General features: G+C 72.4%; 48 protein-coding genes, 1 pseudogene and 1 riboswitch. Of the genes and pseudogenes, 32 read left to right on the top strand and 17 right to left on the bottom strand.

Annotation, left to right across the window (positions count from 1 at the left end; all coding sequences use genetic code 11):
* Positions 1-184 precede the first annotated feature (184 nt).
* The gene (locus ABZ272_RS26865) at positions 185-391 is read right to left on the bottom strand and encodes a hypothetical protein (protein WP_355052696.1); all 207 of its coding nucleotides are present in this window, start codon (positions 389-391) and stop codon (positions 185-187) included.
* Between the two features lie 230 nt (positions 392-621).
* Between ABZ272_RS26865 and ABZ272_RS26860 the strand changes: the two genes are divergently transcribed.
* Positions 622-1,449, top strand: a complete 828-nt coding sequence (locus ABZ272_RS26860; RefSeq protein WP_355052695.1) for a hypothetical protein — start codon at positions 622-624, stop codon at positions 1,447-1,449.
* A gap of 12 nt (positions 1,450-1,461) precedes the next feature.
* Here ABZ272_RS26860 and ABZ272_RS26855 read toward each other — a convergent pair whose 3' ends face one another.
* The 5 genes from ABZ272_RS26855 to ABZ272_RS26835 form a co-directional block, all read right to left on the bottom strand.
* A complete protein-coding gene (locus ABZ272_RS26855) occupies positions 1,462-2,667 on the bottom strand; it encodes a low temperature requirement protein A (protein WP_355052694.1) in 1,206 nt (401 codons plus the stop codon).
* A gap of 207 nt (positions 2,668-2,874) precedes the next feature.
* Complete coding sequence (locus ABZ272_RS26850; protein WP_355052693.1) at positions 2,875-3,930, bottom strand: hypothetical protein; 1,056 nt, start codon at positions 3,928-3,930, stop codon at positions 2,875-2,877.
* 238 nt (positions 3,931-4,168) lie between these two features.
* On the bottom strand, positions 4,169-5,518 hold the full coding sequence (locus ABZ272_RS26845) for an NAD(P)/FAD-dependent oxidoreductase (RefSeq protein ID WP_355052692.1): 1,350 nt from the start codon (positions 5,516-5,518) through the stop codon (positions 4,169-4,171).
* A 1-nt stretch (position 5,519) separates the two neighbouring features.
* Positions 5,520-5,867 carry a TcmI family type II polyketide cyclase gene (locus ABZ272_RS26840; protein WP_355052691.1) on the bottom strand — a complete coding sequence of 116 codons (348 nt, stop codon included), beginning with the start codon at positions 5,865-5,867 and terminating at the stop codon, positions 5,520-5,522.
* A 93-nt stretch (positions 5,868-5,960) separates the two neighbouring features.
* A complete protein-coding gene (locus tag ABZ272_RS26835; protein ID WP_355052690.1) occupies positions 5,961-6,770 on the bottom strand; it encodes a BTAD domain-containing putative transcriptional regulator in 810 nt (269 codons plus the stop codon).
* Between the two features lie 424 nt (positions 6,771-7,194).
* Here ABZ272_RS26835 and ABZ272_RS26830 point away from each other — a divergent pair, with 424 nt between their 5' ends.
* The 10 genes from ABZ272_RS26830 (at position 7,195) to ABZ272_RS26785 (ending at position 16,309) form a co-directional block, all read left to right on the top strand.
* Positions 7,195-7,533 (top strand): TcmI family type II polyketide cyclase, encoded by a 339-nt coding sequence (locus tag ABZ272_RS26830; protein WP_355052689.1) that lies wholly within the window; start codon positions 7,195-7,197, stop codon positions 7,531-7,533.
* Positions 7,530-9,287 (top strand): acetyl-CoA carboxylase carboxyltransferase subunit alpha, encoded by a 1,758-nt coding sequence (locus tag ABZ272_RS26825; RefSeq protein ID WP_355052688.1) that lies wholly within the window; start codon positions 7,530-7,532, stop codon positions 9,285-9,287. Before ABZ272_RS26830 ends, ABZ272_RS26825 begins: the two co-directional genes overlap by 4 nt.
* Positions 9,284-9,859 (top strand): acetyl-CoA carboxylase biotin carboxyl carrier protein, encoded by a 576-nt coding sequence (gene accB / locus ABZ272_RS26820; RefSeq protein ID WP_355052687.1) that lies wholly within the window; start codon positions 9,284-9,286, stop codon positions 9,857-9,859. The genes ABZ272_RS26825 and accB overlap by 4 nt, the downstream gene beginning before the upstream one ends.
* 14 nt (positions 9,860-9,873) lie before the next feature.
* Positions 9,874-11,304 (top strand): acetyl-CoA carboxylase biotin carboxylase subunit, encoded by a 1,431-nt coding sequence (locus tag ABZ272_RS26815; RefSeq protein ID WP_355052686.1) that lies wholly within the window; start codon positions 9,874-9,876, stop codon positions 11,302-11,304.
* Positions 11,301-12,110, top strand: coding sequence for an SRPBCC family protein (locus ABZ272_RS26810; protein ID WP_355052685.1), 810 nt, complete (start codon positions 11,301-11,303; stop codon positions 12,108-12,110). Before ABZ272_RS26815 ends, ABZ272_RS26810 begins: the two co-directional genes overlap by 4 nt.
* On the top strand, positions 12,103-12,507 hold the full coding sequence (locus tag ABZ272_RS26805; RefSeq protein ID WP_355052684.1) for a cupin domain-containing protein: 405 nt from the start codon (positions 12,103-12,105) through the stop codon (positions 12,505-12,507). The genes ABZ272_RS26810 and ABZ272_RS26805 overlap by 8 nt, the downstream gene beginning before the upstream one ends.
* Positions 12,504-13,772 carry a beta-ketoacyl-[acyl-carrier-protein] synthase family protein gene (locus tag ABZ272_RS26800; RefSeq protein ID WP_355052683.1) on the top strand — a complete coding sequence of 423 codons (1,269 nt, stop codon included), beginning with the start codon at positions 12,504-12,506 and terminating at the stop codon, positions 13,770-13,772. The genes ABZ272_RS26805 and ABZ272_RS26800 overlap by 4 nt, the downstream gene beginning before the upstream one ends.
* Positions 13,769-15,019, top strand: a complete 1,251-nt coding sequence (locus ABZ272_RS26795) for a beta-ketoacyl synthase N-terminal-like domain-containing protein (RefSeq protein WP_355052682.1) — start codon at positions 13,769-13,771, stop codon at positions 15,017-15,019. Before ABZ272_RS26800 ends, ABZ272_RS26795 begins: the two co-directional genes overlap by 4 nt.
* The gene (locus ABZ272_RS26790) at positions 15,016-15,360 is read left to right on the top strand and encodes an antibiotic biosynthesis monooxygenase family protein (RefSeq protein ID WP_355052681.1); all 345 of its coding nucleotides are present in this window, start codon (positions 15,016-15,018) and stop codon (positions 15,358-15,360) included. The genes ABZ272_RS26795 and ABZ272_RS26790 overlap by 4 nt, the downstream gene beginning before the upstream one ends.
* A gap of 121 nt (positions 15,361-15,481) precedes the next feature.
* Entirely contained in the window at positions 15,482-16,309 is an 828-nt protein-coding gene (locus ABZ272_RS26785; protein WP_355052680.1) for a M55 family metallopeptidase, read from the top strand.
* Between the two features lie 111 nt (positions 16,310-16,420).
* Here the strand turns inward: ABZ272_RS26785 and ABZ272_RS26780 are convergent.
* Positions 16,421-16,531: pseudogene (locus tag ABZ272_RS26780) on the bottom strand (IS5/IS1182 family transposase); the annotation flags it as partial.
* Between the two features lie 394 nt (positions 16,532-16,925).
* Here ABZ272_RS26780 and ABZ272_RS26775 point away from each other — a divergent pair.
* From ABZ272_RS26775 to ABZ272_RS26705, 15 genes are all read left to right on the top strand, one after another.
* Positions 16,926-23,141: an RHS repeat-associated core domain-containing protein gene (locus ABZ272_RS26775; protein ID WP_355052679.1), complete on the top strand. Its 6,216-nt coding sequence runs from the start codon at positions 16,926-16,928 to the stop codon at positions 23,139-23,141.
* Positions 23,142-23,149: 8 nt separating this feature from the next.
* Positions 23,150-23,548: a hypothetical protein gene (locus ABZ272_RS26770; protein WP_355052678.1), complete on the top strand. Its 399-nt coding sequence runs from the start codon at positions 23,150-23,152 to the stop codon at positions 23,546-23,548.
* Between the two features lie 715 nt (positions 23,549-24,263).
* Positions 24,264-25,658, top strand: coding sequence for a class I adenylate-forming enzyme family protein (locus ABZ272_RS26765; RefSeq protein WP_355052677.1), 1,395 nt, complete (start codon positions 24,264-24,266; stop codon positions 25,656-25,658).
* Between the two features lie 182 nt (positions 25,659-25,840).
* Entirely contained in the window at positions 25,841-26,107 is a 267-nt protein-coding gene (locus ABZ272_RS26760) for an acyl carrier protein (protein ID WP_355052676.1), read from the top strand.
* Positions 26,107-26,352 (top strand): acyl carrier protein, encoded by a 246-nt coding sequence (locus tag ABZ272_RS26755; RefSeq protein WP_355052675.1) that lies wholly within the window; start codon positions 26,107-26,109, stop codon positions 26,350-26,352. The genes ABZ272_RS26760 and ABZ272_RS26755 overlap by 1 nt, the downstream gene beginning before the upstream one ends.
* Positions 26,345-27,442: a beta-ketoacyl synthase N-terminal-like domain-containing protein gene (locus ABZ272_RS26750; protein ID WP_355052674.1), complete on the top strand. Its 1,098-nt coding sequence runs from the start codon at positions 26,345-26,347 to the stop codon at positions 27,440-27,442. Before ABZ272_RS26755 ends, ABZ272_RS26750 begins: the two co-directional genes overlap by 8 nt.
* Before the next feature lie 113 nt (positions 27,443-27,555).
* Positions 27,556-28,050, top strand: coding sequence for a beta-ketoacyl synthase chain length factor (locus ABZ272_RS26745; RefSeq protein ID WP_355052673.1), 495 nt, complete (start codon positions 27,556-27,558; stop codon positions 28,048-28,050).
* Complete coding sequence (locus ABZ272_RS26740) at positions 28,047-29,663, top strand: class I adenylate-forming enzyme family protein (RefSeq protein ID WP_355052672.1); 1,617 nt, start codon at positions 28,047-28,049, stop codon at positions 29,661-29,663. The genes ABZ272_RS26745 and ABZ272_RS26740 overlap by 4 nt, the downstream gene beginning before the upstream one ends.
* A 102-nt stretch (positions 29,664-29,765) precedes the next feature.
* Entirely contained in the window at positions 29,766-31,004 is a 1,239-nt protein-coding gene (locus ABZ272_RS26735) for a beta-ketoacyl-[acyl-carrier-protein] synthase family protein (protein ID WP_355052671.1), read from the top strand.
* A gap of 72 nt (positions 31,005-31,076) precedes the next feature.
* Entirely contained in the window at positions 31,077-32,150 is a 1,074-nt protein-coding gene (gene hppD / locus ABZ272_RS26730) for a 4-hydroxyphenylpyruvate dioxygenase (RefSeq protein WP_355052670.1), read from the top strand.
* Positions 32,147-33,058 carry a phytanoyl-CoA dioxygenase family protein gene (locus ABZ272_RS26725; RefSeq protein ID WP_355052669.1) on the top strand — a complete coding sequence of 304 codons (912 nt, stop codon included), beginning with the start codon at positions 32,147-32,149 and terminating at the stop codon, positions 33,056-33,058. The genes hppD and ABZ272_RS26725 overlap by 4 nt, the downstream gene beginning before the upstream one ends.
* Position 33,059: 1 nt before the next feature.
* The gene (locus tag ABZ272_RS26720; protein ID WP_355052668.1) at positions 33,060-33,851 is read left to right on the top strand and encodes a DUF3050 domain-containing protein; all 792 of its coding nucleotides are present in this window, start codon (positions 33,060-33,062) and stop codon (positions 33,849-33,851) included.
* Complete coding sequence (locus tag ABZ272_RS26715) at positions 33,848-34,819, top strand: thiamine pyrophosphate-dependent dehydrogenase E1 component subunit alpha (protein ID WP_355052667.1); 972 nt, start codon at positions 33,848-33,850, stop codon at positions 34,817-34,819. The genes ABZ272_RS26720 and ABZ272_RS26715 overlap by 4 nt, the downstream gene beginning before the upstream one ends.
* A gap of 1 nt (position 34,820) precedes the next feature.
* Positions 34,821-35,789, top strand: a complete 969-nt coding sequence (locus ABZ272_RS26710) for a transketolase C-terminal domain-containing protein (protein WP_355052666.1) — start codon at positions 34,821-34,823, stop codon at positions 35,787-35,789.
* Positions 35,786-37,144 (top strand): hypothetical protein, encoded by a 1,359-nt coding sequence (locus ABZ272_RS26705; protein WP_355052665.1) that lies wholly within the window; start codon positions 35,786-35,788, stop codon positions 37,142-37,144. Before ABZ272_RS26710 ends, ABZ272_RS26705 begins: the two co-directional genes overlap by 4 nt.
* Before the next feature lie 20 nt (positions 37,145-37,164).
* Here the strand turns inward: ABZ272_RS26705 and ABZ272_RS26700 are convergent, their stop codons facing one another.
* The 5 genes from ABZ272_RS26700 to ABZ272_RS26680 form a co-directional block, all read right to left on the bottom strand.
* Complete coding sequence (locus ABZ272_RS26700) at positions 37,165-37,845, bottom strand: SGNH/GDSL hydrolase family protein (RefSeq protein WP_355052664.1); 681 nt, start codon at positions 37,843-37,845, stop codon at positions 37,165-37,167.
* 9 nt (positions 37,846-37,854) lie between these two features.
* Positions 37,855-38,793 (bottom strand): exo-alpha-sialidase, encoded by a 939-nt coding sequence (locus tag ABZ272_RS26695; RefSeq protein ID WP_355052663.1) that lies wholly within the window; start codon positions 38,791-38,793, stop codon positions 37,855-37,857.
* A gap of 205 nt (positions 38,794-38,998) precedes the next feature.
* Entirely contained in the window at positions 38,999-39,904 is a 906-nt protein-coding gene (locus tag ABZ272_RS26690; protein WP_355052662.1) for an aminoglycoside phosphotransferase family protein, read from the bottom strand.
* Positions 39,905-40,138: 234 nt separating this feature from the next.
* Entirely contained in the window at positions 40,139-41,362 is a 1,224-nt protein-coding gene (locus tag ABZ272_RS26685) for an MFS transporter (protein ID WP_355052661.1), read from the bottom strand.
* The gene (locus tag ABZ272_RS26680; protein WP_355052660.1) at positions 41,359-42,918 is read right to left on the bottom strand and encodes an AMP-binding protein; all 1,560 of its coding nucleotides are present in this window, start codon (positions 42,916-42,918) and stop codon (positions 41,359-41,361) included. The genes ABZ272_RS26685 and ABZ272_RS26680 overlap by 4 nt, the downstream gene beginning before the upstream one ends.
* A gap of 287 nt (positions 42,919-43,205) precedes the next feature.
* Between ABZ272_RS26680 and ABZ272_RS26675 the strand changes: the two genes are divergently transcribed.
* The 6 genes from ABZ272_RS26675 to ABZ272_RS26650 all read left to right on the top strand — a co-directional run bounded on the left by ABZ272_RS26675 (position 43,206) and on the right by ABZ272_RS26650 (position 49,458).
* Positions 43,206-44,510 (top strand): SGNH/GDSL hydrolase family protein, encoded by a 1,305-nt coding sequence (locus ABZ272_RS26675; RefSeq protein WP_355052659.1) that lies wholly within the window; start codon positions 43,206-43,208, stop codon positions 44,508-44,510.
* A 66-nt stretch (positions 44,511-44,576) separates the two neighbouring features.
* Positions 44,577-45,788, top strand: coding sequence for a cytochrome P450 (locus ABZ272_RS26670; protein WP_355052658.1), 1,212 nt, complete (start codon positions 44,577-44,579; stop codon positions 45,786-45,788).
* A 9-nt stretch (positions 45,789-45,797) separates the two neighbouring features.
* Complete coding sequence (locus ABZ272_RS26665; protein WP_355052657.1) at positions 45,798-46,784, top strand: alpha/beta hydrolase; 987 nt, start codon at positions 45,798-45,800, stop codon at positions 46,782-46,784.
* Positions 46,777-47,877 carry an alpha-hydroxy acid oxidase gene (locus ABZ272_RS26660; protein ID WP_355052656.1) on the top strand — a complete coding sequence of 367 codons (1,101 nt, stop codon included), beginning with the start codon at positions 46,777-46,779 and terminating at the stop codon, positions 47,875-47,877. The genes ABZ272_RS26665 and ABZ272_RS26660 overlap by 8 nt, the downstream gene beginning before the upstream one ends.
* Before the next feature lie 4 nt (positions 47,878-47,881).
* On the top strand, positions 47,882-49,198 hold the full coding sequence (locus ABZ272_RS26655) for a PLP-dependent aminotransferase family protein (protein WP_355052655.1): 1,317 nt from the start codon (positions 47,882-47,884) through the stop codon (positions 49,196-49,198).
* Positions 49,198-49,458 carry a hypothetical protein gene (locus ABZ272_RS26650; protein WP_007460594.1) on the top strand — a complete coding sequence of 87 codons (261 nt, stop codon included), beginning with the start codon at positions 49,198-49,200 and terminating at the stop codon, positions 49,456-49,458. Before ABZ272_RS26655 ends, ABZ272_RS26650 begins: the two co-directional genes overlap by 1 nt.
* Before the next feature lie 182 nt (positions 49,459-49,640).
* Here ABZ272_RS26650 and ABZ272_RS26645 read toward each other — a convergent pair whose 3' ends face one another.
* The 5 genes from ABZ272_RS26645 to ABZ272_RS26625 all read right to left on the bottom strand — a co-directional run bounded on the left by ABZ272_RS26645 (position 49,641) and on the right by ABZ272_RS26625 (position 55,284).
* Entirely contained in the window at positions 49,641-51,077 is a 1,437-nt protein-coding gene (locus tag ABZ272_RS26645) for a glycine hydroxymethyltransferase (RefSeq protein WP_355052654.1), read from the bottom strand.
* 18 nt (positions 51,078-51,095) lie between these two features.
* Positions 51,096-51,185, bottom strand: a riboswitch (ZMP/ZTP riboswitch).
* 298 nt (positions 51,186-51,483) lie between these two features.
* Positions 51,484-51,984, bottom strand: a complete 501-nt coding sequence (locus tag ABZ272_RS26640; RefSeq protein ID WP_355052653.1) for a hemerythrin domain-containing protein — start codon at positions 51,982-51,984, stop codon at positions 51,484-51,486.
* Positions 51,985-52,077: 93 nt separating this feature from the next.
* Entirely contained in the window at positions 52,078-52,947 is an 870-nt protein-coding gene (locus ABZ272_RS26635; RefSeq protein WP_355052652.1) for an NAD(P)H-hydrate dehydratase, read from the bottom strand.
* On the bottom strand, positions 52,931-53,662 hold the full coding sequence (locus tag ABZ272_RS26630; RefSeq protein ID WP_355052701.1) for a histidine phosphatase family protein: 732 nt from the start codon (positions 53,660-53,662) through the stop codon (positions 52,931-52,933). Before ABZ272_RS26630 ends, ABZ272_RS26635 begins: the two co-directional genes overlap by 17 nt.
* A 62-nt stretch (positions 53,663-53,724) precedes the next feature.
* Positions 53,725-55,284, bottom strand: coding sequence for a glycosyltransferase family 39 protein (locus ABZ272_RS26625; protein WP_355052651.1), 1,560 nt, complete (start codon positions 55,282-55,284; stop codon positions 53,725-53,727).
* Positions 55,285-55,321 lie beyond the last annotated feature (37 nt).

Raw genomic sequence — 55,321 nt, 5'->3', positions numbered from 1 at the left:
ATTATCCACCCATGGGCCCCCGCCCGGGGGGCTCCCCCCACCCACACCCCACCGCCCAGGGGGCGCACCGCCCGGCCGACCGGCCGACCGCGGGGGCGGCCGACCGGTCGGCCGCCCGGTCGATCCCGGGACCGAAAACGGCCCGCGCCCTATACGGGCGCGGGCCGGGTGAACCTGCTTCGTCCTACTTGGACGGCTCGGGCAGCTTACAGTCGATCTTGGGGTTGGCCCCGATGTAGTTCAACGGTCCGGCCACGATCGTGACCAGGATCGTGCCCGCCTCGGCGCAGTTGGTGTCGTCGCCGCTGTAGTAGCCCCGCTGGCCGGCGGCGACCGCGCCGATCACCAGCCAGATAACGACGATGACTCCGAGTATCGAGGTGCCGCGCATCGCTGCCTCCTGAAGGAATGTGGTGGAGCTGAGGTGCACGCGTTGTACCCAATCGGGTCGCGCCGCTAACGGTGGACGCGTCGCACCCCCGCCGCATCGTCCGTCCGGCCGATGCCGGCATCGGCCGCCCGCACGAGGTCTCCCCGCGCGGCTATCGGATCGCCGACCGACCCGGCCGCCGCGCGGGGCATCGGACGTAGAACTGCTTCACGGCCCGCCGAGGAGGACCCATGGACGTCCCGACACCATCGCTCTACGTCGACCGCCCCGACGACGTCGCGGTCGCCGCCCGCGCGCTCGCCCGAGGCGCGGTCGTCGCGGTGGCGTTCGCCAACGTCTACGCCCTCGTCGCCCGCCCGGACCCGGCCACCGTCCGCCGGGTGAACCTGGCCAAGGGCCGGGCCGTCGACCAGGTCGGCAGCATCACCACCGCGATCGGACGTATCCCGGGGATGTTCGACTGGTCCCGCATCTCGCCCCGGTTGCCGGTCGGCCGGGTACGGGCCCTGATGGACGCCCTCTACGGTGCCGGACCGTTCGGCTTCCGGGGTCCGGCCGCCGAGCGGCTGCCCGACCACCTCACCCAGGTCGACTGCGGACTGCGGACCGCCCAGGTCATCGCTCCCGGCCTCACCTGCCCGTCCAACATGTTCTTCGAGCGGGCGCTCGCCGAGGCCGGCACCGACCACCTCTACATCACGTCGGCGAACCGGTCCCGGCACCACACCGGCGCCGCCGACGAGCCGGCCCACTGGAAGGCCGGCGCGCTCGCCGCCGACTTCGCCCACCTGCGCGACCTGGTGGTGCTCGCCCACCCGGACGAGGCGGTGGCCCGCGCCGCCTACCCGGGCTACCTCACCACCTCGGTGACCCTGCTCTCCTTCCACGCGCCGGTCGGTGAGCTGGAGGAGCCGCCGGTGCTGACCGTGGACCGGCACGGCTCGCTGCACGTCGACGACGTACGCCGGGCCGCCGTGCCGCTGGGCCTCCAGGTGCGCCTCGGCAACACCGCCGGGCAGCGGCTACAGGCCCGGGGGTACGCGGGCGCGCTGGTGTGACCGCCCGCCGCGTCAGTGCGGCGGTCGTGGGGACTCCGGCGGTTTGCCGTGGCTCCGGAGATGGTCCGCGTAGGCGACCCCGGCCAGCACCAGCATCGCGCCGAACGAGGCGGCCAGCGGTGGCAGGTACATCACCGCGGGCGCGATCGTCAGCAACGCGAGGAGCCCGCCGGCCCGTGACGGCGACACCCGGCTGAACACCTCGTACTCGAACGAGGACCGGCCGACCAGGAACAGCGCAGGGCCGCCGAGGATCACCGCCACCCAGGCCGGCGGCGTACGTCCCGGGTGGTCGTGCAGCACCAGGTCGAACCCGGAGGCCGTGGTCACCACCCCGGCGATCATCAGCAGGTGGGTGTAGGGGGCGGTGAACAGGAACTTGCCCGGCGCGCCGGACATCTTGATGGCCGCCGGCAACAGTTGGCCGGACTTGTGGACGTAGATCCGCCAGAGCAGCAGGGTGGTCCCGAACGCCACCGCGAACGAGGCGATGTTCTGGGCCTCGGTGTGCGCCAGGTCGAACATGGTGCCGATGGTCAGGACGGCGTCGCCGAGCGCGATGATGAAGAACTGCTGGTACCGCTCGGACAGGTGCTCGGCCGTGACGTTGCGCTGAGGCTCCGGCACCACCCCGAGCCCCGGCACCGGGTACGCGAGCCGGAAGCCGGTGTAGTCGATGGCCAGCGCGATGGCCCAGCACGCCAGCCGGGCGTCACCGGCGACGAACGCGCCGATGATCCAGGGGATCGCCGACACGACGAACCAGGTGAAGATGCGCAACGCCCGGCGCTGGGTCTGTGGTTGGCGACGCACGGCCGGCATCAGGAACAGCCCGCGCCCCAGGTGGATGGCCACGTACGTGCCGGCGAAGACGATGCCGCGCGCGTTGAAAGCCTCCGGGATCGCGGTGGTCATCAGCAGCGCGCCGAACATGACCGAGGCGATCAGCAGCTTGATCTCGGTCCGTTCCGGGTCGTACAGATCGGTGACGAGGGTGGTGATCGCCCACGTCCACCAGACGGCGGCCAGCAGGATCAACGCCTGTCCGGCGCGGTGCCAGTCGAGCTGGTCGACCATGCCGCGCGAGATGAGCGCGAGCGCGACCACGAACACCAGGTCGAAGAAGAGTTCGAGCAGCGTCACCCGGCGGGGGGAATCCGGGTCGCGTACCGGTGGTCGCGTCTTGCCCGGCCCGGGCTCCGGCGCGGAGAACTGCACGCTCGCTCCTGCGGTGCCGGTCGACTCGGCGGGCCGTCCGGCCCACCTCGACCGACGCTAGCCAGCGACCCACCCCGCCACCTCGGGATTCGTGCCACCGTCCCCCGACCGGGCGGTCGGTCGACCCGCGTCCCGGCCTCCGTCGGCGCTCGGAACGAGCGAACCCCCGGACGTCCGCGCGGACGTCCGGGGGTTCACGGTGGTGCGTCAGCCCTGGTCGCCGCCGGGCAGGACGGCGCTCGCCGCGTCGCCGGCGCCGGCCAGCACCCGAGCCTGCTGGGGCCAGGTGGCCAGCGCGGGCGCGGCGCGCAGGCCGGCGGTCCGGATCAGGTCGCGCAGCGCCGGCTCGTCCAGCTCGCCGAGCTGGCGGTAGGTGCGCACTCCGGCCGCCTGCAACGCGGCCGCCATCTTCGGCCCCACGCCCTGGATCCGGCGGAAGTCGTCCGCCGGGCCCGTCGGGTCGGTGTCCGCCGTGGCCGCCGGGATCGGCGGGGCGTCGGCCGCGCGGACCGGCGGCGTGGCCCGCGCCGGCTCGGCCTCGTCGACGTCCGCCGCCGGCAGGCCGGCCGCGACCGCCGGGGTCGTGTCGGCCGGCGTCGTTCCGGTGTACGCGCTCTCGGCGGCATCGGCGTCGGCCTGCTCGTCCGGCGCGGCCGGGACGGTCTCGGCCGGGGTGGCGTCAGTGGCGGTCGGCGTGGCGTCGATCGGCTCGACCGGCGTGGTGTCGACCGGCTCGATCGGGGTGGTGTCGACCGGCGTGGTGTCGATCGGCTCGACCGGCGTGGTGTCGATCGGCTCTGCGGCGGTGGGCTCGTCCGACGGAGTGTCGGTGCGGTCGTCCAGCGGCTGGCGCGGGGCGACCACCGTCGCCGGGGCGGGCTGCTCGTCGACCGCGTCGGTCCGGTCGTCGGCCGGAACGGCCGGCGGGGCTTCGGTGAGGGCCATGTCGCCGGGGTCGACGGCGTCCGGCGCGGAATCGTCCGACGTGGTCACGGTGGCCGGCGCGCTGACCGTGTCGACCGGGGTCGGCTCGTCGGCGACCGCCACGGGAGCGGGGTCGATGGTCGCCGCCGTCCGTGCCTCGTCGGTCGTGGCCGGCGGCTCCGGGCTGGTGACCACGGCCAGACCGGCGACGGGATCACCGTCCACGATGGGCTGTGCGGCGGCCCCCGCGCCCTGCCGGCCGCGCAGCAACCATCCGGCGGCCAGGCCCAGCAACACCGCCACGACCACTATCAGCGAGTGTCCGATAGACCACTCCACGGCGAACCTCCTTCTCACCTCGTCGAGAAAGTCACGAGAAAAACTCGCCGCAGCTTCGCACACGCGATCGGACGACGACAGACAGGACCGGTCGTACGGCCCGCGTCGACGTCCACCACCTCGCGGGGTGCCTGACGGGTGACGCAGCGTCGCGCCCACCAGCGCCGACGTCGCGGCCGGCACGAGGCGACCCGGGTACGACGCTCGCACGTCGTACCCGGGTCGGTGGGTGCCGCGGTCAGTCCTCGTCGCCCTCGTAGGTGTGGAAGTCGTCGACGAAACGGCGTCGCAGAGGCGGCACCCGACTGGTCACTCCGAAGTAGCCGCGCGCGCCGAGCAGGGCGAGACGGCCCACCACCGGGCGGTACATCCGGTCCTCGCCGTTGGTGCCGCTGCGGTTCAGCGATTCGGCGACCCGGGCGAAGCCGTACGGCACCATGGTGGCTTCGTAGTCCGCCACGGCCTGCACGAGCGTCTTGTCCCCGGCGGCGGCGCCGGTGAGCTGCTGGCAGAGCAGGCGGGCGTCGCGTAGCGCGGTGTTCGCCCCCACCCCGCGCCCCGGGGTCATCGTGTGGATGGCGTCCCCGAGCAGGGTGACGGTGCTGCTCTTCCAGGGTGGCGTCGGCTCGGACGTGCTCACCCTGATCGGCAGGACACTGCCCGGATCGCTGATCCGCAACAGTTCCCGCAGGTCCGGGTGCCAGTTCGGGGTCAGGTCCAGCGCGACCCGCTTCAGGTCCTCGCCCCGGCGTTCCAGGACGTCGGACGGGAACCGACGGGCGGTGCTCCAGATGATGAGGTTGATGTAGTCGGCGCTGGTGTGCTCGGACAGGCCGGACCAGGCCCGCAGCAGGGCCGCGTCGTCGTCGCCGACGCCGGGCTTGATCGTCCGGTTCGCGTCCCACTTGAACTCCATCACGTGCAGCACGCCCATCGTGCCGCCGGCGCCGAAGATCAGCGAGATGCCCTTGGCGACGCGCTCGGGCACGAGACCGTGGGTCTGCGCGGTCAGCGGGATGCGGGTGGCGATGTTGATCGTTCCGGCGTCCCGGATGACCGCGTGTGGCAGGTACTGGCGGCGTACCGCCGAGTGCGTGCCGTCCGCCGCCACCAGCACGTCGCCGGTGGCGGTGGTCCCGTCGGCGAAGTGGGCGGTGACCGTGCCGTCGTCGTGCTGCTCGTACCGGACGAAGGTCTTGTCGAAGTGCACCACGTCGGCCAGGCCGGTCAACAGCACCTGGCGCAGCACCATCCGGGCCACCGAGTGTTCCGTCCGCACGGGATCGACGGCCGGTCGCAGCTCGAACGACGCGGTCTCGCGCAGCCGCTGCGTGACGACGTTGAAGTAGCTCGGCGGCCGCGCGCAGGTCGCCAGGAACGTGGCGAACAGTTGGGGTGGCAGGCAGTCGCGCAGTGCCCGGCTGCCGGTGGGACCGATGCCTACCCGGTATCCGAGCAGCCCTTCTCCGCTGTGCCGGTGCCGCTCGTAGACGGCGACGCTGATGCCGGCGCGGCGCAGCCCGTGCGCCAGGCACAGGCCGCCGGTGCCGGCGCCGATGACCAGGACGTGCGGTCCGGTGGTGGACATGTCAGCCGGCCGGGTGGGGCGCCGCCACGTCGGCCGCGTCCCAGCGGTAGAAGCACTCGGCGATGGCGTCCTTCGGGGAGCGCCAGGTCGACAGGTACGGCGAGGTGTGCGCCGCGAGCCTTTCGTTGACCTGCTGGAACAGCGGATGGTTCCGGGCGGCGGCGAGGGCGCCCGGATTGACGTCCGAGGTCTCGATGAGGTGCACGAACACGTCGTGCAGGCCGTACAGGGACCGGTGCGTGACGCCGGTGAGGCCGGGCAGTTCGGTGGCGTCGGACTCGGCGAAGATCTGGGCGACCCGCCCCTCCGCGCCCGGGATGATCCGGCTGACGATCAGTAGACGACTCATGGGACCCCTTCCGCCGGTGGCCGATCCCGACCCGCAGGCCGGTGGTCACGTGCTCGATGCGGTCACCGTGCCGCAGGCCGTGTCACGTCACCGTCACGTGCGCCGACCGGCCGGTGACGGCCGTACGGTGGTGTCCCGGCCGACGGCGGGGCGGGTGGCCGCCCGGATCGGGGCGAGCGTGTCGTCGAGCAGGGCGCTCATCGCCGGGCTGGGTTCGAGGCGCAGCTCGCGGCGCAGCAGGTCCCGGTAGACGTAGAAGGCGTGCACGGCCTCGAAGGCGTTGCCCTCGGCGAGGTGGATGCGGACCACCAGCCGGTGCGGTGTCTCGCGCAGCGGTTCGGCGGCCATCGCCTCCAACGCGGCCTCCAACGCCTCGCCGTGCCGCCCCGCGGCGAGGTGCTGGGCGGACACCTGCTCCAGCATGTGCAGACGCAGTTGCCGTAGCCGTTCCCGGTCCAGCAACACCCAGTCGTCGTACCAGCCGGGCAGCAGGTCGTGCCGGCCGGCGACGAGCGCCCCGGCGGTGGTCCGCGGGTCGTCGCCGTTGCGGACGCGCTCGGCCGTCCCGACGAGGTCGTCCACGTCGAGACGGACGGCCGGGGACAGCCGGACGGTGTCGCCGGCCACCACCATCGGGCAGCACGGGTCCTGCCGCAGCCGCCACAGCGCGGTCCGCAGCGACGACAGCGCCCGCTCCTCCGACACGTCGGGCCAGAGCAGTCCGGCGAGCTGGCTGCGGGTGGCGCCGGGGCGCAGCCCGATCAGGGCGATCACCCGTTGCAGTCCGCGCGGCACCACGATGTGCGCGGTGGCGTGCAGGAGGCGGAAGCCACCGAGCAGGTGCAGCGAGAGGTCGCCCTCGCCGGGACCCTCGACGGTCGGCACGGACGGATCAGCGGCCACGGCGGCACCCCCTGTGGAACGCTCGTCCCGACTGTCTGCTGTGTCCCGGATCGGCTGCCCGCGTCGCCACCGTCGGCTCCGTCGATGGAATCCGACCACGGCTGTCCAGGCGCGGCGCCACCCGCCGGGCTGACCACCGTGAAGATTATCAATTACGGTCACGGTGAGTCAACGCCCGCGTTGGCCCTATCTCGCCCATGAAATCGCTTCTGAACTGCAAAAACGTCGATCCTTCGAGCCGTGTCGCACAAGGGACGCATAGCTCATACACAGGTTGCGTCAACGCAGCGTCACCGTTGGGCGTCGCCGGTCGATCCGTCGCGGTGACGCCGCCGTGACGACGACTGCCGCATCGTGGCGGCAGTCGTCCAGCGCGTCCGAGCCTCATTCGGCCGACCCGGACGCCGTGGGGGGAGGCCCAGTCATGGACCGATCGCTGATCATCGCGAAGGTCGTACCGACCGCGCAGGCGCAGGTCGCCGAAATCTTCGCCGAGTCGGACGCGACCGAGCTGCCGCGCCTGGTCGGCGTCCGGCACCGCGCGCTGTACCGGCTGCACGACCTCTACGTGCACCTGCTCGAGACCGAGCAGCCGGCGCAGCCCGCGGTGGAGGCCGCCCGGGGCCACCCCGAGTTCATCCGGGTCAGCGACCGGCTCCGGCCGTACGTCTCGCCGTACCTGCCGACCTGGCGCTCCCCGCGCGACGCGATGGCGCGCTGCTTCTACCGGTTCGACGCCCCGGACGCCGGAGGGCGCTCGTGACCGCCGCCGCGGGGCAGGAGGAGCAACTCTGGTCCCGGTGCGCCGGCTGCGCGAGCCTGCTCTACCGCAAGCGGCTCCGTCGCAACCTGGACGTCTGCCCGGAGTGCGGTGAGCACTCCCGACTCGGCGCGCCGGAGCGGCTGCGGCAACTCGTCGACCCGGGCTCCCTGCGCCTGCTGCCCGACCGGATACCCGAGGCGGACCCGCTGAACTTCGTCGACGTGCTCCCGTACCCGCACCGGCTCACCGCCGCGCGGGCCGCCACCGGCCTGCCCGAGGCTGTCCTCTGCGGCACCGCCACCATCGGCGGGCACCCGGCCGCCCTGGCGGTGATGGACTTCCGCTTCCTCGGCGGCAGCCTCGGCGCCGCGGTGGGCGAGCTGATCACCCGCACCGCCGAGCGGGCGCTCGACGACCGGGTGCCGCTCATCCTGGTCACCGCGTCCGGCGGCGCACGGATGCAGGAGGGCGCCCTGTCGCTGATGCAGATGGCCACGGTCAGCCAGGCGATCGCCGCCCTGCGCGAGGCGGGCCTGCTCACCGTCAGCGTGCTCACCGACCCGACCTACGGCGGTGTGGCGGCGTCCTTCGCCACCAACACCGACCTGGTGCTCGCCGAGAGCGGCGCCCGGATGGGCTTCGCCGGTCCACGGGTGATCCGTCAGATCACCGGTCGGGCCCTGCCGGAGGGGTTCCAGACCGCCGACTTCCTGCTGCGCCACGGGCAGGTCGACATGGTGGTGCAGCGCCGGTCGCTACGCGGTCGACTGGCGGCGCTGCTGGCCGCGGCCCGCACCCGCCGTCCGGCGCGGGCGTCCGTACCCCGGCAGGAGCCGGCGCGACACCACGAGCGTCTGGCGGACGCGGTCCCGCCGGCGGTGGCCGACGGGCAGCGACCGCCCGCGGCGGCGGCCGACGACGGCACGCAGCCGGCGGTACGCGACGCGTGGGACACCGTGCGCACGGCCCGCCATCCCGGCCGACCCACCACCCTGGACTACCTGGACTCGGTCTTTGACGGGTTCGTCGAGTTGCACGGCGACCGGCTCGGCGGGGACTGCCCGGCCATCGTGGGCGGGATCGCCCGGCTGGCCGGGCGGCACGTGATGGTGATCGGCCACCAGAAGGGGCACACCACCGCCGAACTGGTCGCCCGCAACTTCGGCATGGCCAGCCCGGCCGGGCACCGCAAGGCGTTGCGGCTGATGCGTCTCGCCGCACGACTCGGCCTGCCGGTGGTCACCCTCGTCGACACGCCCGGCGCGGACCCGGGGATCAGCGCCGAGGAGCAGGGGCAGGCGGCGGCGATCGCGGAGAACATCCTCACTCTCACCGTGCTGCCGACCCCCGTCGTCACGGTGATCACCGGCGAGGGCGGCAGCGGCGGCGCGCTGGCCCTCGGCGTCGCCGACCGGGTGCTGATGCTCCAACACGCCGTCTACTCGGTGATCAGCCCGGAGGGCTGCGCCGCCATCCTCTGGCCGGACCGCTCCGCCGCCCCGCAGGCGGCCCGCGCGCTGCGGCTGACCGCGCCCGACCTGTGTCGCCTCGGCGTCGTCGACGAGATCGTCCCCGAGCCGGCGACGGCAGCCCACGACGACCCGGCCGAGACCGCCCGGCGGCTGCGCGCCGCCCTGCTGGCCAATCTGGTGCCGCTGCTGGACGTGCCGCCCGCGATGCTGGTCCGCCTGCGACGGCAGCGCTTCCGTCGGTTCGGCGGCACCCGCGCCGGCACCCAGGCGGGTGCCCGATGACGGCCGGCGCGACGGTGTCCACCGCCGACGGCCCGAACGGCCGGGCGGACGTCGACGGGCGCCTCCCGGCGGACGGGCTCGACGCGGACGGCGAGGAGGTGCTGGCCGGGCTACGCCGACAGGCCCGGCACCTGCTCGCCGAGCTGGCCGGGCCGGTACGTCGGATCCGGCTGCGCAGCGGGGCGACCGTGCTCGAGATCGAGTGGCATCCGGACGAGCCGGCCGGCGGCTCGGTCGTACCTCCGGCTCTGCCGGCGACGGCCGCCACGCCGCCGCCGAGCGCGGCCGCGCCCGGTCCGCCGGCCGCGCTGATCCGCCCCCCGGTTCCTGGCCGCGCCGCGATCCGGGCGCCGATCGTCGGCACGTTCTACCGCGCGCCGGAGCCGGGCGCGCGGCCGTTCGTCGCGGTCGGCGACCTGGTTCGCCCCGGTCAGCCGGTGGCGATCGTCGAGGCCATGAAGTTGATGAACGAGGTGAGCGCCGACCGGGCCGGCCGGGTGGTCGCGATCCTCGTCGAGGACGGTCAGCCGGTGGAGTACGACCAGCCACTGGTCGAACTGGATCCGGCCTGACGGCGGGGATGGCCATGTTCGAGACCGTCCTGATCGCCAACCGGGGCGAGATCGCCCTGCGGGTGTTGCGGGCCTGCCGGGAACTCGGCGTCCGTACCGCGGTGGTCTACTCCGCCGCCGACGCGGACTCCGCGGCCGTCCGCCTCGCCGACCAGGCCGTCCGGATCGGACCGGCGTCCAGTCGGCGCAGCTACCTCAACGCCGCCGCGATCGTGGAGGCCGCCCGCCAGGTGGGCGCGCAGGCCGTCCACCCCGGGTACGGGTTCCTCTCCGAGGACGCCGACTTCGCCGAGATCTGCGCGGACAACGGCCTGACGTTCATCGGCCCACCGCCGGCGGTGATGGCGGCACTGGCCGACAAGTCCTCGGCCCGGGCCCTGATGAGCCGGGCCGGACTGCCGCTGCCGGCGGGCAGCGTCGCGCCGGTGGCCACCGCCGCGGCGGCGGCCGAGGTCGCCGACTCCGTCGGCTACCCGGTGATCGTCAAGGCCGCCGCCGGGGGCGGCGGCCGGGGGATGACCGTGGTACGCCGTCCGGCCGAGCTGGCCCGGGCGTACGCGCGGACGCGGGCCGCCGCCCAGGCCGCCTTCGGCGACGACCGGGTGTACGTCGAGCGCTACCTCACCGAGGCCCGGCACGTCGAGGTGCAGGTGCTCTGCGACGCCCACGGCAACGGCGTGCACCTGGGCACCCGGGACTGCTCGGTGCAGCGCCGGCACCAGAAACTCGTCGAGGAGGCCCCCGCCCCCGCGTTGTCCGCCGGGACGCTCGACTCCATCGCCGAGACCGCGCTGCGGGGCGCGCTGGAAGTGGGCTTCGTCGGCGCCGGCACCCTGGAGTTCCTGGTCGACGCCGAGGAACGCTTCCACTTCCTGGAGATCAACTGTCGGATCCAGGTGGAGCACCCGGTCACCGAGATGGTCACCGGGATCGACCTGGTGCACGAGCAACTGCACATCGCGGCCGGCGTGCCGCTTCGGTGGCGGCAGGAGGAGATACAACTGCGCGGCGTCTCCGTGGAGTGCCGCGTGAACACCGAGGACCCGTCACGCGGCTTCGCCCCCACCCCCGGACGGCTCGAGCGGTTCACCCCGCCGGGCGGCCCGTTCACCCGGGTGGACACCCACGCCCGCGCCGGCTACCTGGTCGGCCCCTGGTACGACTCCCTGCTGGCCAAGGTCGTGGTCTGGGCGCCGGACCGGGAGTCGGCGCTCAACCGGCTGGAACGCGCCCTGTACGAGTTCGACATCGCCGGTCCGGGTGTGCACACCACCATCCCGTTCGTCCGGCGGGTGCTCGACGACGCCGGGTTCCGCAAGGGCCGCTACACCACCGGACTCGTGGACCGCCTGCTCGCCGCGCCCGCGTCGCGGCCGGCGGCCACCCCCACACCCCGCGCCGCGCCCGCCGCGGAGCCCGACGTAACCCACAGGAGGACCCGATGACCGTCACCCATGGTCGCCCGATGACCGCCGAGATCACCGACATCCTGGTGGCGCACTGCGGCCTGGACGCCGAGGCCGCGGCCCGCACGCCCGCCGCGTCGCTGGAGGAACTCGGCATGGACTCGCTCGCCCTGCTGGAACTCTCGGCGGTCGTCGCCGACCGGTGGCAGGTGAGCATCCCCGAGCAGGCCGGGCAACTGAGCATCGCGGCGGTGGCCGACCTGGTCGCCCGCCGTACCGACCCGCCCGGACACACCGAGAACACCGTGGTCATCGACGCGCCGCTCCCGCTGGTCTGGGACGTCACCAACGACGTGGCGAACTGGACCGAGCTGTTCACCGAGTACGCCGTGGTGGAGATCCTGCACCGCGACGGGCTCACCGTACGGTTCCGGCTCACCATGTACCCGGACGAGAACGGGGTGGCGTGGAGCTGGGTCAGCGAGCGTACGGCCGACCCGGTGAGCCGTCAGGTACGGGCGCACCGGGTGGAGACCGGGCCGTTCGAGTACATGCGGATCCACTGGCGCTACGCCGAGGAGACCGGCGGCACCCGGATGACCTGGACGCAGGACTTCGCCATGAAGCCGACCGCGCCCGTCGACAACGCCGCCATGACCGAGCGGATCAACACCAACAGCGTCATCCAACTCGCGGTCATCAAGGACCGGGTGGAGCGGATCGCCCGGGACCGCGCCGGCCAGAGCGGCCCGCTCGGCGGCTCGGTTCCGGCGCAGGCCGGACCCGTCGACGGCGACGCCTCGACGCAGGCCGGTTCCGCCGCGGGGGAGGCCGGCGATGAGTGACCTGGGCACCCGGCTGATAGCGGCGTCGGACGTACCGGCGGACCGGCGACGCGGCGGTGAGTTGCGGGTGCTGTTGGGCCCCCGCACCGTCGGCAGCACCTCCGGCTTCCTCGGGGTGGCGACCCTCGCGCCCGGCGAGCGGATCGCCGAGCACTACCACCCCTACAGCGAGGAGTTCCTGTACGTGGCTCGCGGCGCGATCACGGTGGACCTGGACGACCAGCCCACGCAGGTGGCCACCGGCGAGGCGCTGTTCGTACCGGTCAACGTGCGGCACCGGCTTCGCAACACCGGCACGGAGCCGGCCGAGGTGGTCTTCCACCTGGGCCCGCTGGCCCCGCGCCCCGAGCTGGGGCACGTCGACACCGAACTCGTCGAACAGCGGGGCGGATCATGACCGGGCGTCGCACCGTGGTGACCGGCGTGGGCGTCGTCGCTCCCGGCGGCGCCAGCCGGGACCGGTTCTGGAAGACCATCACCGAGGGGCGTACGGCCACCCGGCGGATCAGCTTCTTCGACCCGTCGCCGTTCCGCTCGCAGATCGCCGCCGAGTGTGACTTCGACCCGGTCGCCGCCGGGCTCACCGACGCCGAGCGGCGGCGCGCCGACCGCTACGTGCAGTTCGCGCTGGCCTGCTCCACCGAGGCCATCGCGGACGCCGGCCTGGTGCTCGACGACGCCGAGCGGGACCGCGCCGGGGTGGTGCTCGGCACCGCCGTGGGCGGCACGATGGCCCTGGAAGAGGAGTACGTGCGGGTGAGCGAGCACGGTCGACGGTGGCTGGTGGACGCGGCGCTCGGCGGCCCGTACCTGTACCAGGCACTGGTGCCCAGCAGCCTGGCCGCCGACGTGGCCTGCCGGCACGGCCTGCACGGCCCCGCGCAGGTCGTCTCCACCGGCTGCACGTCCGGTATCGACGCCATCGGCTACGCCCACCAGATGATCGTGGACGGCGAGGCGGACATCGTGCTGGCCGGCGCGGCCGACTCGCCGATCTCACCGGTCACCGTCGCCTCGTTCGACGCGATCAAGGCGACCAGTCCCGACAATGACGACCCGGCGCACGCCTCCCGCCCGTTCGACGCCGACCGGCACGGATTCGTGCTGGCCGAGGGCGCGGCCGTGCTGGTGCTCGAGGAGGCCGAGCACGCCCGACGGCGGGCCGCCCACGTCTACTGCGAGGTCGCCGGCTACGCCAGCCGCAGCAACGGATTCCACATGACCGGACTGCGCCCCGACGGGCTGGAGATGGGCCTCGCCGTCAGCGACGCGCTGCGGCAGGGCCGGATCATCCCCGAGCAGGTCTCCTACATCAGCGCGCACGGCTCGGGCACCCGGCAGAACGACCGGCACGAGACGGCCGCGTTCAAGCGGGCGCTGGGCGAGGCCGCGTACCGGGTGCCGATCAGCTCCATCAAGTCGATGGTCGGGCACTCACTCGGGGCGATCGGGTCGATCGAGATGGCCGCCTGCGCTCTCGCGATCGAGTTCGGGGTGGTGCCGCCGACGGCCAACTGGAGCACCCGTGACCCCGAGTGCGACCTGGACTACGTACCCAACGAGGCGCGGGAGGTGCCGGTGAACGTGGCGCTGTCGGTGGGCAGCGGGTTCGGTGGCTTCCAGTCGGCGATGGTGTTCCGCCGACTTCCGGCGGCGGCGTGAGCACCGCCCGGGCGGTCGTCACCGGCATCGGTGTGGTCGCGCCCAGCGGCGTCGGCGCGGACGCGCACTGGCGTACCGTCCTGGCCGGCACCCGGCGCACCGGGCCGATCACGCTCTTCGACCCGGCCGGCTACCCCACCCGCCTGGGCGGCGAGGTGCCTGACTTCGCGGCCGAGTCCTACGCCGAGAGCCGGCAACTGGTCCAGACCGACCGATGGACACACCTCGGCTTCGCCGCCACCCGCCTCGCGCTGGCCGACGCCGGGCTGCCCGAGCGGGCGCCCGACCCGTACGGCTACGCGGTGGCCCTGGCCAGCTCGTCCGGGGGCAACCTGTTCGGGCAGCGGGAACTGCAACGGCTCTGGGGTGGGCCGTCGCGCACCGTCGGCGCGTACCAGTCGATCGCCTGGTTCTACGCGGCGAGCGTCGGACAGCTCTCCATCCACCACCAGTTCAAGGGGCCGAGCGGCGTGCTGGTCGCGGAGGCGGCCGGCGGGCTGGACAGCCTCGCGCACGCCGCCCGCGCGGTGCGCCGGGGGACGCCGGTGGTCATCGCCGGGGCGACCGAGTGTCCACTGAGCCCGTACGCCCTGGCCTGCCAGTTGCGCTCCGGGCTGCTCAGCGACGTCGCCGACCCGGAGCGGGCGTACCGGCCGTTCGACGCGACGGCCAGCGGCTACCTGCCGGCCGAGGGCGGCGCGGTGTTCGTGGTGGAGGAGTTGGGACACGCGGTGGCCCGGGGGGCCCGGATCTACGGCGAGGTCAGCGGTTGGGGGGCCACCCACGACGCCGCGCACACCACGGTCGACAGCGCCGGCGACCCGATCCAGTACGCGCGGGCGATGCGGTTGGCCCTCGACCGGGCGGGCGTCGCGTCGAGCGGCATCGACGTGGTGCTGCCCGACGCCCTCGGCGTGCCCCGCTACGACCGCAGCGAGGCCGCGGCGCTGCGCGCCGTGTTCGCCGACCGGCCGCCCCCGGTCACCACCCAGAAGCCGCTGACCGGCCGGGCCCACCAGGGCGGCTCGGCGCTGGACGTGGCCACCGCCCTGCTCGCGTTCGCGCACGACACGTTGCCCGCCTCGGCCGGCCCCGACGAGGTCGCCGACGGGTGCGAGCTGGACTTCCTGCGTGAGCATCGCCGGCCGCGCAGCCGGCTGGCGCTGGTCTGCGCGCGGGGCTTCGACGGGTTCAACAGCGCGCTGGTCCTGCGGGGCGCCGCGCCGACGGAAGGAGAGACGCCGTGAGCGAAGAGCGGGCCCGAGTGGTCTTCCTGGTCCGAGTGCCGGCGCCGCGCACGGAGGCGTTTCTGGCCGCGTACGAGCAGATCCGGCACCTGGTCGCCGACGGCGTGCCGGGGCACCTGGTGGACCAGGTGTGCCGCTCGTCGACCGACCCGGAGCAGTGGCTGATCACGAGCGAGTGGGCGAGCCTCGCCGACTTCGAGGCGTGGGAGCGCACCGAGGAGCACCGCGACCTGGTGCGGCCGATGCGGGAGTGCTTCACCGACGCCCGCTCGCTGCGCTTCCACATCCACGCCCAGACCCCGCAAGGCCTGCCGGACGAGACGCCTCTCGCGGCCGTTTGACTCCACACCAGGTCGCCGATGTGGGGGTATCCGAGCGCGCGGACGCCCCCACATCGGCGACCTGCAGACGATCAACTCGACCACCGCCGTGACCACCGGGAGCACGTAGGGTCCCAGGGCCATGAAGGTACTGATCTCCGTCGACCTGGAGGGCGTCTCAGGGATCGTGCACCCCACCGAGACGAATCCCGATCGGTACGACTACGAGCGCGGCCGGGCACTCATGACGGCCGAGGCGAACGCGGTGATCGCGGGCGTCCTCGATGCCGCACCCGACGCCGTGGTGTGGGTCGCCGACGCGCACGGGTCGTTCCGCAACATCCTGCCGGAGGACCTCGACCGCCGTGCCCACCTCGTGCGCGGCCAACCCCGGCCGCTGGGCATGCTGGCCGGCCTGGACGAGCACACGGATGCCGTCATGTTCATCGGTCATCACGCTCGTGCCGGTGCCGGCCCTGCCGTGTTGGCCCACACGATGAGTGCCGCCATCCTCGACGTACGCGTCGCGGGCCGGTCGCTGGGCGAGATCGGTCTCAACGCCGCGATGGCCGGACACGTGGACGCTCCGGTCGTCCTGCTCAGCGGGGACGACGCTGCCTGCGCCGAGTTCGGTGAACTGGTGCCCTCGGCGGTCACCGTCCCCGTCAAGCAGACCCTGAGCCAGGCCGCCGCGGTGGCCCTGCATCCGCAGGAGGCGCGCGAGCGGCTGCGTCGCGCTGCCGCCGATGCCGTCACCCGCCGCGCCTCGATTCCCCCGTGGACGATGGCCGGGCCGTTGGACGTGGAAGTCGATCTGTACGGCCCGTACATGGTCGACCTCGCGGTTCTGGTGCCGGGTGTGACCCGGGTCAGCGGCGGCCGGACGGTCGCCTTCCGTGCCGCTGACGTCGCCGAGGCGTACCGGCTTATGCACCTGCTCGTCCAGCTCGCCAGCATCACGCCGGGCTAAGGCGTGTTGCATGACCCGGTCAGAGCCACTCGGTGATGATCGTTATCGTGAGGACGGCTTGGAAGCGGACCCGCTCCTTCTGCCGATGCCCGTCGGTGCGAGCGCCGGCGGGTGCTGGTGGGCGCGGCTGGTCATCGAGTCCACGCTCACCGTCCAACCGATACGGCCAGTCGCGTCGCCGGCCGCCTGCAACGCCGACAGGATCTTGTCCCAGGTCCCGTCGCGCTGGTGGGTGAGTCGGAGTCCGAGCTGCCGGTAGGCCTCGGCCTTGTCGTCGGGGTCGATGGGGGCTTTCGCCTCTGCGGACAACTCGGGTCGCTTCTTCCGCCGGTCTCCTTATTCAACGTCGCGGTCATCAAGGCACCGCCTCACCAGGCACATCGGCCGGTGGGTCAGGTTGGAAGCCCGCCTGGATCCACAGGCCCGATTGAGCAATGCCTCTAGCAATCCCCCGACCCGTGATCATCGATATCCGTCCAGCTGATGATGACAACTCACTTTTGTAGTTCCCTGATCAACACTCTGTATAAATCTAGGAGGTTCAGTGGAACGAAGAAGATCCGTGTGGGCCCCGGTGTCTCGGATCCCGCGCCTGTCGCGTAGGCCCGCCGGGCGGATGCTTGCCGCCGGTTTGTCGTTGGTGTTGGCGGCGACGATGGCGGACTGGGTGGCCGCGCAGCCGGTCGCTGCGGCTCCGCAGCCGGCCGAGCGTGCTCAGGCCGAGCCGCAGGTGTTGGAGCGGCCGGATGAGGCGGCGGCGCTGGCGACGGCGCGGTTGACCAACAAGAAGGTCCAGATCACTGGGATGACGTCCGAGACGTCCGAGTTCTGGGCGTTGCCGAATGGGCGGGTGGAGGCGGAGGTCCACCTTGCCCCGGTGCGGATGCGGCGGAGCGGCGACTGGATTCCGGTGGACCTGGCCATGGCCGCCCAGCCGGACGGTTCGGTGGCACCGAAAGCCCATCCGGGCGACCTGCGGCTGTCTGGAGCACGGCCTGCCTCGTCCAATGGAGAACTGGCCTCGTTGGAGACCGGTAACGGTCGGATGGCTCTCGGTTGGAGCGGACGTCTCCCGGTGCCGATCATCGAGGGCGCGAAGGCTAAGTACCCCGAGGTGTTCCCTGGCGTGGACCTCGTGGTGGAGGCTACTCGGACCGGTGTCGAGACGTTCCTGGTGGTGAAGTCTCGCGAAGCGGCGGCTCACGTCGCTCAGGTGAGCATGCCCGTCACCGGTGAGGGACTGAAGTCGCTTGCTCGGGAAGCAAACGGCAACATCAAGTTCCGGGACAGCCGGGGTCGGCAGATCGCGTCATCCGCCGCCCCGGAGATGTGGGACGCCCACGTCGACGCGGGGGGCCAGCCAGCCGCGCGGAAGGTGGTCTCTGCCCAGGTCGGTGCCTTGACTGAGGTCAAGCACCAGGGTCGTCGTGCCGACTTCGGCCTGCGCCCGGACATGAAATGGCTGACCGCTCCCGAGCGGCAGTACCCGGTGGTCATCGACCCGCAGCTCAACCCGGTGTTGACGACGTTCGACACGTATGTGAAGCAGAACGACGGCGTCGACCGGGGTGGCGCCAACGACCTGCAATTGGGCCGTTCCTCGGACGGCCTCATCGCTCGCGCCCTGGCCCGCTGGGACACCACGGCCCTGGTGGGCAAGAAAATCAACTCCGCGACCATGTATTTCTGGAATTTCTGGTCGGGGACCTGCTCGGCGCGGTCGTGGGAACTCTGGTCGGTCGGGCCCGTCTCCGATGGGGTGCTCTGGGGCACCCAGCCGGCGTGGAACTACCGGGAGGCTACGTCGACGGCTACCAAGGGTCTCAACGCGACCTGCGACGACGGCTGGTCGTCCATCGTGGCTACGAGCTTCTTCCAACGCGCGGCTAATGTCGGTGACACGCGGGCCGATATGGGCATCCGGGCCACTTCGGAAACCGACACCACCGCCTTCAAGCAGTTCCGGTCTCGTAACGCGGTAGAGCCGGCCGAGGTGCCGTACGCGGTCGTCAACTACGACTCGTACACGACGGTCACTGCGCGGGCGACGGTGCCGTCGGTACCGTGTGCGACCGGGTCCAGCACCCCCTACGTGAACACGAGGACACCGCAGCTCCGGGCGCAGATCACCAGCCCCGGCGGGGGGCAGGTGAAGGCCGAGTTCGAGTGGCTGACCGGCGGTGGCACCCGGGTCGGTGGTGCGATCGTCGGGCCGGGCGCGTCGGGCTCGTGGCTGTCTGCCTCGGTGCCGGCCGGCGTCTTCGGCGAGGGTGGAACATATTCGTGGCGGGTCCGCGGGACCGACGGCTCGGTCGACGGGCCGTGGAGCGGGTACTGCGCGATGATCGTGGATACCGTCGCGCCGTCGGCGGCACCGTCAGTGGCGTCGACGACGTACCCACAGGGGCAGTGGGCCGGAGCGGCTGGGACGGCGGGTGACTTCACCTTCGGCGCCTCCGGTGTGGGCGACGTCGCCGCCTACGAGTACGGCCTGAACGTCAACCCGCCGAATCAGACCGTCAACGCGGCCAGCGTCGGCGCCAGCGCGACCGCCTCGATCACCCCGACCGCCGATGGGCCGCAGACGCTGTACGTGCGCTCGCGTGACCGCGCGGGCAACCAGTCGGCGATCCAGGCGTACACCTTCAGCGTCGGCTCCGGTGCGGTGACCTCGCCGAAGGAAGGCGACATCAGTGCGGCAAAGGTGGCCATCACTGGCGTGGGCCAAGCGGCCGCCACCGGTGTGACGTACCAGTGGCGGCGCGGCGACGCCGACGCGTGGGTGAACATCCCGTCCGGGCACGTCACCGTCGCTGCGGGCGGGGGCGCGGTGACCTGGCCGCTGCCGACCAGCGGCGGAGGTAACTTCCCCAAACTCAACTGGAACCTCGAGGCCACCCTCGCGGCGGCCGACGCGGAATCCATCCCCCGTAGTGGTCCGCTCCAGCTGCGCGGCACCTTCACCGGTGGCAGCGGAGGCACCTCCAGTACGGTGAAGATCAGTTTCGACCGGGACCAGGCGTCGGCGGCGGCCGAGGAGATCGGGCCTGGCTCGGTCAACCTCATCACCGGCAACTACACGGTGTCCGACACCGACGTCTCCGTCGACTCGTTCGGCAGCGACCTGACGCTCACCCGCTCGTACAACACGCGGCGGGCGGGCGAGACGGACGCGGCGAACATGTTCGGACCTGGATGGGTGTCCGGGGCCGTGGTCGAGGAGGCGGCGTCGCCCTACACGTCACTGACCGTGTACGGCTCACTGGTGCAGGTCGGTCTGCCGGAGGGTGACACGATCGGCTTCACCAAACGTAACGCCACCGTGTTCGATCCCGAGGTCGGGATGGAGTTCCTCAAACTGACCTACAACTCCACCGGCGACTCGTACGCGATGACGGACGAGGACGGCAACTCGGTGTTGTTCACCAGGGTCCCCGGGAGTGCTGCGGGCAAGTACTTCCCGACTTCGGTGACCGTGCCGGGCAGCAACCAGACCACGACGCTGGGCTGGGAGAAGGCCACCGTCGCCGGCAAGGAGGTCGTCCGGCCGACCCGGATGCTGGCTCCGGTGCAGGATGGGATCAACTGCACGACGTTGACCCGCGGCTGCCGGGCACTGACGTTCACCTACGCCACGACGACGACGGCGACCGGCACCGCTGAGCCGGCATGGGGCGACCACACCGGCCGGGTGAAGGAAATCTCCTTCACCGCCTGGGACCCGGACCTGGCCACACCCGCGATGCGTACCGTGCCGATGGCCCGGTACGCCTACGACAACGCTGGTCGGCTACGAGCGATGTGGGATCCGAGGCTCGACTGGAACGACGCCGGCACCCTACGGCAGCTGCGGGAGACCTACGACTACAACGCCGACGGGATCCTCAGCGTCATCAAGCCGGTCGCCGAGGAGCCGTGGCAGCTCAGCTATACCACCATCCCGGGCGACCCGGGGCTGGGCCGGCTGCACAAGGTGACCCGCTCGGCGCTCACCGCCGGAACCGCCATACAAACGGTGGTCTACAAGATTCCGGTGTTCGGCACCGGGGCGCCCTATGACCTCTCACCAGTACAGACCATCCGGTGGGCGCAGGCCGAAGCACCAACCGACGCCACCGCAATCTTCCCGGCCAACCAGGTACCGGACGGTAACCCGGCAGCGGGCAGCCTGCCGTCGTCGTACGAACGGGCGACGGTGACCTACCTCGATGCCAACGCCCGGGAAGTCAACACCGCCTCACCAGGGGGGCACATCGGTGCCACCTGGTACGACCAGTGGGGCAACACCATCCGCACACTGACCGCCGGCAACCGGGTCCGGGCCCTCAACACCGCCTCGTCGGACGACGCTGCGGCGGAGAGCCTACTCGCGCGTCGCTACTCCACCCTCAACATCTACTCCTCTGACGGGCAACGGCTCACCAGCACACAGGAGCCCGAGCACGACGTCATGCTGGCAAACGGCACCACCGTGCGTGGACGCAAGCACACCATGAGCACCTACGACCAGGGCGCACCGACCACGGGCGGCCCGTACAACCTGGTGACTACCCGAGTCGTCGCCGCCCGGATCTGGGACAGCAACGGCATCGAGACCGACGCCGACCAGAGGACCACCACCACCGCGTATGACTGGGCACTGCGCGACCCGACCGTGGTGACGGTGGACCCGGCTGGGCTGGCCCAGACCACGCGCACGACGTACGACCCGATCACCGCCCTGGTCACCTCGACCACGGCTCCGGCAGGCGGTGCCACGACCAACACGCCCGCCACCCAGATGACCATCTACTACCGGGCTACCTCCGGTTCCGGCTACAGCGAGTGTGACCTCAAGCCGGAGTGGTCCAACCTGCCCTGCCGGGTGCAGCCCGGCGGCCAAGCCGCCAGCGGGCCGGAACTACCGGCGACCACCACGACCTACGACATGTTGAACCAGCCGAGGGTGGTCACCGAGAAGACCAGCGCCGGCACGTTACGGACCACCACCACGACCTACGACAGCGCGGGCCGGGCGTACGAGACGAGCGTGGCCGCCGCCGGCTTGGGCACGGCAGTACCCATCAGCCGGAACGTCTACGAACCCGCAACCGGCCGCCTGCTGCGCAGGCAGCAGGTGGTCGGCGGACTGGCGACCGCCCAGGTGGAGAAGGGGTACGACAGCCTGGGCCGACAGACGTCGTACACCGACGCCGACGGAGTCACCTCGATCACCACGTATGACCTGCCCGGGCGGGTGGCGACCAGCAACGACGGCAAGGTCACCCGGACCTACACCTATGACGGTGGCGCCGAGCGGCGCGGCCTGCTCACCTCGGTCAACGACACGCAGGCCGGCGTCTTTTCCGGCAGCTACGACGCCGACGGCACACTGACAGCGGAGACCTGGCCGAACGGCGTTCAGGTGACCACGCAGACCGACGAGACGGGCACCCCGGTCGGCCTGACGTATGTCAAGCCGGGCTGCGCGGCCACCGACTGCACCCTGCATACCGAGTCGGTGGTGGAGTCGATGCACGGCCAATGGCGAGACCGGTCGTCCAGCCTTTCCAAGCAAAACTACAGCTACGACCAGGCTGGCCGGCTCGCTTCGATCCGGGACACCATCGGCGGGCAGTGCACCACCCGGTCGTACGGGCTCAGCACCTCGTCGAACCGCATGTCGATGAGCACCTACGGCCCAGGCGCAGACGGTGCCTGCCAGGCGACGACCCCGGCGTCGTCGCGAACGTGGACCTACGACACGGCAGACCGGGTCAACACCGCCGGTTACGTGTACGACGCGCTCGGCCGGACCACGACGCTGCCAGCGATCGACACGGCCATCTCCTCGGGTGGGAACGTAAGCCTCACGTATCACTCGACGGACCTGGTGGACACGATCACCCAGGGCGGACGAACGACCGATTACGTCCTGGACGTGACCGGTGAGCGAGTCCGTTCGTGGACCGACAACGCCAGCGGCACTGCCGTGCAATCGGTGCACCACTACGATGGAGACGAAGACAACCCGTCGTGGACGCAGGAGACCGCTGACCGGTTCACCCGACCCGTGTCGGGCCTGTCAGCGATGGCCGGCGTCTTCGACAGCGAGAGCGCCAAGGTCGACTGGCAGATCACCAACCTGCACGGAGACCTGGTCGCGACGATTCACGCCGACGACGAGGGTCTGTCGCGCACCAGCGAGGCCGACGAATACGGCACGCCGCGTAATCCAGACGACGTCGGGTCGAAGCGGTACGGCTGGCTCGGCGCCAAGCAGCGAGCAGCGGACACACCGTCAGGCATCGTCCTCATGGGCGTCCGCCTCTACAATCCGACCACCGGCCGCTTCCTCCAAGTCGACCCCGTTTACGGCGGCAGCGCCAACCCCTACGAATACTGCGGAGCCGACCCGGTCAACTGCTTCGACCTTGACGGAAAGCGAGCAGAATGCGGCTGTAGTAGCGACTACGGCTGGAAGAGGCCAGTAAAACGTTGGCTTCAGCGTGTGATCGATGGTGCCAAGCGCCTTAATAACAAAGTCACCAGATGGCAGGCCAAAACTGCGGCGCGAGGATTCCTTCGCGGGGCGAAGGGGGTCAGGTCAGCCTGGTCAGCCGCCGGACGAAGACTCTGGTCAAGCAAGTTCTTTGGTGTGCGAAGCAAGTGGTTCGGCAATCAGGGCGCCGGAAAGGGAGCGCGTGCAGGTCGCTTCAACGGACCTGGCAAGAAGGGCTGGCGTGTGGGGTGGAGTGTAAAGCCACGTGGGAACGGAGAATATGGCTGGATCTTCCGTGTCCGCACTGGCGGTGGGCGGAAGTGGGACATCATTAATGGACCGCGAACGTAGGAAATGGCATGGAAAAGTTTTTGCAGAGCATGATTGCAAACATTAATGATTCAGCAAATATCAGGTGGGATATTGATCGAGGCGGGGTTTCAACGTTATTTGTGGAGCCGATCAACGCCGGGCCCTGTCCATTCAGTGTGGCCTGGAGTGCGCACGAGACTGTTGTCGGTTTCGCGCTCAACTCTCGCATAGAATTTGGGCCGGGCGACGAGGACCTACCGCTCATTGCGAAAGTAATCGGCGCGTGCATCGATGGGCGGGTGGCACTGGTTAATTCGGGCCGGCGGGGCGGCGCGGCGATCGAACTCGATGATGGCTCGGTTGTAGGTGACTCCGGCGCAGTTCGCAGGACGAACATTGAACGACGATTTTCCTACCAGCCCTACCAGCGGACCGAACGTAATTGACTGAGCTCGGGGGCTTGCGGACTTAGCGCCCGCAAGCCCCCGAACCGTCTTGATCGGTTGCTTCCGGTCGGGTCCGCTTACGCGGCGCTACGTCCGCGACGGTTCCCCGTCGGCGCCGAGCAGGCACGATCACCGCGAACATGGGTGGGCTTCGCGGACGTCCGCACGGCTGACCCATGTTGACCGGTGCGACGACCGGCGGGCTACTCGCACCCTTCCGACGGCGCACCACACCGCGTTCGGCCCAGCGTTGTGCTGCACGCCCGCTTCCTCGCCGCGTTGCGCCTCGGCGACACCGATCTGGCCCTGCGCCACCACCGGACCGCCGTCCGCCGCGACGACTGGTCCCTGCTGCCCGCCGAGCACCGGGCGGCGCACCCTCGTCGACGCTGCCCGCGCCCACCTCGACAGCGGCGACTTCACCGGGGCCGGGTGCGCGCTGGCCGACCTGATCGACCCCGGCGTCCCGGAAAGTGCGGTATCCGATCGCGCCGGACAGCCCGGCTTCCAGGAAGCCGAGTCGATCATGGCCAGCAGGTGGGAACGGGTGGTGGGCGGCGGTATGCGGCAATCGGTCCGGGCGCTCAAATTGACCTAGCCATTTGCATCTAGCGATGCTCAACGCGGCTGTCGTAGGGTTCCGGCAGCACCTCGAAAGATGCCGGAAATTGGCTCCTATGCCCTACTTTGCGCTGCGCGTCGAATGGTGGGGGCAATGACGCAATTCGCCGAAGACCTTACGGTAGATGACCCCGGCTGGGTGGACGAAGTCCTGTTCGCCGGCCGTCCGACCGATGTTTGTCTCCGCCTGCCGGAACCGATCGACCGGGCCACCCTGCACCGGTTGGTGACCGCCGCGCAGGACCGGCTGACCGCTGCCGGACTACGTGCCGGTGGCGCCGTGGCGCTGCGGTTGCCGCCGTCGCTGGCGTACGTCGTCAACCTGCTCGCCGCCTGGCGGGCGGGAGCGCAGGCGATCCTGCTCGACCACCGGCTCACCGACCACGAGGTGGACCGGGCGCTGACCCGGCTCACCCCGCAGGTGGTCGTCGCGCCGCTGCGGACCGGCGGGGGCGCGTTGAAGGTGTTCGTCGACGTCACCGAGAGCGTCACCCGGTACGCGGACGGCCCAGCGGTCAGCGGCCACGCCGTGATCCAGCTCAGCTCCGGCTCGACCGGCCCGTCCAAGGTGATCGGCCGTACGGCCGCGGCCCTGGTCGCCGAGGTGCGCCGCTACACCCGTATCGACGGGGTGGCGCTGCCCGGCGAGCGGATCATCCTGCTGCCCTCCATGGTGCACGTGCTCGGCCTGGTCGGGGGCCTGCTCTACGGTCTGCACGCCGGTGTGGAGCTGGTACCGCCGCAGCGGCTCAGCGGCGACGCCGTGCTGGCCGCCATCGCCGCCCAGGCCACGCCGGCCACGGTGCTGGGCGTGCCGTTCCACATCGGTCTGCTCGCCTCCAGCCGGCCGACCGGTCCGCTGCCGCAGTTCCGCCGGATGACCACCGGCGGCGAGCTGGTCCCGGCCGCGGTGGCCCGGGCCTTCACCGACCGGTACGGGGTCCCACTGGGCAACATGTACGGGATGACCGAGGTCGGGGTCATCGGCACCGACCTGTACGGCGCGCACCGCCCGTCGATCGCCCCCGCGCCCGGCATCGAGGTCCGCGAGTCCGGCGGTGAGCTGTGGGTGTCCTGCCCGGCGTCGCCGTACGTCGGGTTGAGCGACCCCACCCGCTGGGCCGACGGCTGGCTGCACACCCGCGACGCCGGCACCGTCGACGCCGACAGCGGCCTGGTCACCGTGCGCGGCCGCCTCGACTCGCAGGTCTCCGTGGGCGGGATGAAGGTCGACCTCACCGAGGTGGAGGCGACCGTCGCCGAGCTGCCCGGCGTGGCCGCCGCCGTGGTGGTGTGGGACGACGGCATCACCGCCTACGTCCAGCCCGACGGCCCGCTGTCCGAGGAGATCCTGGACAAGCTCCTCGCTGAGCGGTTGGCCGGCTACAAGCGACCACGGGTGGTGCGCCTGCTCGAGGCCTTGCCCCGTACCACCACCGGCAAGCTGGTCCGCTCCACCGACGCGTTGCGCTCGGCGGTGACGTCGTGACCGGCCCGCTGCGCCACCTCGACGCCGACCCCCGCGCCGCCAAGCGCGCCGACTACCGCGCCGCCACCCGCGCGCGGCGATCGTACGGCGGGATCCGGCCGACCGCCGGTGTCCCGACCGCCCCAGACCCATTCGGTGTCCCGATCGGACACCGTCACGTGGCTTACGCAGAGAGGGTATCCATGAGAGCCGAGGTCCGCGCCTTCGTCGTCGAGCAGCTCGTCGACATGAACTACGACGTCGAGGGGCTCGACGACGACACCACGCTCGGCCCGTCCGGCGTCGACCTGGAATCTCTGGCCCTGTCCGATCTGGCCGTCCGCGTCGAGGACCAGTTCGGCCTGACGTTCGCCGACGACGAGTCGGAGAAGCTCGCGCTGATGACGGTCGGCGAGTTCACCACGATGGTCGCCGACCGCGTCGCCGAGGCGAAGCGCGACGACGCCTGATGACCGGTCAGCCCGACCTGGGGCGAGCTGACCTGCTGAGCATGCTCGCCGAACCCACCGCGAAACCCGCCGACGAGGTCCCGGACCGGGTCGGCTCGATGGAACTGGCCTGGCTCGTGCACCTCGTCGAGCAGCGCTACCAGCGTGAGCTGGACCTCACCGAGGACGACCTGGCCGGCATCCGTACCGTCGACGACGCCCTGGCGGTCCTGCGGGCGTCGTTGACCGCTCCCGCAGATGGCTGAGCCGCCCGTCGTCCAGCTCACCGGTGTGCACGCGGTCAGCGCCCTGGGGCGGGGCGCCGAGGCGCAGCTCGCCGCCACGCCGGCCTTCGGACCGATCCGTCGCTTCGACACGAGCGCACGCCGGGTCACCGTGGCGGCCACCCTGTCCGAGGTCGGCACCCTCGCCGACGAGCTGGCCGACGCGATCGACGCGGCCTGCCGGACGGCCGGCCTGGTCCGCGCCCGGCGCGCGGGGTGTGCGCTGCTGCTCGCCGTGCACGGCGGCCCGGCCGCCGGCGTGGAGCCGGTCCCGTCCGCGCTCGCCGGTCAACTCGCCGCCGGGTGTGGGCTGTCCGGTCACACCCGGGTCTACACCAGCGCGTGCGTGTCGGCGAGCACGGCGGTGGCCGACGCCGCCACCCTGATCAGCCGGGGTGATCTGGACCGGGTGGTGGTGGCCGCCGGTTATCTCGTCGAGCCGGACCAGTTCGCGCTCTTCGACGCCGGCCGTGCCCTCGCCGACGACGGCGCGGTGCGCCCGTTCAGCGCCGGCCGCCGGGGGTTGCTGCTCGGTGACGGCGTGGCCGCCGTGGTGGTCGAGTCAAGCGCCGAGGCGCGGCGGGGCGTGGAGCCGGTGGCGACCGTCGCGGGCTGGGGCCGCGCCGGGGACGCGTACCACCCGTGCCAGCCGGACCCGACCGGCGCCGGGCTGGCCCGCGCGGCCAGCGCCGCGCTGCGCCGGGCCGGGCTGCCGCCGCAGGCGATCGGGTACGTCAACGCCAACGCCACCGGCACCGCCCAGAGCGACGCCGCCGAGGCCGCGGCGCTGCGGCGGGCCCTCGACGGGTACGCCACCGACGTGCCGGTCAGCTCCACGAAGGGGTTGCACGGGCACGCGTTGGAGGCGTCCGGGCTGCTCGAACTGGTGGTCACGGCGATGGCGCTGCGGGCCGGCGAGTTGCCGGTCAACGCCGGCTGGCAGGCCCCCGACGAGGCGTGTCCCGTCAACGTCATCACGGCGGCGTCGCGCCGTGCGCCGGTGACCCACGCGCTGACCCTCAACTCCGCGTTCGGCGGAGCCAACACCGCGCTCCTGGTCGGCGCGCCATGACCACTCCGACCTCCCCGCGATCTTGCACTTTCTGTGGTGACGAATCCGGCGAAGAACGCGAATCCACAACAGAAACCGCAAGATCGCGGGAGGTAGGGGTGGGGGAGGCAGGGGTGCGGGAGCTCGCGCGGGCGCGTTGGCCCGAGCCCGGGGACGGGGGCGTGCCGGGGGTGCCGGGGTTCGTGCACTCGACGTTCGCGCCCACGGTCGTGGCGGTCGGCGAGCGGTGCCTGCGGCGGCGGTACGGGGACCAGCCGGTGCCGGAGGAGGTGCGCACCGCGATCGTGCTGGTCAGCGCCAGCGGTGACCGGGCCAGCGCCGACCACGTACGCGTGACCGTCGAGGCTGGCGGCCGGATCGGGCCGCTGTTCTTCTACCAGTCCGTGCCCAACAGCGTCGCCGGGCACCTCGCCGCCCGCTGGGGACTGCGCGGCCCGGTGGTCTGCCTCAGCCCGACCGGCGACCCGTGCGCCGAGGGCACCGCGCAGGCGGCCCTGCTGCGCGACGACGGCGACGCCGACGAGGTGTTGCTGATCCTGATCGAACAGACGCCCGACCTGTCCACCGAGGCGGTCGCGGTGCTGCTGGGGGGAGGAGCACGACCATGAGGACACCGGGACTGCGCGGCCGGTTGGCCGCCGACACCGAACTGGGCGCGGGCAACATGCTGGCCCGCGTGCTGGCGCACGGCGCCGACCCGGACGGGCCGGCGCTGACCTTCGACACCGCCGTCGACGGGCATCCGGCGCAGGCGCCGCTCACGCTGGGCCAGCTCGACGAACGGGTCGCCGCCCGCGCCGCGTGGCTGCACGAGCAGGGGGTACGCCCCCGCGACCCGGTGGCCGTCTGGGCCACCGCCGCCGCCGACATGGTGCTGAGCTTCCTGGCGCTGGCCCGGCTCGGCGCGATCCCGGCGCTGATGAACGGCAAGCTCCGTCCGGAGATCGCCGCCGAGTACATCCGTCGGCTGCGCGGTGTCGGGGTGCTCGCTGACGACGCGCACACCGCGCTGCTGGCCGGGCACGAGCTGGGCGTACCGGTGCTGGGCACGCCCGCGCGGGCCGGCACCGGCGACCCGGCGGCGGCCCCGCCGCACTACCGGCACCACCCGGACGACCCGATCGTGATCACCCACACCTCCGGGACGACCGGGGTGCCCAAGGCGGTGCTGCACTCCCACGCCAGCCTCTTCGCGGCCACCCGGCACCTGCTGAGCATGCCGCAGGCGCAGGGCACCAGCCGGATCCTCAACGCGCTGCCCGCGCCGCACACCGCGACCGTGCTGATGGTCAACCAGGCGCTCGGCAACCGCGCGGAGATGTTCCTGCTCTCCGAGCAGGGCGGCGAGCGGGTCCTCGACGCGATCCAACGCTGGCGTCCCGACGGGGTGTTCGGTTTCTCGGTCACCTGGGCCGAGCTGGCCCGGTTCGACCTGTCCGGGTACGACCTGGACTCGGTGCGGCTGTGGTTCAACACCGGCGACTGCTCGCACGAGCCGCACATCCGCCGCCTCGTCGCGGTCGGTTGGCACGACACCGTCACCCGCGACGGGGTGGCGCGGGTGCCCGGCTCACTCTTCATCGACGGGCTGGGCTCCAGCGAGATGGGGCACTCGATGTTCCACATCACCCACCGCGCCGACACCGACCGGTACGGCCGCTGCATCGGCCGGCCGTACCAGTTCACCAAGGTCGCGGTGCTGGACGCCGACGGCGAGCCGGTGCCGGTCGGCGAGGTGGGTTTCCTGGGCGTCGACTCGCCGTCGCTGTTCCGGGGCTACTGGAACGACTCGGCCACCACCTACCGGTTCCGCCAGCGCGGCTGGTACCTCACGGGCGACCTGGTGCGCGCCGACGCCGAGGGCCGGTACTACCACCTGGACCGCGCGGTCGACTCGGTCGACGCCGGGGACGGACGGCGGTTCTTCACCGCGCTGTCCGAGGAGCGGATCCTCGCCACCTGCCCGGACGTCACCGACTGCACGGTGGTGATCGTCGCCGAGGACGGGCGGGTGGTGACCGACGTGCTGCTGGAGCTGGCCGCCGGCGCCGACGAGGCCGAGGACCGCACCGAACGGGTCCGCGCCGCTCTCGGCGCGGACGTCGGCGCCACGCTGCGCCGGGTCGTGCCGGTACGCTCCGACGACATCCCGGTGACCGTGACCGGCAAGGTCCGCAAGGTGGCCCTGCGGGAGCGTTACCTCACCGAGGCCGCGTCGTGAGCGGGCGGGTCGGAGCGCCGGCGTGAGCGAGCGGAGCGAGCGAACCAAGCAGCTCAGCCGCTCGGAGTCTCGCGCCGGCGCGGAGCGAAGCGGAGTGCCGGCGTGAGCGCGCTGATCACCGGGATGGGCCTGTTCAGTCCGGTCGGGCGGGGCGTCGAGGAGACCTTCGACGCGTTGACGACCGGGCGGTCCGGGCTGACCCGCCCACCCGAGGGCCATCCGGCGTCGGGTTCGCTGGACGTCGCCGGTCTGCTGCCCGACATCGACCCGCGCAGCGTCCTGCCGGGGCCGGAGAGCCGGGTGTTGGACCGGACCGTGGTCCTGGCGCTGCTCACCGCCGCCGACGCGCTCGCCGACGCCGGCATCGAGGTGGGCCGCGACGTCGACCCCTCCCGGATCGGCGTGATCGTCGGGGGTGTCGGCGGGATGGCCACCCTGGAGTCGCAGGTGCTGGCCCGGGCGGCGCGGGGACGGTCGGCCGTCAGCCCGTACCTGCTCACGGGCATCCTGCCGAACATGCCGGCGGCGCGGATCGCCATCGCGTACGGCATCCGGGGTTACAGCTCGTCGGTCGGCACGGCCTGCGCCTCCGGGGCCCAGGCGGTCGCCGACGCGGTCCGGCTGATCCGGTGCGGGGAGGCCGACGTGGTGGTCTGCGGGGCCAGTGAGGCGCCGCTCTTCCCGACCTTCACCGACACGTTCGGCAACGCGCGGGCACTGGCCCGCGCCGGAGGCGATCCGACCCGGGCGAGCCGGCCGTTCGACACCTCCCGCAGCGGGTTCGTGCTGGCCGAGGGGGCGGCGCTGCTGGTCCTCGAACGCGCCGAGCACGCCGCCGCGCGTGGCGCCCGGGGGTACGCCGAGGTGGCCGGCTACGGCGCGACCACCGACGCGTACCACCCGACCGCCCCGCGCCCGGACGGCGCGGGCGCGGCGGCGTGCATCCGGGGCGCGCTGCGCAGCTCGGGAGTGCCCGCGGCGGCGGTCGGCTACGTCAACGCGCACGGCACCGGTACGAAGCTCGGCGACATCGCGGAGACCACGGCCCTCGCGGACGTGTTCGGCGACGGCGGTGTGCCGGTCAGCTCCACCAAGGCGCTCACCGGTCACCTGCTCGGCGCGTCCGGGGTGTTGGAGACGGCGGCCACCGCGCTGGCACTCGGTCGGGGGTTGCTGCCGCCGACGTACCACCTCGACGACCTGGACCCGGCCTGCCCGGGCGACCACATCCGGGGGGCGCCCCGCCGGACCGATGCGGAGTACGCGCTGACCAACTCGTTCGGGTTCGGCGGCCAGAACGTGAGCCTGGTGCTCGCGCGGGTCGCCGAGCCGAGGAGGTGAGCGACGCGCATCCCGGGCTGGGGGCGTCCGGAGGGCAACACGGGCGAAGCATGGGGAAGGGCACGTGACGACATGGACATCCGTGGTATCGACCACATCGAACTCTACGTAGGCGACGCCCGACAGGCGGCGTTCTGGTTCAGCACCGCCGTCGGTTTCCAGCTCTGCGGGCAGGGCGGCCCGGAGACCGGGCTGACCGGGCAGCGCTCGCTGCTGCTTCGCCACGGCGACATCCGACTGCTGCTCACCTCGGGGCTGAGCGTCGACCATCCGGCGGCCCGGTACGTGCAAAGGCACGGCGACGGCATCGCGGTCGTCGCCGTCGAGGTCGACGACGTCGTCGGCGCGTACGCCGAGCTGCTGGCCCGGGGTGCGACGGGCGTGACGCCGCCGACCACCCGCACCGGCGCGGACGCCGAGGTGGTGACCGCCGAGGTGGAGGGCTTCGCCGACGTGCGGCACCGCCTGGTGCAGCGTCGGGGGAGTCGAAGCGAGTTCCTGCCCGGGGTGATCACGCCGACGCCGCCGGCGAACGAGGAGGAACCCGTCCTCGCCGAGGTCGACCACCTGGCGGTGTGCGTGCCGCCCGGGGAACTCGACGGGACCGTCCGGCACTTCGAGGAGTTGTTCGGCTTCGCGCAGATCTTCGAGGAGCACGTCGAGGTCGCCGGCCAGGGGATGAACTCGAAGGTGGTGCAGAGCCCGTCCGGGCGCGTGACCGTGGTGCTGCTGGAGCCGGACCGCACGCGCCGGCCCGGACAGATCGACGCGTTCCTCGACCAGCACGCCGGTGGGGGAGTGCAGCACCTGGGGCTGCGCACCGACGACATCGTGGCGGCCGTGGAGTCCCTCGGCCGGCGGGGGGTGCGTTTCGCCGGGACCCCCGGTGCCTACTACGACACCCTCCAGGCGCGGGTCGGTCGGGTGGACGCGCCGCTGCACCGGCTGCGTGAGCTGGGGGTGCTCGTCGACTCCGACCACGGTGGACAGTTGTTGCAGATCTTCGCCGAGTCGATGCACGTACGCCGCACGCTGTTCCTGGAGCTGATCGAGCGGCGGGGCGCGAGCGGCTTCGGCAGCGGCAACATCAAGGCGCTCTACGAGGCCAAGGAGCGGGAACTGGCCGCGCAGGCGGTGGGCGCGTGAGCACGCTGACCGCCGCCGAACAGGCGCTGCTGCCCTCCGACGAGGACGTGCGGCACTACGCCGAACACGGCTGGTACCTGTCGCAGAAGATCTTCACCGACGACGAGGTGGACGCGCTCGCCGCCGCCGCGCGGCGCTACTACGACGGCGAGCGGGATCGCCGCCTGCCGGTACGCCCACCGAAGCTCGCCTACTGGGAGCCGTCGAACGGGCCGGTGCAGCGGCACAACGACTACGTCCACCACGAACACGACGGGCTCGGCGCGATCCTGCGCAAGCCGCTGCTCGGCGCGGTGGCCGCCCGCCTGGCGCAGGCCGACGAGATCCGCGTCTTCCAGTCCACCCTGATCCTCAAGCCACCGATCGAGGGCGAGCCGAGCAACATCGTGCCCTGGCACTTCGACAAGCACTATTGGGCGTCCTCGTCGTCGGAGAAGATGCTCACCGCGTTCATCCCCTTGCACGACTGCGGGGAGGAGATGGGCACCATCACGATGGTCGACGGCTCGCACCTGTGGAAGGAGATCGGCGCGGACGACACCGTGGTACGGCACTTCGCCGACCGCGACCGAAGTCAGCTCGAGGAGATGCTGGCCGAGAACGCCGCGTACAACGGCGCGGAGATCCGGAAGATCCCCATGGTCATCCCCCGGGGACACGTGAGCTTCCACCACTGCCGTACCTACCACGGCAGCGGCCCCAACGTCAGCGGTCGTCCCCGACAGGCGATCTCGCTGCACCTGCAGGACGGCGACAACGCCTGGCGGGAGTATCCCCTCTCGGACGGCACGCTCGCCGCGTACAACCACGACGTGCTGGTCCGCCGCACCCACGAGGGGCGGCCGGACTACGCGGACCCCGACTACTGCCCGGTCATCTGGCGCGACCGCGCCCAGCAGGGAGGCTGACATGTCACGGTACGACTGGGGTAGGACGCACCCGGGCATCGAGCGGTTGGAGGCGGCGGTGACCGAGCGGCGCGACGCCGTGGTCAAGCACCCGCTCTACGCCAACCTGGACACCCACGAGGCGCTGGTCACCTTCATGGAGCACCACGTCTTCGCGGTCTGGGACTTCATGTCGCTGTTGAAGTCGTTGCAGCGGCAGCTGACCTGCGTGAGCGTGCCGTGGATCCCGACCGGCCCGACCGGCAGCCGTCGGCTCATCAACGACATCGTGATGGTCGAGGAGAGCGACGAGCTGGGCGAGGGCTACATCAGCCACTTCGAGCTGTACGTGCGGGGCATGGCCGAGGCCGGCGCGGACACCACCGCCGTGAACGCCCTCGTCGACCTGCTGCGCGCGGGCCGGCCGGTGACCGACGCGCTCGCCGAGGCGGGGGCGCCGGCCGCGTCCGCCCGGTTCGCCGCGACCACCTGGCAGATCATCGAGTCGACCCCGGTGCACTGCCAGGCGGCGGCGTTCGCGTTCGGTCGCGAGGACCTGATCCCCGACATGTTCACCCAGGTCGTGACCGTCAACGAGCGCAGTAACCGGCTGCACACGTTCGTCGACTACCTGGAACGGCACATCGAGGTCGACGGCGAGCAGCACACGCCGATGGCCATGCAGATGCTCGCCGACCTGTGCGGCGACGACGACGCCAAGTGGCAGGAGTGCGCCGACACGGTCAACACCGCCCTCGCCGCCCGCGCCCGGCTCTGGGACGACATCCTGGCCGCCGTCAAGGCCCCGGCGTGAGCGACGCCGACCCGGTCCGGCTCTACCGCACGGTCCGGCTGATCCGCCGGTTCGAGGAGCGGGCGGTGGAGCTGGTCCACGGCGGGCAGATCGCTGGCGGCATCCACCCGTACCTCGGTCAGGAGGGAATCGCCGCCGGCGTCTGCGCCACGCTGGGCGTCGACGACGTGCTCGCCGGCACCCATCGCGGGCACGGGCACGTGCTGGCCCGGGGCGCGGACCCGGCGCGGATGCTCGCCGAGCTGTGCGGCCGGGTCACCGGCCTCAACGCCGGCCGGGGCGGCTCGATGCACGCCGCCGACCTGAGTATCGGCGTTCTCGGCGCCAACGCCATCGTCGGCGCGTCCGGGGCGATCATCACCGGCGCGGTCTGGGCCCGCCGCCGGCAGGGCCGGGACACGATCGGGGTGAGCTTCTTCGGCGACGGCGCGGTCAACGAGGGGATGCTGCTGGAGGCGTTCAACCTGGCCGCGCTCTGGCGGGTGCCCGTGCTGTTCGTCTGCGAGAACAACGGCTACGCCACCACCATGCCGGTCGCCGGCGCGGTCGCCGGCAGTATCGCCGGGCGCGCCGCCGCCTTCGGCATCCCCGCCGTCGAGGTCGACGGCCAGGACCCCGAGACGGTACGCGCCGCCGCGTCCGCCGCCGTCGCGCGGATGCGCGCCGGCGGCGGCCCGGAGCTGATCGAGGCCCGTACCTATCGCTTCGACGTCCACCACACCTTCGAACACGGGGTACGCCTCGACTACCGCCCGCCCGACGAGGTGTCCCGGGGTCGGTCCCGGGACCCGGTGGACATCCAGGGCGCACGACTCACCGACGCCGACCGGGCAGCCGTGGACGCCGAGATCGAGGCGACCCTCGACGAGGCCGTGCGCTTCGCCCTGGCCAGCGCGCACCCCGAGCCGGCCGACGCGCTCGCGTACCTGTACGCCAGCGGCCTGACCGCCCGCACCGGAGGTGGCTGAGGTGCCCCGACTGTCGTACCGGCGGGCGTTGACCCGGGCCCTCGCCGACGAGCTGGCCCGCGACGAGGCGGTGTTCGTGCTCGGCGAGGACGTCCAGGTCGGCGCGTCGCTGGTGACCACCGGACTGGCCAAGCGGTTCGGGACCGACCGGGTGCGCGACACGCCGCTGTCCGAGCAGGCGTTCACCAGCTTCGCCACCGGAGCGGCGCTGGCCGGACTCCGGCCGGTGATCGAGTTCCAGATCCCGTCGCTGCTGTTCCTCGTCTTCGAGCAGATCGTCAACCACGCGCACAAGTTCCCGCTGATGACCGGCGGGCAGTGCGCGGTGCCGGTCACCTACCTGGTGCCCGGCTCCGGGTCGCGCACCGGCTGGGCCGGGCAGCACTCCGACCACCCGTACAGCCTCTTCGCGCACGTCGGGGTGGTCACCGTCGTACCGGCCACCCCGGCCGACGCGTACGGGTTGCTGGTCACCGCGATCCGGCACGACGACCCGGTGGTCGTGTTCGCGCCGGCCGGTGCGATGGACGTCCGGGACGACGTCGCCGAGCTGGAGCCGGTGCCGCTGGGTCGGGGTCGCGTGCATCGGCGCGGCGACGACGTCACCGTGGTCGCGGTCGGGCACCTCGTGCACGACGCGCTCGCCGTGGCCGAGGAATTGGCCGACGAGGTGTCGGTGGAGGTCTTCGACCCGCGCACCCTCTATCCGTTCGACATCGACGGTCTCACCGAGTCGGTGGCGCGTACCGGCCGCCTCATCGTCATCGACGACGCCAACCGCTCCTGCGGCATCGCCGCCGAGATCATCGCCTCGGTCGTGGAACGGGTGCGGCTGCTCGCCCCTCCGCGCCGGGTGACCCGACCCGACGGCGCGGTGCTGCCGTTCGCCCCCGCCCTGGACCGGGCCGTGCAGCCCGGTCGGGAGCAGCTCGCCACCGCCATCCACCTGACCATGAAGGACGGCTCATGATCGACCCGAACTATCCCTGGCCGTCGGCCGACGGAGCGTGGACGGACCTACCCGAGCCCGCCCGCCGGGCCATGGTGGCCACCGGCGCCGCCGCCTGGGACCGTGTCTTTCACGGCCGGGCCACCTACAACAAGCAGTGGCGGCTGGCCCGCCCCCCGGTGCTGGCCGCCGACACCTGGCGGGAGCTGAACGACGTCTGCGACCGGCTGGCCCAACTCATCCTGGATGCCTGCCGCCGTCGGGTGGACACCGCCGGTGAGCTGCGCCGGCTGCTCGGCGTCCCGGCGGGGGAGACCCGCCTGCTGGACGAGTCGGAGCCGCTGACCGAGGCGCTGCTGGCCGCTTACCGGCCGGACGTCATCTTCACCGACGGCGTGCCGAAGTTCGTCGAGTACAACATCGACAGCAGCCTCGGGGGAGGGTTCGACGCCGACACCGTCATCCAGCGGTTCGCGCAGCTCTACACCGAGCACGGGCTCCTCGACGACCTGCCGCTACGGGCCGCGCCGTCCCTGCTGGACCAACGGTTCGTGGCGATCCGCGACGAACTCGACCTGCCCGAGGGCGCCCGGCTGGCCCTGTTGATGGACTTCGACGCCGACTACCCCGGCCTGGACGACCCGGAGACGTTCATCCGGATCCTCAGCCCGCTCGCCGTCCGGGCCCGGGACTTCGGCATCGACCTGGTCATCGCGCCGCTGTCGAGCGCCACCCTGGACGCCGGCAACCGCCTCGTCGTGGACGGTGCGCCGGTCGACGCGCTGTTCCGGCTGTTCGTGCCCAACCGGGTCACCCCCACCGCCGGTCTGGACGCGGTGGCCGGCGCCCTGGCCGCCGGCACGCTGCCGATGTACGTGTCGACGGCGGCCTGGCTGCTCGGCAACAAGACCACCTTCGCCTGGCTCTGGGAGGACGTCGACACCCTCCCCGCCGACGACCAGACGCTGATTCGCCGGCACGTCCCGTACACGGTGCCGTTGACCGTCGCGCTGCTCGACCGGGCGATCGCCGAGCAGGCCTCGCTGGTGGCGAAGCCGGCGGACGGCTCGGCCGGGCACGGCGTGCTGATCGGCCCCGAGCTGAGCCCGTCGGACTGGGTCGAGGGCCTGCGCGCGGCCGTCGACCGGGGCGGGGCGATCCTTCAGCAGTACCTGCCGGCCGACCGGGTGCCGATGGACTTCGTGCAGATCGAGACCGGCGAGACGGTCACGGCGGACGTCCCGTACAGCCTGGCCCCGTACCTGTTCGGCCGAACGGCCTCCGGCGGCCTGGCGCGGGTCGGCTACCCCGGCGGCGACGGCATCCTCAACCTGGCCCACGGAGTCCTCCTAACCGGAATCCTCCTGCACAACTGACCAGCCCTCCTCCGCGTTGATCATGAACGCCGGAGGTGGCGGGACAGGGCGCGGAGGGTTTCGGCTGTCGCGATGGCGTCGCTGCGGCCGCTGCCGTGGCGGCCGTCGGTGCTGTAGAGGGTCGCGTCGGCCGTGAGCGGATGGTCGGTGAGGTGTACGTGGATTGTTCCGAGGTGTTCGGCCAGCCGCGCGGTGTGGGCGGAGAGGCGGCGCATCCGCTCGCCGAGGCCGGCCCGCATGTGCTCGGGCACGCCCGGGCTGTGCGACACGTCGAACATGCCGATGGTGATCACGTCCGCGCCCGCGTCCCGCAATGCTTCGATCATCGCGGTCAGCTCGACGTCGACCGCGTCCGCGTCGTACGCGGGATGAAAGGCGTCGTTGCCGCCGCAGACCACCAGCGCGAGGTCCGGTTCGGCGGCGAGCGCCGGGGCGAGCTGAGTGGCCCGCACCTGGTGCGCGCGCCGGCCGCGCCGGCCGAGATTCACGTACGTCAGCTCGGGGCGTACGGCCCTCAGCTCGGCGGCGAGCCGGTCGACCCACTGCACGTCCGGGTAGCCCGGCGTCGGCTCGCACATGCCCTCCACGACGCTGTCGCCGAGCGCCACGAACCGCCGCCACGGGTGCGCGCGCAGCAGCTCGGTGGCCTCGCCGGGACGCAGACAGTACGGGTCCGTCGATTCGCTCAGCGTCGATGGCATGCCGGCACGCTAGCCGACCGCCGCCTCCTCAGCCAGGCTCACCTCGGCCAGGTAGACGCAGGTCCGCTCCTCGTGCGAGGAGTAGTAGCTGACCCACAGCATGTCGTCGTGCCACACCAGACCGGGGTAGCTGGTGTCGCCCCCGGAGGGCAGTGCGACCAGTTCGGTCAGCGCGCCTCGCTCGGGGTCGACAGCGCAGATCGCGGTCCGGACGTCGCCGTCGAGCAGGCGTACCCCGGCGATCAGCCGCCCGTCGGGCAGCCGCAGTAGCGCCGGGCCGCCCACCCGCACGCCAAGGTCGCTCCACGTCCACTCGCGGTACGGCGGGTGCGCCCGCCCGAGCTGCGCGGTGGCGCTGTCGCCGTCGCGGCGCAGCAGACAGTGCGCGGTGCCGTCCGGGGCGAAGACCAACCCGGACTCGTTGGGGTAGCCGCCCTCGAACAGCGTCGGCACCCACGGCCGCAGGTCGAGTCCGTCCACGCTGCGGTAGAGCCGGGCGAGCCGCGGCCCCCGGGTGGAGTAGCCGACGCCGTACATGGCGTCGTCGTGCCAGGCTGCCTGCCACACCCACACGTCCGGCTCGCCCACCGGCGTCGGGTCACCCCAGGCGCGGCCGTCGTCGGAGATCCAGGACAGTGTGGTGAACGTCGCGGTCCGGGCCGCGGCCAGCAGTTGCAGCCGCCCGTCCGGGCGTGCCACGAACCGTGGGTCGCGCAGGTCGCCGGCCACCTGGATGACGGCCGCGGACCTCCACGCCCGTCCGTCCGTCGAGACCAACACCCGGATCACGCCGTCGTCGGAGAGGTGGCCGTCGGCCTCGCGAAAGGCACAGAACCACGTCCCGGCGTGCCGGACGAGGTCGGTGAACGCGCTGTGCGGCGCGCTGTCACCGATCCGGCGTACGGCGACGACCTCGGCGCTGGTGCGACGGGTGGATGACGACGTCATGCGCGACGGGCCTCCTGGCGCTGGTGGGCGGAACGTCCCGGTGACGACCGACGACGCTAGCCGCCGCCGTCGACGCCCGGACGGCCGTGCGGAGAACGGAGGACGAACGATGTCCTGTCGCAAGGGCGTCGTTCACGGCGCCGGCTGCGGTGCCCGCGCTGCCACACCGAACACGCCACCTCGGCGGCGGCCGGCCGCTGACGGCTCAGCGGTGTTCGTCGAGCAGCTCGTCGATGACGCGCCGGGAACCGGCGGGGTCGGGACCGTCCAGGGTGATCAGCGCCTTCCACAGTGCCCAGCCGCGTCCGCGCGCCCAGGTGCCCGCGTCGACGTCGAGCGCGTCGCGGAACGCGGCCCGGCTGTCGCCGTGCAGCAGGGTCCAGGCGATCACCGTGTCGCAGGCGGGATCGCCGACGCCGCAGCAGCCGAAGTCGATGACGGCGGCGAGCCGGCCGTCGCGCACCAGCAGATTGGCGTACGCGACGTCGCCGTGGAACCACACCGGCGGGCCCGACCAGGTGGCATCGAGAGCGTCCTGCCAGACGGCGGTGACCGCGTCGACGTCGAGCCGGTCGCGGTGTGTCTCGATCGCCGCCCGGGTCTCGGCGTCGTAGGTGGACAGCGGTCCTCCCCGCCAGAAGCTGTGCGGGCCGGCCGCGGGGCCGTCGGTGGCGTCGACGGCGCGTAGGGCCCGCAGGAAGGCGGCGAGGTCCGTCGCGAACCGGGTCAAATCGTCGATCCGCTCTGAGCGTGCGGTGTGCCCGTCGATCCAGCGGTAGACCGACCAGGGGTACGGGTAGCCCGCTCCCGGTCGGCCCTGGGCCAGCGGCACGGGGATCTCCCAGGAAAGCCGCTCGCCGAGTACCGGCAGCCACCGCTGCTCCTTGGCGACCTGGGGCACGTACCCCTCGGCGCTGGGCAGCCGCACGGTCATCTCGTCGCCCAGGTGGAAGGTGCGGTTGTCCCAGCCGCTCACCTCGACGGGGCGGACGGGCAGGTCGGCCCAGCGCGGGAACTGCTCGGCGACCAGTCGGCGGACCAGGCCCACGTCGATGCGCTCGGCTGTCGTCTCGTCAATCTGCGGCACGTCGGGTGCGGGCTGTGCGTTCATCCGCCCGAGCGTGCGGGCGCCGCCGGCCGCCCGCAACCGATTTGCGCCGACAGTGGGACAGGCCGGGTCAGCGCTCGGGACAGGTGTCCGGGAGGTGCGGGCCTGGCCGTACCTCAACTGCCGCCTTTGCTCTGCTTCAACCGGGGCAACACCGATGCCCCGAAAGTGTTGCCTGGGTTGAAGCAGAGCAAAGGGGGCGCACGAGACGGTTGCGAGCCGCTGGGCAGCGGGACATCAGGCGGCGGCGGCAGGCGTGGGCCGCGTCGGCGCCTTCGGGTTGGACCCCCTGGCCACCAGCGGAAATGTGGTGACGAGGAGGCAGGCCGCCGCCATGAGCAGCAGCGCTGGGGTGAGGCCGAACGCGTCCACCGACCAGCCGCCGAGGAGCGCGCCGACCGGCAGGCCGACGAAGGCCAGCGAACCGGCGATGCCGAGCACCCGGGTCTGCAGGTCCGGTGGCACCCGCTCGTAGAGCGCCACCCCGAGCAGCGGGTTGACCGCCGCGATTCCGATCCCGGACAGGAAGGTCACCACGAGGACGACCGGCAGCTCGTCGCTGATCGCCAGGGCGACCAGTCGGGGTGTGCCGGCGACCGTCGCCCCGATGAGGAACGTCAGCCGGCCGGGCAGCCGGGGCCCGAGCGCGGTGAACGCCACGTTGCCCAGCAGCGCGCCCGCCGAGAAGGCCGCGAGCACGAGCCCGAGCCCGCTCGGACCGTGCAGTTCGCGGGCGACCCAGAACGGGATGTAGACGGCCACGCTCGCGTTGGCCACCATGTTCAGCGCCGAGACGACCACCAGCATGCCCAGCAGCGGCCGGTCCCGACCGAGGTAGCCGAAGCCGTCCCGCAGCGCGCGAAGGTAGCCCACCGGCGCGGTGGGCGTCGCCGGGGCGGCCGGCGGGCGGACCAGGAGGCCGATGAGCAGCGCACAGATCGCGAAGCTGGCCGCGTCGATGAGAATCGCCTGGGTCACCCCGAACGCGGCGATCAGCACACCGCCCACGGCCGCGCCGAACAGGGTCACCACCCGGGTCAACCCGTCGTACGCCGAGGTGAGGCGGATCAGGGGCACCCCGGCGGCCTCGGCGACCGGCCGGAACATGACGTGCTTGACCCGGTCCCCGATGCCGCGCAGCGCCCCGGCGACCGCGACCAGCGCCACCAGGGGAGCGAAGCCCAGCCACGGGGTGAGCGCGACGACGACCATCGCCAGGGCGCTGCCCGCGTCACAGAGGATCGACGTCCGGCGCAGGCCGATCCGGTCCGCCCAGGGCGTGCCGAGGGCACTGGACAGCAGGTACGGCAGGGTCTCGGCGAACGCGACCAGACCCATCTTGGTCGGACTGCCGGTGGTGACCAGCACCAGCCAGGGGATGGTCACCACCGAGATGCGGGTGCCCAGGTTGGAGATCAGGTCCGCGCCGACCAGGACGACCAACTGCCGGCGGGGGTTCACGCCCCGACCGCCGCCGCCCGCCGCGCGGCATACTCGGCGCGCAACGCCCGCTTGTCCACCTTGACCGACCGGTTCACCGGTAACCGGTCGACGAACTCCACCCCGACCGGTGCCCACATCTCGTTCAGCTCGGCGGTCACCAGGTCGATCAACTCCGTCGCCGTGACCGTCGCGCCCGGCGCGGGCACCACGTACGCGTACGGCGCCTCGCCGACCTCGTCGTCCGGCACGCCGATCACGGCGGCCGCCCGCACCTGCGGGTGTCCGGCCAGCACGTCCTCGATGGGGCGGCAGAAGATGGCCCAGTTCCGTCGGTGCGTGACGATCATGTCGTGCGCCCGGTCGACCAGGTAGAGGTAGCCGTCCTCGTCGAGGTGGCCGATGTCGCGGGTGCGGACCCAGCCGTCGACGAGCGTCTGCGCGGTCAGCTCGGGCTGCCCGTGGTAGCCGGCGAAGCTCAGCCGGCTGCGCACCCACACCTCGCCGTCCTGGCCCGGCGGCAGCACGACGCCGTCGTCGTCGCGGATCTCGATCCGCACGTCCCCGTAGGGACGCCCGCAGGAGCGCAGCCGCTCCGGGTGCTCCGCATCGTCGGTCAGCCCAGGCAGCGCGGTGATCACGACGGCCTCGCTGAGGCCGTACACGATGCGCAGCACCGGGCCGAACCGCGCGATGGCCTGGCGCAGCCGGGCGGGCGCGGCGGGCCCGGCGCCCACGTTGAACATGAACATGGCCGAGAAGTCGGCGCCTGCCAGCGCCGGATGGTCCAGCAGCTCGTAGAGCATCGGCGGGGTCACGAAGGTGGAGTTGATCCGCTCCCGTTGCACGGTGGCCACGAACGCCGTGGGGTCCCAGTCGTCGCGCAGGAACAGCACCCCGCCCGTGAACAGGTTGAACAGGGTGGTGATCTGGCCGCTGGCCAGCCACATGGGCGAGTGCGACAGGTGCCGCAGCAAGGGGAACCCGGCGGCGCGGAAGTCGGCCGCGAGGGTGAGGATCTGGGCGTAGAAGCTCTCGGTGTGGTGCACCAGCTTCGGGGCGCCGGTGGTGCCGCTGGTCTGCAGGAACGACTCCGGCGCGGGGACCGTCGTCGGCAGCGCCACTGGCTCCGCCTTGCCCGCGGTGAGGTCCGGGCCCGCGCCGCCGGGGCCCAGGCAGCACACCGGTACGCCGGTCAGCGCGGCGGCCAGCTCCGGCCCCAGGCTCGCCGGGTCGCGGGCGTCGTAGACCAGGGCGTCGGGGCGGGCCAGCCGGACGAACTCGTCAACCTCCCGGCGGGCGGTGACCGGGGCGACCCACATCGTCCGGCACCCGAGCCGGTGCAGCGCGAGCTGGAGCAGCGGCCCCTCGACGGCGTTGGCCATGGTCACCAGCACCGCCGCGCCCGGCCCTACGCCGTGCCGGGTCAGCGCCCCGGCCATCGCGCGTACCGACTCGGCGGCCTCGGTGTAGGTCAGGCGGCGGCCACCGCCGACCAGCGCCTCCCGATCGCCGAAGTCGGCGAACAGGTCCAACGCCCTGTCCACATAGGTCGCATGCCCGGGTCCGTCAGTCATCCGGCAAACCCCCATCGCAGGAGAGCGGCGGTCTCCGGGTCGGTTCCCGGTGACGTCGCGGGCGGTGAGGCGCGCGTTCGGGCGACCGCACCGCCGCCGCCTGCGAGCCTAGGCCGACGGGGACGCGCCGGGACCGGGCCGAAGGGCGAAACCGCAGGCCCGGAGGACATTTGATCGTGTCGATCAGTTGATTGACGCCCGTCATCGGCGGCGGCTAGGTTTCTGGACCATCGTCCAGGCGGGAGCCGTCAGCGGACGGCCCTGGGCTGCCACACGATGGAGGTTCCATGTCGACCCCGAAGAGATGGCATGTCGTCACCGCCCTCGCGGCGCTACTGGTCACCGCGACACCCGCCGTCGTCGCCAGCGCCGGCGGATCCGCCACCCTCGCCGGCCGGGCCGACCGGGGCGAGTGGGCGGGCAGTTGGGCGGCGGCGGTCACCCGGGGCAACTCGGTCGGGCTGACCAACACCGGCCTGAACGACCAGAGTGTCCGGATGGTCGTGCACGTCTCGGTGGGCGGCCCGGCGCTGCGCGTACGACTGAGCAACCTCTACGGCGAGCAGGCCGTCCGGGTGGGTCGCGCCACCGTCGCCCGCCCGAACACCGCCACCGTCGACGACGTCTCCGACATCGACCCGGCCTCGCTGCGCCCGCTGACCTTCACCGGCGCCGCCTCGGCGACCATGAACCGGGGCGCCGAGCTGCTCAGCGACCCGCTGACCTTCGCCGTCGCCGACGACAGCGACCTGGTGATCACCCTGCACTTCCCGACGCCGACCGGGCCGACCACCTTCCACGGGCAGTCCCAGCAGACGAACTTCATCGGCGCGGGTGATCTGACCGGGGCCGCCGACGGGGCCGGTTTCACCATCCGACCGAACTGCTGCTGGTTCTTCCTGTCCGGCGTCGACGTGCAGCGCAAGGGCACCCCCGGGGCGCTGGTCGTGCTCGGTGACTCCATCGGGGACAGCAACGGCAGTACCGTCAACGCCAACCGGCGCTGGCCCGACCTGCTCGCCGACCGGCTGCTCGCCGACCGGCCCGACCGCCGCACGCCCGGCGTGCTCAACCTGAGCCTGGCCGGCAACCGCCTCAACCACGAGGGCACCGAGCCGGGCGCGGGCGACTACCCCGGCTACTTCCAACTCGGCCCGAACGCGGCGGCCCGCCTCAACGAGGACGTCTTCGCCCAGACCGGGGTGCGTACCGTCGTCACCCACCTCGGCATCAACGACATCTGGATGTCCAACGACTCGTCCGAGGCGATCATCGCCACCCTGCGGCAGATCAACCAGCAGCTCCAGCAGCGCGGCCTGACCAGCCTGGTGGCCACGCTGACGCCGTACGAGGGGCACGGCGCGCCGACGGTGTGGACGCCGGAGAAGGAGGCCACCCGGCAGGCCGTGAACGCGTACCTGCGCGGCAGCCGGGAGTTCGACGGGCTGCTCGACTTCGACCGGGTGCTGCGGGACCCGGCCAGGCCCAGCCAGTTGCTGCCCGCGTACGACTCGGGGGACCACATCCACCCGAACGACGCCGGCAACAAGGCGATGGCCGACGCCGTGCCGTTACGGCTGCTCGGTCTGTGACACCGCCGGGGGCGGCGGGTCACCGCGCCGCCCCCGGAGCACCGACATCCTGGGGAGGAGTACGTCGTGACGGTGCAGGACCTGCTCACCGGCCTCTACAGCGAAGAGGGCCGCCAGAATCCGTACCCGTGGTACGCCCGCCTGCACCGGCTCGGGCCGGTCAGCGCGGTGCCGCCGCGCGCCGAGCACCGCACCGTGGCGGCGGTGGCGGTCGGCTACGACCTGATCGATCAGATGCTGCGCGATCCACGGTGGACCAAGCAGCCACCGCCCGGCTGGGAGGAGCACGAGATCCTGCGCACCTTCCAGACGTCGATGATGTTCATCAACCCGCCCGACCACACCCGGATGCGGCACGTCTTCTCGCGTACCTTCACGCCCCGTCGCCTCGGCGCGCTGGAGCCGGTGATCCTGCGCGTCGTCGACGACCTGCTGGACAGGATGGCCGACGCCGGTGACCGCGTCGTCGACTTCGTGGCCGACTTCGCGTACCCCATTCCGGCGCTGGTCATGGCCGAGTTCATCGGTATCCCGGCGGGGGAGTTGCCCTGGTACCGCGATCGGGTCGAGCGCATCGACGAGTTCCTGGACGTGGCCGGCAAGACCCCGCAGCGGCTGGCCGCCGCGAACACCGCGGCGCAGGAGCTGCGGGCGTTCTACCGGGAGCTGCTGGCGCACCGCCGCCGCACGCCCGGGGAGGACCTGATCAGCGCCCTGGTCGAGGCGGTTGGGTCGGGCGAGGTGGAGCTGACCGAGGAGGAGCTGATCAGCAACCTGATCGTGCTGTTCAACGCCAGCTTCGTCACCACCGTCTACATGTTCAGCAACGGCCTGCCGCTGCTGCTGGCCCACCCGGGGGCGGTCACCGCGCTGCCCACCGACGACGCCCTCGCCGCCGGGTGTGTCGACGAGGTGCTGCGCCTGCAGAGCCCGGTGCACTTCCTCGCCCGGGCCGCGCCGGAGGACACCGTGCTGGCCGGCGTGCCGGTCACCGAGGGGGACAACGTCCTCATCATCATCGGAGCGGCCAACCGGGACCCGGCGCGCTTCCCCGACCCGGACGCCTTCGACCCGACCCGCGCCGGCCCGCCGTCCCTGGCCTTCGGGGTGGGCCTGCACTTCTGCCTCGGCGCGGCGGTGTCCCGGCTGGAGGGACGCCTCGCGCTGCCCCGCCTGTTCGCCCGGTTCCCCCGGCTCGCGGTCACCGAGACCCCCACGTACAGCGGCAGTCTCTTCCTGCGTGGCATCGACAAGCTGCTGGTCAGCACCGGCGGATAGGAGATCAGCATGGCCCTGCACCCGGAGGTGGCGGCCTACCGCGCCGCCCGCGCCGCGGCGGGCACGCCGCCGCTGTACACGCAGACCCTCGCCGAGGCGCGCGCCGCGGACCTGGCCGCGATCCGCGCCGGCGGCGGCGCGGTCGAGCAGGTCGCCGAGGTACGCGACGAGCACATCCCCGGTCCGGGTGGTGACCTGCCCATCCGGGTCTACCGGCCGGCCGGGTCGGGTCCGCTGCCCACCCTGCTGTACTTCTTCGGCGGCGGCTGGACCCTCGGCAGCATCGACACCGCCGACGGGATCTGCCGTCGGCTGGCCAACGCGGTGCCCTGCCAGGTGGTGACCGTCGGCTACCGGCTCGCCCCGGAGCACCCCTTCCCGGCCGCCGTGCACGACTGCCACGCCGCGACCGTCTGGATCGCCGAGAACGCCGCCCGGTTCGGTGTGGACCCCACGCGGCTGGCGGTGGGTGGGGACAGCGCGGGTGGGAACCTCGCCGCCGCCGTGACGCTGCTCTGCCGCACGGAGGGTCCGGCGCTGGCCGCGCAACTGCTCGTCTACCCGAACACCGACATCGGCGGCGACCCGTCCGGTCCGGTCGGCGACGACCCGACCCTGTTCAACCGCCACTCGGTGGCCTGGTACCGCACGCACTACCTCACCGACGCCGAGCGGGCGCGGGACCCGCTGGCGTCGCCGCTGCGCGCCGACGACCTGTCCGGCCTGCCGGCGGCTCTGGTGATCACCGCCGAGCTGGACCCGCTGTGCGCCGAGGGGCAGCGCTACGCCGAGCGGTTGGACGGCGCCGGCGTGCCCGTCCGTGCCGACCACTACCCGGGGATGATCCACGGGTTCTTCGCCATGCCCGGCGTGTTCACCGACGGCCGGCGCGCCCAGGACAGCGCCGCGGCGTTCCTGCGGGACCGGTTCGGTGTGTCGTCGGATCGGGAGGCGGCGCCGGCCCAGCCGGAGGGCACGGGGGTACGTGGTGGTTGAGCGGGTGCTGGCCGACCGGCCGGTGACGTTCGCCGACTACGGGGAACAGGCGCGGGCGGTGCTGGCCCCGGACGTGTGGGACTACGTCGCCGGCGGTGGCGCGGCCGAGGTGACCCTGGCCGCCAACCGGACCGCGCTGGACCGGGTCGCCGTGCTGCCCCGGGTGCTGCGCGGCAGGGATGCGGTGGACACCGGCGTACGACTGCTCGGTGAGCCGTACGCGCTGCCGGTCGGGGTGGCGCCGATGGCCTACCAGCGGCTCGTACACCCGGACGGCGAGGCGGGTCTCGCGGCGGCGGCCGGCGGGGCCGGCGTGCCGTTCGTGGCGAGCACGCTGAGCAGCACACCGATCGAACAGATCACCGCGACCGGCGCCCACGTCTGGTTCCAGCTCTACTGGCTGCGCGACCGGGCTCTGGTCCGCGACCTGCTGGCCCGGATCGTGGCGGCGGGCTGCCGTGCCCTGGTCGTCACCGTGGACGTCCCGGTGCTCGGCCGACGCCCCCGCGACCTGCGCAACGCGTTCCGGCTGCCGCCCGACGTGGTCGCCGCGAACCTGCCGTACGGCAGGGACACGCTCGCCCACGCGGGCGTCCCCGGCGTCTCGGCGATCGCCGCGCACACCGACGCGTCGTTCGAATCGGCTCTGCGCTGGGCGGATCTGGCCTGGCTGCGCGAGCACGTCGACCTGCCGCTGGTCGTCAAGGGGGTGCTGGACCCCCGTGACGCGGTCGAGGCGGTACGGGTCGGCGCGGACGCCGTGGTGGTGTCGAACCACGGGGGCCGGCAGTTGGACGGCGCCCCGGCCAGCGTCACGATGCTGCCGGAGGTCGTCGACGCGGTCGGCGACGGTTGTCAGGTGCTGCTGGACAGCGGCATCCGGGGCGGCACCGACGTGCTGCGGGCGCTGGCGCTGGGCGCGGCGGGCGTCCTGGTCGGTCGACCGCTGCTCTGGGCGCTGGCCGTCGGCGGGCGACGTGGCGCGCAGGACGCGTTGGCGCTGCTCGCCGCCGAGGTGCGGGACGCGCTCACCCTCGCCGGCTGCGCCGACCCGGCGGCGGCGGCCGGGCTGCGGACCCTCCGGACGGGCTGAGCCGGTGGACGCCACCGAATCGGCCGACCTCACCGTCGCCGATCTGCACCCCGCGCTCGGCGACCCGGCGCTGACCTCGATGAACTTCCTCAACGAGGTGTCCGAACGGTATCCGGAAGCGGTGTCGCTCGCGGCCGGCCGCCCGTACGAGGAGTTCCTCGACGTCGCCGCGGTGCACCGGCACCTGGACACGTTCCACCGGCACCTCGTCAACGAGCGGGGGCACTCGCCCGAGCAGGCACGCCGGTTGCTGATGCAGTACGGCCGGACCAAGGGCATCGTGCACCACCTGGTCGCCCGTAACCTCGCCCTCGACGAGGGGATCACGGTCGACCCGGAGGCCGTCGTGGTGACCGTCGGGTGTCAGGAGGCCATGTTCCTGGTGCTGCGGGCGTTACGGACCGGCCCGACGGACGTGCTGCTGGCGGTCGCGCCGACCTACGTCGGGCTGACCGGGGCGGCCCGGCTGGTCGACCTGCCGGTGTGGCCGGTCGCCGGTGGACCGTCCGGCGTGGACCTCGCCGACCTGCGGGCCCAGGCGCGTAAGGCCCGAGAGGCGGGCCTGCGGCCGCGGGCCTGCTACGTGATGCCGGACTTCGCCAACCCGTCCGGGACCAGCATCGACGTCGCCGACCGGCAGCGGCTGCTGGCGCTGGCCGCCGAGGAGGACCTGCTGCTGCTGGAGGACAACCCGTACGGGCTGTTCGCCGTCGCCGACGGGCCGCGTCCGCCCACGCTGAAGGCGCTGGACACCGACCGGAGGGTGGTCTACCTCGGCTCCTTCGCCAAGACGGTGCTGCCCGGGGCCCGGGTCGGTTACGTGGTCGCCGACCAGCGGGTGGCCGGACCGGACGGCCGCGTCGGGCCGCTCGCCGACCAACTCGCCATGATCAAGAGCATGGTCACCGTGAACACCTCACCGCTCGCGCAGGCGGTGATCGGTGGGCGGCTGTTGGAGCACGGGTGCAGCCTGGTGCCCGCGAACACCCGGGAGCGGGCCGCGTACGCCCGCAACCTGCGCCACCTGGTGGCCGGCCTGGCCCGGCGTTTCGCGGACCGGCCGGAGGTGCGCTGGACGGTGCCGGCCGGCGGGTTCTTCGTGGTGGTGACCGTGCCGTTCATCGTCGACGACGCGTTGCTGGACATCTCGGGGCGGGACTACGGCGTCCTGTGGACGCCGATGGCGCACTTCTACGACGACACCGCGCCGGTGCGCGCGCTGCGGCTGTCGGTCAGCGCGGTGACGCCGGAGCAGATCGACGTCGGGTTGGACCGACTCGCCGCCCTCGTCACCGACGAGCTCCTGCGTGGACGGTCATAATGGGCCGCATGGTTGCCTGGGAGTACGCCCTGCTCGTTCGTCGCTATCAGGGACAGGGTCGCAATTTCACCGTCTCGTTCGTCTGGTACGGCCCGGACGGGTCCCGTAAGGACATCACCGCCTACGGCGACACGGCCATCGCACACCTCAATCGCGCCGGCCGCGAGGGCTGGGAGCTGGTCTCAGCGGCCGAGGACGTCAACAACGTCCAGGGCAGCACCGAAGTCCACCGCTACCACCTAAAACGCCCCCTGAACTAACCCCACCCCACCCCACCCCACCCCACCCCACCCCGCCCCCGCCCCCCCGTCCGCCCGTCCGCGTCGATCATGAAGTTGTGGTGGTGGACGAAGGTCGCCACTCGCCCTGATTCGGGCACCACGACTCCATGATCGACGCGGTCGTCCGCAGCGGGGGAGGGGGAGGAGGAGGGAGGGGACCGTCAGGTTAGGTCGACGGCGGGGTAGAGGGGGTGGGGCGCCAGGAGGTCGGCGGCCTGGCGGGAAATCTTGTCGGCCAGGTCGGCGTCGAGCGTGTACTTCGCCTTGGACGGGGTGCCGTCGGCGTTCGCGCCGGCTGTGGTCTGGGTCAGCACGGTGTGGATCAGCTCCGCCGTCTGATCCATCTCGGCGGTGCCCAGCCCGCGCGTGGTCAGCGCCGGGGTGCCGATCCGGATGCCGGACGTGTACCAGGCGCCGTTCGGGTCCTGCGGGACCGAGTTGCGGTTGGTGACGATGCCCGAGTCGAGCAGGGCCTGCTCGGCCTGCCGGCCGGTGAGCCCGTACCCGGACACGTCGATCAGCACCAGGTGGTTGTCGGTGCCACCGGTGACGAGCTTCGCGCCCCGGCGCAGCAGCCCGTCGGCGAGGGCCTGCGCGTTGTCCACGATCCGCTGGGCGTAGTCGGCGAAGTCGGGGCGGCGGGCCTCGGCCAGGGCGACGGCCTTGGCGGCCATCACGTGCGGCAGCGGACCGCCGAGCACCATCGGGCACCCCCGGTCCACCTGGTCGGCCAGCTCCGGCTGGCAGAGCACCATGCCGCCGCGCGGGCCGCGCAGCGACTTGTGGGTGGTGGTGGTGACGATGTGCGCGTGCGGCACCGGGTCGAAGTCGCCGGTGAACACCTTGCCCGCCACCAGACCGGCGAAGTGCGCCATGTCGACCATGAAGGTCGCGCCCACCGAGTCGGCGATCTCGCGCAGGATCCGGAAATTCACCTTCCGGGGGTACGCCGAGTAGCCGCCCACCAGGATCAGCGGCTTGAACTCGCGGGCGGCCTCGGCCACCCGGTCGTAGTCGATCAGCCCGGTGGCCGGGTCGGTGCCGTAGCTGCGCTGGTCGAACATCTTGCCGGAGATGTTCGGCCGGAACCCGTGGGTGAGGTGACCGCCGGCGTCCAGGGACATGCCGAGCATCCGCTGGTTGCCCAGCTCGCGGCGCAGCTCGAACCAGTCGGCCTCGGTGAGGTCGTTGACCTGGCGTACCTGGGCCTTCTTCAGGGCGGGGGACTCCACCCGGTCGGCGAGCACCGCCCAGAAGGCGACCAGGTTGGCGTCGATGCCCGAGTGCGGCTGCACGTACGCGTGCGCGGCACCGAACAGTTCCCGGGCGTGCTCGGCGGCGAGCGCCTCGACGGTGTCGACGTTCTGGCAGCCGGCGTAGAAGCGGCGGCCGACGGTGCCCTCGGCGTACTTGTCGCTGAACCAGTTGCCCATGGCCAGCAGCGTGGCCGGGGAGGCGTAGTTCTCGCTGGCGATGAGCTTGAGCGACTCCCGCTGGTCGGTCAGCTCGGCGCCGATGGCGTCGGCCACCCGCGGTTCGACAGCCCGGATCACCTCGAGGGCGCTCCGGAATGCGGTGGACTCGGCGTTGCGCGACATGCGACCTCCTACGAATGTGCGGAAGGCCCAGGCGCACGGCAAACGTCCTTGTGACGGGGCCGCTCCCCGATGGTTCTCCATCCCAACGCGCCAGTAACGGCCCGCGCCGATCCTACCGGGCCGGCGCCGGCCGACCCGGCCGACCTCCCGACGGGCGGTTGAACCGCCCCCGCCCCGCCTCCCGCGATCTTGCACTTTCTGTCGCGCCAAAACTCCACGAAACGTCGCTAATCGGCCACAGAAAGTGCAAGATCGCGGGCCGGGGGCCGGGGGCCGGGGGCCGGGGGGCGGGGGCGGGGGGCCGGGACGGGGGCGGGGGAGCCGGCCGGGCCGGCGGGCCGGGGGCGGGGGCGGCACGACGAGGGGCCCGGCGGTGTGCCGGGCCCCTCGGTGCGAACGCGTCGCCTCAGGCGGTCACCGCGTCGCGCGCCTTCTTGATCGCCTTCGGCTGGGTGGGGGTACGCGGCGCGTCCGCGCGCAGCGCGATCATCTGCTCGCCGATCTCCTGGAGCTGCTTACGGCCCAACGCCTCGCGGACCTTGGGGAACCACTCCTCCTCTTCCTCCTCGACGTGGTGCGTGACGTTCTCGATCAGCACCGTCGTCTTGGCGGTGAAGCGCTCGTCCTTGGCGTCCATGCTGGCCAGTTCGAGGCAGAGCAGGTCGGCCACGTGGTGCTCCTCGTACGACTCGAGGATGTCGTCCTCCAGGTCGGGCAGGAGCCGGCGGACCTCCGGGTACATCACCTCGTTCTCCAGGTAGGTGTGCACCGTCAGGGCCTCCAGGATCTGGTCCACCAGCTTCTGCCGCTGGCTCGCCGGTCCCTCCTCGGCATCCTGGAAGGCCTTGAACAGACGGCGCATCTCCTTGTGGTCCTCTTTGAGCAGGACGATGGCATCGGTCGACACCGGTGTGCCCCCTTGTTCGGTAGCTCGGCTGGTGTCGATCCGGTACCCCGAGCCGGAGTGGGGAAACAGGCGAATCCGGCTCACCTCGCCTGGTCAGACGGTGGCCAGGGTGCGCGGGATCTCGTCGAGCAGTTCCCGGGCCAGAAAACCGATCCGGCCGTACCGCGGAATCAGCCGCTGGCCGCTCACGGCGTGCGCGAACGCACCCCAGCAGGCGGCCTGCGCCGGGTCGGCGCCCCGGGACAGGAGCCCGGCCAGCAGCCCGGCGAGCACGTCCCCACTGCCGGACGTGCCGAGGCCGGCGTCGCCGCTCTCCTCCCGCCAGCCACGCCCGTCCGGGGCGGCCACGTGCCCGTAGAGCGAGACCACCGCCTCGTACCGTCGCGCCAGCTCGGCGGCCTCGGCGCTCAGTTCGTCGCCCGGGTCACGGCCGAGCAGGTGGCCGGCCTCGGTGACGTTGGGGGTGAGCACCACCGGGCGGCCGGAGCCGACCAGCAGCTTCGGCTCGTGGCTGAGCGCGCCCAGGGCGTACGCGTCCAGGACCAGCGGGGTCTGCGGCCCGGTCGCCTCCAGGACGAGGTCGAGCAGCCGGCCGGTCTCGTCGATGCCGGTCAACCCCGGACCCAGGGCCACCACGTCGGCCGCGCCGGCCAACTCGCGGAGCTGGCCGGCCCGATCGGCGGCGACCGTGCCGTCGGACGTCTCCGGCAGTCCCACCACGAGCGCCTCGGGCACCTGGATGCTCAGCGTGGCGGCGGTCGACTCGGCCAGGGCGAGCTGCAGGACCCCGGCGCCGGCGCGTAGCGCGGCCACTCCGGCGAGCAGGACCGCCCCGGGGGTGAAGCGGGAGCCGCCGATCACCAGCACGGTGCCCCGGCTCTCCTTGCCCCCGGCCGGCACCGGCAGCGCCCAGTCCCGCAGCAGCGCCGGCGTGATCACCTTCACCTCAGACCGGTTCGGCATGGATCTCGTCCTCCCTGGTCGCCTCGGCGCCCTGCCGGTGCAGGTGGCCGACCTCGTTGAAACCGCCCAGCCGCAGGCGGCCCTGCTCGTCCGCGGACCAGTCGGTGACCGAGCAGTTGGCGATCACGTGTTCGCGGGTCAGCGCCATCAGCTCCGGCTCGGTCAATCCCTCGATGAGGTAGCGCAGCAGGAAGACCAGCGCGTCGTGGCCGAACAGCAGCACCCGCTGGCCCTCGTGGTCGCGGCGCAGGTCACCGAGGAGCGTCCGCAGGCGCAGCGCCACGTCGGTCCAGGCCTCACCCCCGGGCGGCCGGTAGTAGAACTTGCCCAGCCGGTCACGCCGCTTCGCCTCGTCGGGAAAACGCTGGCGCACCCCGTGCCCGGTCAGGCCGTCGAGGATGCCCAGCTCCCGGTCGCGCAGCCGCTCGTCGCGGCTCACCGGAATCCCGGTGCCGCGCAGCGCCAGCTTCGCCGTGGACACCGCCCGCAGGTACGGCGACACCACCGCGACGTCGGGTCGCCGGTCCTCGGGCAGCCCCGCGAGCCAGCGGCCGGTCGCCCGCGCCTGCTCCTCGCCGGTGTCCGAGAGCGGTACGTCGGCGTCGCGGTGGCTCAGGGCGATCACGTCCGCGCCGGTCTCCTCGGCCCGGGTGGCCGCCACGTTCGCGGTGCTCTCCCCGTGCCGGATGATCCAGAGCGTCGACAGTTCCGCCATGCCGACCCCGGTACCCGGGCTCGGCACGGGGTAACCGTGCCGGCGCCGGGCCGGGTGTCGACTCAGCCGCGCCGTTGCAGCAGGGCCACGGTCAGCCCGGTCACGTGCGTGACGCGGACCACCTCGTACCGTTCGGCGAGTGCGGCGGACTGCTTCTTCGGCAGGCCGGCCAGCGGCGCGTCGGTGACCGTCGGCAACAGCACCCACAGTCGCGGCTCGTCCCGCAGGCAGCGGGCCGGAGTCGGGCAGTCCGCGCCGAACAGCTCGTCGCGCTGGGCCGCCGACCGCTGCTGGAAGACGTTGCGCGGCGAGATGTCGGCGGGAAGGTAGTAGCGCACACCGGGCTCGTGCATCCACCACCACGGGCCACCCGCGACCAGGCCGTCGCCGGGCTGGTAGCCGGCCTCGATGACCCGAGCCGCCTGCGAGTAGGACAGCGGCGCGAACGCGCGCTTCTGCGGGTACGTGTACCAGCCGTGCGAGTACTCCCCGCGCAGCGCGAGCTGACCGGGCACGCTCAGGGCGGCCAGCGCCACCACTGCCACCGCGACCAGCGGCGCGCGGCGCAGCGCGGCGGCGGCGCCTCCGGCGAGCACCGCCCACGCCGGCACGAGGAAGAGCAGGTACTTGGAGAAGAAGTAGTTGATGTCGCCGGTGGAGGCCACCAGGATCACCGGCAGCGGCAGCGCGGCGATCACCGCGGCGGCGGCCGTCCGCGCGGCCACGTCGCGGCGCAGGTGGGTCAGCACCCCGACCACGGCCAGCGCGGTGATCGCGGCGGCGAGCAGCACCGACCCGAAGACCTGTTCCCAGACCGTCCACGGCGCGCTGTCCGGGATCCAGCTGATCTGCCGTCCCGCCTGCTTCATGCCGCGCAGGACCACCGGGGCGGCGATCCCCACCCCGGCGGCGGTGGCGAGCACGAACCAGGCCAGCGACCACCAGCGGCGCTCCCGCCAGGCGTGGATCAGGACGGCGACACCGTGCCCGAGCAGCAGCGTGAGCGCCACCACGTTCACCAGGCCGATGCCGGCCACGGCGAGCGCGTACGCGATCCAGCGCAGCCACCCCGGGCGCTGCAACGCCCGGAGCAGGAACAGCGTGGCCGCCGCCGCGGCCAGGACCACGAAGGCGTACGACCGGGTCTCCTGCCCGAAGCGGGTGACGGTGGGCACGAGGGCGAAGACGAAGCCGGCGGCGACACCCGCCGTCCGGTCGAAGATCCGACGTCCGACCAGCGCCACGCACGTGGTCGCCAGGACCATCGCCAGCGCCGACGGCAGCCGTACGACGGCCGCGTCGGTGCCGAACAGGCTCGTCCAGCCGTGCATGAAGAGGTAGTACGCCCCGTGTACGGCGTCGACGTTCGCCAGCATCCCCAGGATCTGCCCGGTCGAGCGGGTCGCCACGTCGACGGTGACCAACTCGTCGTGCCACATCTCCGGGCTGCCGAGACGCCAGCCGACCGCGAGGGCCGCGAACGCCGTGGGCCAGAACCAGACACTGAGCACGAGTCGGCGGGCGAGGGGGAGTCGCCGTCCCTCCGACTCGGTGGCGGGCGGGGGCGGCCCCGCGTCGGTGGGCGCGGGAGGCGCGTCCGTGGTGACGGCGCGGTCTGGCATCGGCGTCCGATCGGGGGGCGAGCGGGGAGTGGGCGCG

It is taken from the genome of Micromonospora sp. NPDC005979 (assembly GCF_040614415.1).
Classification (GTDB): domain Bacteria; phylum Actinomycetota; class Actinomycetes; order Mycobacteriales; family Micromonosporaceae; genus Micromonospora.
Note: the sequence above shows the minus strand (reverse complement) of the source record. Positions and strands in the feature narration are given on the sequence as shown.

Excerpts from the sequence above, each read along its gene's own strand:
- ABZ272_RS26865 (WP_355052696.1), bottom strand. The coding sequence starts at position 391 with ATGCGCGGCACCTCGATACTCGGAGTCATCGTCGTTATCTGGCTGGTG.
- ABZ272_RS26860 (WP_355052695.1), top strand. The coding sequence starts at position 622 with ATGGACGTCCCGACACCATCGCTCTACGTCGACCGCCCCGACGACGTC.
- ABZ272_RS26845 (WP_355052692.1), bottom strand. The coding sequence starts at position 5,518 with ATGTCCACCACCGGACCGCACGTCCTGGTCATCGGCGCCGGCACCGGC.
- ABZ272_RS26840 (WP_355052691.1), bottom strand. The coding sequence starts at position 5,867 with ATGAGTCGTCTACTGATCGTCAGCCGGATCATCCCGGGCGCGGAGGGG.
- ABZ272_RS26830 (WP_355052689.1), top strand. The coding sequence starts at position 7,195 with ATGGACCGATCGCTGATCATCGCGAAGGTCGTACCGACCGCGCAGGCG.
- accB (WP_355052687.1), top strand. The coding sequence starts at position 9,284 with ATGACGGCCGGCGCGACGGTGTCCACCGCCGACGGCCCGAACGGCCGG.
- ABZ272_RS26815 (WP_355052686.1), top strand. The coding sequence starts at position 9,874 with ATGTTCGAGACCGTCCTGATCGCCAACCGGGGCGAGATCGCCCTGCGG.
- ABZ272_RS26810 (WP_355052685.1), top strand. The coding sequence starts at position 11,301 with ATGACCGTCACCCATGGTCGCCCGATGACCGCCGAGATCACCGACATC.
- ABZ272_RS26805 (WP_355052684.1), top strand. The coding sequence starts at position 12,103 with ATGAGTGACCTGGGCACCCGGCTGATAGCGGCGTCGGACGTACCGGCG.
- ABZ272_RS26800 (WP_355052683.1), top strand. The coding sequence starts at position 12,504 with ATGACCGGGCGTCGCACCGTGGTGACCGGCGTGGGCGTCGTCGCTCCC.
- ABZ272_RS26785 (WP_355052680.1), top strand. The coding sequence starts at position 15,482 with ATGAAGGTACTGATCTCCGTCGACCTGGAGGGCGTCTCAGGGATCGTG.
- ABZ272_RS26775 (WP_355052679.1), top strand. The coding sequence starts at position 16,926 with ATGCTTGCCGCCGGTTTGTCGTTGGTGTTGGCGGCGACGATGGCGGAC.
- ABZ272_RS26770 (WP_355052678.1), top strand. The coding sequence starts at position 23,150 with ATGGAAAAGTTTTTGCAGAGCATGATTGCAAACATTAATGATTCAGCA.
- ABZ272_RS26765 (WP_355052677.1), top strand. The coding sequence starts at position 24,264 with ATGACGCAATTCGCCGAAGACCTTACGGTAGATGACCCCGGCTGGGTG.
- ABZ272_RS26760 (WP_355052676.1), top strand. The coding sequence starts at position 25,841 with ATGAGAGCCGAGGTCCGCGCCTTCGTCGTCGAGCAGCTCGTCGACATG.
- ABZ272_RS26755 (WP_355052675.1), top strand. The coding sequence starts at position 26,107 with ATGACCGGTCAGCCCGACCTGGGGCGAGCTGACCTGCTGAGCATGCTC.
- ABZ272_RS26750 (WP_355052674.1), top strand. The coding sequence starts at position 26,345 with ATGGCTGAGCCGCCCGTCGTCCAGCTCACCGGTGTGCACGCGGTCAGC.
- ABZ272_RS26740 (WP_355052672.1), top strand. The coding sequence starts at position 28,047 with ATGAGGACACCGGGACTGCGCGGCCGGTTGGCCGCCGACACCGAACTG.
- hppD (WP_355052670.1), top strand. The coding sequence starts at position 31,077 with ATGGACATCCGTGGTATCGACCACATCGAACTCTACGTAGGCGACGCC.
- ABZ272_RS26720 (WP_355052668.1), top strand. The coding sequence starts at position 33,060 with ATGTCACGGTACGACTGGGGTAGGACGCACCCGGGCATCGAGCGGTTG.
- ABZ272_RS26705 (WP_355052665.1), top strand. The coding sequence starts at position 35,786 with ATGATCGACCCGAACTATCCCTGGCCGTCGGCCGACGGAGCGTGGACG.
- ABZ272_RS26700 (WP_355052664.1), bottom strand. The coding sequence starts at position 37,845 with ATGCCATCGACGCTGAGCGAATCGACGGACCCGTACTGTCTGCGTCCC.
- ABZ272_RS26695 (WP_355052663.1), bottom strand. The coding sequence starts at position 38,793 with ATGACGTCGTCATCCACCCGTCGCACCAGCGCCGAGGTCGTCGCCGTA.
- ABZ272_RS26690 (WP_355052662.1), bottom strand. The coding sequence starts at position 39,904 with ATGAACGCACAGCCCGCACCCGACGTGCCGCAGATTGACGAGACGACA.
- ABZ272_RS26680 (WP_355052660.1), bottom strand. The coding sequence starts at position 42,918 with ATGACTGACGGACCCGGGCATGCGACCTATGTGGACAGGGCGTTGGAC.
- ABZ272_RS26675 (WP_355052659.1), top strand. The coding sequence starts at position 43,206 with ATGTCGACCCCGAAGAGATGGCATGTCGTCACCGCCCTCGCGGCGCTA.
- ABZ272_RS26665 (WP_355052657.1), top strand. The coding sequence starts at position 45,798 with ATGGCCCTGCACCCGGAGGTGGCGGCCTACCGCGCCGCCCGCGCCGCG.
- ABZ272_RS26650 (WP_007460594.1), top strand. The coding sequence starts at position 49,198 with ATGGGCCGCATGGTTGCCTGGGAGTACGCCCTGCTCGTTCGTCGCTAT.
- ABZ272_RS26645 (WP_355052654.1), bottom strand. The coding sequence starts at position 51,077 with ATGTCGCGCAACGCCGAGTCCACCGCATTCCGGAGCGCCCTCGAGGTG.
- ABZ272_RS26635 (WP_355052652.1), bottom strand. The coding sequence starts at position 52,947 with ATGCCGAACCGGTCTGAGGTGAAGGTGATCACGCCGGCGCTGCTGCGG.
- ABZ272_RS26630 (WP_355052701.1), bottom strand. The coding sequence starts at position 53,662 with ATGGCGGAACTGTCGACGCTCTGGATCATCCGGCACGGGGAGAGCACC.
- ABZ272_RS26625 (WP_355052651.1), bottom strand. The coding sequence starts at position 55,284 with ATGCCAGACCGCGCCGTCACCACGGACGCGCCTCCCGCGCCCACCGAC.